Genomic DNA, 57,671 nt, shown 5'->3' with positions numbered 1-57,671 from the left:
TCACTGATCGACACTCGCGCCGACCAGGGCGGCGTGCCGTCTGGTACTCGTACGCAGCGGCCTGGAACGGATCACTCGGGGCCACCAGAAGAACGGACCGAGCAAGCGCGCGATCGCGGGAGTGATGAACGAACGCACGATCAGCGTGTCGAGCAGAAGTCCGAAGCCGATGGTGGTGCCCATCTGGCCGATGTTGAGCAAGTCACTGGAAAGCATCGCCATCATGGTGACGGCGAATACCAACCCCGCGGTCGTGACGACTTTGCCGGAATTGGCAACCGCTCTGAGCAGACCGGTGTTCAGCCCCGCCTTGCTCTCTTCGAGGTAGCGGGCGATCAGCAACAAGTTGTAGTCCGAACCGACCGCCACCAAGATGATGAAGGTGAGGGGCAGGTTCAGCCAGCTCATGGGGACGCCGACCAAGTGCTGCCAGAACAGGACCGCCAGACCGAACGCCCCGGAATAGGAGAACGCCACCGTCCCGATTATGACCAATGCTGCGACGATGCTCCTGGTGATCAGCAGCATCACCAGGAAGATCAACGCGAAAGCTGCTGTGGCCGCGATGATCAGGTCTGTTCTCGCCGCATCCTGGATGTCCCAGTAAGTGGCCGCGGCGCCGCCCAGATAGACCCGTGCTCCTGCGAGCGTCGTGCCCTTCAGCGCTTCTTTGGCGGCGGGTAGATAGATCTGGTCTTGCTTGATCCCTTCGGGGGTGAGTGCCTCTCCGTCGTGGAAGATCATGTATCGCGCGGTTCTGCCGTCCGGGGACATGAAGTATCTGAGATCGATCTGAAAAGACGGATTGCTGAACGCATCTGGCGGCAGATAGAAGAAGTCGTCGTTCTTCGAACTGTCGAAGGCGTAGCCCAGATCCATCATCTGGCGGCTCAGCTCATCCAGCTGAGTCAACTGAGGTTGAATCGTACTGTGGTCGGTCAGAATGATCTGGTGCAAGTTATCGAGTTGATCAGCGCTCTGACCGATGAGCTCGACGAGTTGCGGCGTCACGGCATCCTGAATCAACGCGGCTTTCAGGTTCCTGTCCAACTGCTCATCCAGCTGGTCGATCTTGTCGGTGGCGTCGAACAGCGATCGCAGCGACCAGCACAACGGGATATCGAAACAGTGTTTCTCCCAATAGAAGTAGCTACGAATCGGGCGCCAGAAGTCGTCGAAGTCGGCCACGTTGTCCCGTATCGAGTCGGTGACCTCTTTCATGCCTCGGGCGGCGTCGGCGGCAATATGCGCCGCGCCCGCCTGTTGTGACGTCAACTCCTGCTGGCGACGCAAGAGGCCCGCCATGCGGCCGGTGATGCTCGCCGTGTCCGTGAGCCGGTTGTTCAGGTCGGTGAGGAACGGCAACAGTTCTTTGATCTTCGTCCCCATCGTGCCGATCGTGTAGGTGAACGACGAATGCTCCAGCGGCGTGCCCAGCGGCCTGGTTGTGCTCTGGATCATTCCGACACCGGGAGTGTGAAAAACGTTGCGCGCCACCCGATCCAGCGCAAGCATGTCTGTGCTATTGCGCATGTCGTGATCGGATTCGACCGCCAGCATGTCACTGTTCAGCTTGCTGACCGGGAAGTGCCTGTCGCTCGCGGCATAGCCTTGTTTCGACGGGACGTCATCGGAGACGTAGAGCCGGTCATCGTAATTGGGGTGGTAGCTGGGCAGCGTGATCGACCCCACCAGTACGACCACGCAACTGGCGAAGAGGAGCCGTCCCGGCCAGCGCACCACCAGGGCGCCAACTTTGCGCCAGATACCCGCTCTCGCAGCGCGCTTCGGTTCGAAGATACCGAAGCGGATGCTCAGCGCCAGTACGGCCGGACCGAAGGTCAGAGCAGCGGCGACTGCGGTGAGCATGGCCACAGCGCAGGGGATCCCGCATGTATTGAAATAATTCAGCCGGGTGAATGTGAGGCAGAAGGTCGCGCCGGCCACCGCGAGACCAGATCCCAGAATAACGTGGGATACGCCGTTTACTGCGGAATAGTAAGCGGCTTCCCGATCTTCGCCGGCTTGGCGTGCTTCGTGGTAGCGGCCGATCAAGAAGATCGCGTAGTCGGTACCCGCACCAAGGATGAGAGAAACAAGAATGTTCGACGCGAATTCGGAGATCTGAATGAACTTGTGGAAAGCGAGGAACGAGACGAAGCCGCGCCCGCAAATCAGTTCCATCATCACCATCAACAGGATGAGAAGCGCAGTCGAGATGGAGCGATACACGGCCAGCAGCATTGCGCTGATGAGTACGATCGTCACGAACATGATCGTGATCAGGCTCTTGTTGCCGATCTCGAGCATGTCCGCCGACAAGGGCGCCGCACCCGAGACGTATACCTTTAGCCCCGGCGGGGTTTTGATCTGCGAGACCAAGTCCCGCACTGCCTTGATCGACTGGTCGGACAGCGACGAACCCAGGTCGCCGGCCACCCGCACCAGCGTGTAGGACGCCATGCCGTCATTGCTCTGCACCCCGGCAGCGGTGGTGCCTTGACCCCACAGGTTCATGACATATTGAACGTGCTTGTCGTGCTGCAGTTTTGCGACCATCCGGTCGTAGAACGAGTGGTCGTTTTCGTCCAGTTTGTGAGAACCCTCCAGAACGACCATCAACAAACTGTTGCTGTCGGATTCTTTGAACACTTCGCCGATATGAATGAGCGCTTGCGACGACGGCGCGTCGACAGGGACCAGTGGGCCCCGGTTTGCCTCGGTAACCGGTTCTAGCTGCGGAGCGATGACGTTGAGCCCAACCATGAGCGCGATCCATGCGAGCACCACGGGCCCGGCGAACTTGCGGATGGTCCGCGCGACGAAGGGTTTGCGCACATTGACGGTGACGCTGTCGTGGTTCATGCGGACAGCACCTGGCACCAGACACCGGCATGCTCGCCCGTTGCCGTATGTTCGGAGCGCACCTGCCCGTCCACGGTGATGCGGCAGCCGATGTTTCCGCCCGCCACCTGCGCGGTGATATCGGCGGTAGCGGTCGTCAACACAGTTACTTCCGTGTGTGTCCAGGGCAACGCCGCGAGGTCGACGGCAATTGCGCGAGAGTTCACGTCCCAATAGCTGGCTCTCCCCCACCCGGCCAAATCGCCGAAGATGTCGTATTGGATGTGTTTGGGATTGAACTGAGCTATCGAGAATTTGTTGCCCGGACTTCGAGTTCGGTCCTGAGAGCCGAAGATCCCGTGCGCGGAGTCAATGACGCATCCCGCCAAGACGGCACCGACGACCACCAGCGTGGGCAGCCAGAGCCTGCTGACCAGTCGCCGACGTAGGGATACAGTCAACAAAATCGCCTTCCTAGGATCAGCTACAAAACGCGGGCCCGACGCCGAGCGTGTGATTGGTGTAGGGGCGATGGTTAGGTGCGCAAACCGCTGAGCATCCGCGTGAAACTTGCCAGTTCGACGAAGCCGTCCGTCGTGGGAGCGGTTTGTCCGGCTGCGCGGAACACCTCGGCGAGGTCCGCGCTGCGCGTGGTCCAGCCACGCTCGGTCAGATATACCGCAGGATCTGCGTGCTGTCCGGCGAAAGTCACGGTGCGCAAGTCTATTTCGGGGTCTAGTTCGTTCCAGGTCGCGTGATGCTTTCTCAGATTATCCCCTAGCGCGTCGGCTCTGGGGCTGTCGACGTAGTCAGCCGCGAGTTGACTGCCGGGCGCACTCAAGGTGGTGATCGCGTCGAGTATTTCGTCGTGCGCCTTGGGCGGCAAATACCCGATCAGGAGTCCCTCGACGATCCAGGCGGTCGGCTCAGTCACATCAAAACCCTCTTGCTGCAATACGGTTGGCCAGTCGTGACGCAGATCGATACCCAAGTAGTGGTGACTGTGCGTAGGTGCCCATCCCAAACCGGCCAGGACGCTGCGTTTCCACTCGATCACTTGTGGCTGGTCGACTTCGTAGATGGACATCCCCGGCGGCCAGGTCAAACGGTGGGCGCGGCAGTCCAATCCAGAGGCAAGGATCACTGCTTGACGAACGCCAGAGCGGGACGCGTCGAGGGCGAAGTCATCGAGGCTTCTCGTGCGCACGCCGAAGTACGCGGGCATCCACTCGACTTCGATGTCCGAGAATGTGATTGTGCCGTCGACTATCTGGGTGAACAATTTCAATCCGACTGCTCGGACCAATATTTCGGCGAACGGATCGCAGATCACCGGATCGGCTTGTCTGCTGGCGATGGCTCGTGCCGCGGCCACCATCGTGGCCGTCGCGCCTACGCCGGTCTTCAGGTCCCAACTGTCGTCATCGGTCCGCGGCACGGTCGCCCCCTTGAATCGTCTGGAGCCCGAACGAGTCTCGCTCGTCCGGGCGCTTTCTGCAGCAAAGTTAGGGCTACAGTCGCCGCCGGTCTACCCGAATAACGCGGCCGATGGCCGGAATACGCGGTGGCGAAGCCAGCCATGGCGCGCTGGACTTGATGGCCCGCTACTCGCTGTCTTATGGTGCTCGGCGTTGGCGACGAATCATGGGTGACCCGAAAGCCGATATCCGATCGAAATGGGTTGGACCCCAACGCCTGAGAAGAGGCTCCACTTGCCAGGAACTGAGTCATATGACTTTATCGTCATCGGCGCGGGTACCGCCGGGTGCGTGTTGGCGCGCCGGCTGAGCGATGACAGCGACGTCCGGATCTTGCTTCTCGAGGCTGGAAGTGCCACCCTTCTGCCCTCCAGCGCGCAACCACCCCTGTGGCCGACATTGATCAAAAGTTCGGCCGACTGCGGCGGTCTCACCACGGTGCAGGCGGCAACCGGCCGGGCGGTGCATTTACCCCTCGGGCGCGGAATCGGCGGGTCCTCGGCAATCAACGGCATGATGTTCGTCCGCGGACACCGCGATAGTTATGCCGATTGGCCACCCGGCTGGCGGTTCGACGATCTCTTGCCGTACTTCAAAGCGAGCGAGAGCGCGCGCCACGGTGATCCTGCCTTGCGGGGCAAAAAAGGCCCGCTGCGGGTAGCTCCGGTGGGGTCGCCGAACGAGGTACTTGCTGCCGGGCTGCGCGCCGCGTTGCAGTGTGGGCATCCGCCTGCGCAGGATCTGAGCAGCGGATTTGAGTTTGGTTTTGCAGCGCCGGATGTGACGATTTCCAACGGGCGCCGGCAGAGCGCGGCGGATGCCTATCTGTGGCCCGTGTTTCCCCGCGAAAACCTGACCGTGGTCGCGGATGCCGTCGTTCATCGGCTACGAATCGCCGACGGGCGCTGTAGCGGAGTGGAGTACCGCGTCGCCGGGCAGCCTCCGACGGTGGCCGCGGCAGCCGAAGTCGTGCTGTGCGCCGGTGCAATTGGCTCACCGCGACTGCTGATGATTTCGGGTGTCGGACCGCAGAACCATCTCCGCGACCTCGGCATTGACGTTGCGCTTGACCTGCCTGGTGTCGGTTCGAACTTGCAAGACCACCCGTTCACCGGGGTCATATTTCAAGCGACTCAGCCGATTCCGACGCCGCGGCACAATCATGGCGAAATAATGGGCATAATCCGCTCCCCATTCGCCGTCGCGGCGCCTGACTTACAGATTCTGTTCGTGGACACTGGCGCCTTGGCCGGACTCGACATACCGAATATCTACGTGCTCGGCGTATCCGCGATGCAGCCGTTCAGCCGCGGCAGCGTGCGTTTGGCGGGACCAGCCCCCGACACGGCACCCGTCGTCAACCCGAACTACCTCGGGGATGCGCGCGACGTGGAGACTTTGCTGGAGGGTCTCTTGATCGCCCGAGAGATCGGGACCGGACCCGCGCTGGATGCCTGGCCGGGCGCGGAGCTGGCACCGGGACCCGGAGTCAGCAGCAGAAAAGCATTGCGCCAGTTCATCAAACAGACGGTAGGCCCCTACTTCCACCCGGCAGGGACATGCGCCCTGGGGCAAACTCAGCATTCAGTGGTTGATGACGAGCTTCGGGTCCACGGCATCACTGGACTCCGGGTGGCGGACGCGTCTGTCATGCCCTCGCTACCCGCGAGCAACACGCTGGCAACCGTCTACGCGATTGCCGAACGGGCCGCGGCTCTCATCAAGGGGCGCGGCGCCGGTACCTGACCCTGATACCGGGCGCATCAACGGCTTGCGCGTCCTACAGCATGCAGGACACGCAGCCCTCGACCTCGGTGCCTTCCAATGCCATCTGCCGCAGCCGGATGTAGTACAGCGTCTTGATTCCCTTGCGCCAGGCGTAGATCTGCGCCTTGTTCACGTCGCGGGTGGTGGCGGTGTCCTTGAAGAACAACGTCAGCGACAGCCCCTGGTCCACGTGCTGGGTGGCCGCGGCGTACGTGTCGATGATCTTCTCGTAACCGATCTCGTAGGCGTCCTGGTAGTACTCCAGGTTGTCGTTGGTCATGTAGGGCGCCGGGTAGTAGACCCGCCCGATCTTGCCCTCCTTGCGGATCTCGACCTTAGACACGATCGGGTGGATCGACGATGTGGAGTGGTTGATGTAAGAGATCGACCCGGTGGGCGGCACCGCCTGCAGGTTCTGGTTGTAGATGCCGTGCGCTTGAACCGATTCCTTCAGCCGCTTCCAGTCGTCCTGGGTGGGGATGCGGATGTCGGCGTCGGCGAACAGCTGGCGCACCTTGTCGGTCGCCGGCTCCCACACCTGCTCGGTGTACTTGTCGAAAAACTCGCCGCTTGCATACTTCGACTTCTCGAAACCCTTGAAGTGCGTGCCGCGTTCGATCGCGATGCGGTTCGAGGCCCGAAGCGCGTGGTAGAGCACCGTGTAGAAGTAGATGTTGGTGAAGTCGATGCCTTCCTCGGAACCGTAGAAGATGCCCTCGCGGGCCAGGTAGCCGTGCAGGTTCATCTGCCCGAGGCCGATCGCGTGGGAATCGTTGTTACCCTGCTCGATTGAGGGCACCGACGTGATGTGCGTCTGGTCGCTGACGGCGGTGAGCGCGCGGATCGCCACCTCGATCGTCTGGGCGAAGTCCGGTGAGTCCATCGTCTTGGCGATGTTCAGCGACCCCAGGTTGCACGAAATGTCCTTGCCCACCTTGGCATACGACAGGTCGTCGTTGAACAACGACGGCGTGGACACCTGCAGGATCTCCGAGCACAGGTTCGAATGCGTGATCTTGCCCTCGATGGGGTTGGCCCGGTTCACTGTGTCCTCGAACATGATGTACGGGTAGCCCGACTCGAACTGCAGCTCGGCCAGCGTCTGGAAGAACTCGCGCGCCTTGATCTTGGTCTTGCGGATGCGCGCGTCGTCCACCATCTCGTAGTACTTCTCGGTCACCGAGATGTCGGCGAACGGCACCCCGTACACGCGCTCGACGTCGTACGGCGAGAACAGGTACATGTCCTCATTCTTCTTGGCCAGCTCGAAGGTGATGTCGGGGATCACCACGCCGAGGCTCAGCGTCTTGATCCGGATCTTCTCGTCGGCGTTCTCCCGCTTGGTGTCCAGGAAGCGGTAGATGTCGGGGTGATGCGCCTGCAGGTACACCGCGCCGGCGCCCTGGCGCGCGCCCAGCTGGTTGGCGTAGGAGAACGAGTCCTCCAGCAGCTTCATGATCGGGATGACGCCCGACGACTGGTTCTCGATGTTCTTGATCGGCGCGCCGTGCTCGCGAATGTTGGAGAGCAGCAACGCAACTCCCCCGCCGCGCTTGGACAGCTGCAGGGCGGAGTTGATCGATCGCCCGATCGACTCCATGTTGTCCTCGATGCGCAAGAGGAAGCAGTTATGTACGACCGTGCCGCGAATCGTGTACGTATGCGTGTCCTCGACATGCAGGTTGTACACCTTTGAGGGAACATCGTCTGTGCGCCTCAATTCACGGATTCCGTACACGTGTCTTCCATATACGACCCGATAGGTCGTGCGCGACGTCCCCTTCTGGCCGACGTAGTTGTGGAGGTTCTTGCCGATGTCGAAGATGAAGTCTTCGTTGGCCCCGGGCAGACCGGGTACAAAGACCTGGCCCGTCGCATTGCCCGATTGGTTGACGTATTGACGGACCCTGGACATGATTCCGTTGCGGCGCAACAGTAGCTGCACCTGATCAACCAGCTCAGGATTCACCAGGTCGAGCACCATGCCACCGGCGGTGCTGCACCCGTCTCCGCGGAACAAACCGGCCAGCAATCCACGCTGAAACTCTTCACCGGCCGTTAAGACATCGTGGGACAACCGCTTTGAGTGGTATCCCGTGCCGACCAGGGAGAGAAACAGCGACGCAACGACCTTGCTGTTGCAAATCATGCGCACCGATTGGTCGGACACACTCTGGTGGACCGCCAGGTCCGCTGCAAAGACTCGCTTGAATGCCGCGGCCAACTCCTGCTGGTACAACAATTCGTGCGTGCCGATCGTGAAGTGGATACCGTTGGGAATCCGGCCCGTAGGCCCCGATCGCTTGGAGATGTGGCCTTCGGCGACGTACCAGCCGAGGAGAAGGCCGAGGTCGTACGACTCCTCAACATAGCGATTGACCGAAACGAAGCGCATGTGATGGCGCTGCTTGTTGCGGTGTTTCCGATCGGTGTTGACCTTGCGTATCAGGCCGTCGACCTCTTCATACTCGCCTGCGCCGGCGTGCTCCATCAGGTCGTAGACACGTCGCGACCGTTGCCCCAGCGGCGCTGCCGTCACGATGAAGTCGGTGGGACGAATGTCTTTGGCAGCCAACCATACGAATCCGCTGAAGGAGTCGGCTCCGTCACCATCGATAAGTGTCTGCACATCGCGCGTGGTCCACACCAGGATGGGATGCTCGGGAGTGCACAGAATTGGTTCCTTGTGCCCGAAGTGTGAAATCGAGATGAGTGCTTGGTCGTTGGGGTTCTCAATGACGGACTCGACGACGGAGAAGGATCCGTCGTGCGAAAGCACCCGGTCACCTGCGCGCAAAGTCTCGATTGCCTGCGGCCCCTCGGGTGTATCCACCGGTGTTCCAGCCGGAAAGCAGCTGACCGGCTCGCCGCGCTGCTTCTTGCCCGAGTTCAGGAACGTCGGCGTGGCCGGCTGGAACCGCCCCTCGATGATCTCGTCGACCAGCTTCTCGGCCAGCCCGGTGTCGCCGGACGCCAACGTCAGCGCGACCATGACGACGCGGTCCTCGAAGCGCTCCAGGTAACGCTTCCCGTCGAACGTCTTCAGCGTGTAGGAGGTGTAGTACTTGAACGCGCCCAGGAACGTCGGGAAGCGGAACTTCTTGGCGTAGGCGCGGTCCAGCAGCGACTTGACGAAGTTGCGCGAGTACTGGTCGAGAACCTCACGCTCGTAATAGTTTTCGCGGATCAGGTAGTCGAGCTTCTCGTCCTGATTGTGGAAGAACACGGTGTTCTGGTTGACGTGCTGCAGGAAGTACTGGCGCGCCGCGAGAACGTCCTTGTCGAACTGAATCTTGCCGTCCGCGTCGTACAGATTCAGCATCGCGTTCAGCGCGTGGTAGTCCGTTTCATCGGGCAACCCATGCGTGGCGGCGGTTACAGGCTCTGCAGTGACGGTTGGTGGCACGTCTGTTCCTTCCAGAAGTCGGCGAGACCGGCGCGGACGGCATCCACGTCGTCCGGGGTCCCCATCAGTTCGAAGCGGTAAAGGTAGGGAACGCCGCACTTGCGGGAGATGACGTTGCCCGCGTAGGCGAATTCGGTACCAAAGTTGTTGTTGCCCGCGGCGATGACGCCGCGGATCAGCGACCGGTTGTGCTCGTCGTTCAAAAAGGCGATGACCTGTTTAGGGACATACCCCCCGGCATTGATGTCCGGTGTGGCCCTGCCGCCGCCGTACGTGGGCACTATCAGCACATACGGCTCATCGACCTCGATGCGCCCGTGCAGCGGTATCCGCGTGGCGGGAACACCCAGCTTCTGCACGAAGCGGTGGGTGTTCTCCGACACGGAAGAGAAATAGACCAGTGACGATCGCAAGCTCGGCGCAGCCGAACGAAGCGGGTCGTCACTCATCCAACCGAGGTTGGGCCCAGTGATCTCCATGGCACCGCAACCTTCCTTACCTAATGTCTGCCGCTATTGCTCAGGCGCTGAGCGCCGACTCCGCGAGCGCCTTGATGCGGTCGGGGCGGAAACCCGACCAGTGGTCGTTCCCGGCAACCACGACGGGAGCCTGCAGGTAGCCCAACGCCATCACGTAGTCCCGCGACTCAGCGTCCAGCGTGATGTCCACCTTCTGGTAGGCGATGCCCTGCTTGTCCATGGCCTTGAAGGTGGCGCTGCACTGCACGCACGCGGGCTTGGTGTAGACGGTGATGCTCATGGATGCCGCTCCTTTGCGGAAGGGGAGAACCTGTAACGGACTGGCAACTACTCGGGTACTGCAACGAACTGCGTCTTCGCTGTGTTTCAGCGGCCCGCCAGGGCCCCAGATTCCCGTCTTGCGGCGCTCGAAGCCGAAGGCGCTGCTTCGACCTCTTCGAGCCGATTCGGGGAGGTCCCCAAGCCCGGCCAGCGTGGGGATCCTGGGATCTGCCGGTGCCTCGAAACACTACACCTAGTGGCCGACAAGTTGTCTAGATACAAGATGTTCTGAATAACAATTTTGAAATTCCCTGGTCGTAAGGCTCCGCACGACATCCGCTCGGCGTGTCGCAGATCACAGATCGGTCTCGGGAAGCCCACGCCATCCGGTATATCAGCGGCCACCGACAACGAGCGGGCGAAGGCGGCGCGAGCGCCGACCCCGCCCATCCCCGTCCGATCACCAGCAAAGCCGCCAGCGCGGGCTGGCGGCTTTGGCTATTCGGTTAGCGAAACGTCGCTGGTGGCCGGCGACCGGCTTGTGGGTTCTCGCTAAATTCAGCCGACTTCGGCCGCCAGCTTGCCGACGACGTCGCGCACGTTGGCCGAGAGCTCCGCGTGTTCGCCGGGCGCCTTGCCGGCCAGCGTCTTGAACGGCACCGAGAGCTTGAGATCCTCGATCACCCGGGCGCCCGCGATCCCGAACGACTTGCGGGTCGCGTCGTGCGCCCACACCCCGCCGTACTGGCCGAAGGACCCCCCGATGACTGCCAGCGGCTTGCCCTTCAGCGCGCCGTCGCCGAAGGGGCGCGACAGCCAGTCGATCGCGTTCTTGACGACCGCCGGGAAGCTGCCGTTGTACTCCGGGGTGACCACCAGCGCCGCATCGGCGTCGGCCGCCGCAGCGCGCAGCGCGGTCACCGCGGCCAGCGGCGGGGCGTCAGTGGTCATCGCGTGGTCGATCTCCTCGTTGTAGAAGGGCACCTCGGCCAGCCCCTCGAAGATCGTGACGTTGACGCCGTCGGGAGCGACCGCCCCCGCCAGCTCGGCGATCTGGCGGTTGATCGATGCCGCGCGCAAACTGCCCACGAACGCCACGATTTGGATCTCTGCCACCTTAGTTCCCTTCGGCCGTTGGTCTACCATCGTTGCACGCCCCAACCGGACTATGGTCCGGTTTATTCCGGCAGCGTTAAAGTGCGGATGTGAGCGGTGTCGAGCGGTCGCGCGAGTTGCCCGTGTCGGTTCCCCAGGAACGGGGCGACGCGGCGCGCAACCGCACGCTCCTGCTTCAGGCCGCACGCAGGCTGGTCGCCGAGCGCGGCGCGGACGCAGTCACCATGGACGACGTCGCCGCGGCCGCGGGCGTCGGCAAGGGCACGCTGTTCCGCCGCTTCGGCAACCGGGCGGGCCTGATGATGGTGCTGCTCGACGAGGACGAGCGCGCCAGCCAGCAGGCTTTTCTGTTCGGCCCCCCGCCGCTGGGGCCCGATGCCCCGCCGATGGATCGCCTGGTCGCCTTCGGCCGCGAGCGGATGTGCTTCGTGCACGCCCACCACGAGCTGCTGTCGGCGGCCAACCGCGATCCGCAGCTGCGCCACGCCGGGGCGGGCGCCGTGCAGCGCACGCACGTGCGGCTGCTGCTGGCCTCGGCGGGCACCACCGGCGACCTCGATATCCAGACCGACGCGCTGCTGGCCCTGCTCGACCCGGACTACGTGGAACACCAACTCAACGGCGCCGGACACACCATGGACACGCTGTGCGATGCGTGGGAAAGCCTGGCGCGCAAGCTCTGTGGGCGGTGAGGGCGCGATGAGCTGGGTCCTCCATGTCGACCTCGACCAGTTTCTGGCGTCGGTCGAGCTGCGACGCCACCCCGAACTGGCCGGACTGCCGGTCATCGTCGGTGGCAGCGGTGATCCGACCGAACCCCGCAAGGTGGTCACCTGCGCCTCGTATGAGGCCCGCGAATTCGGCGTGCACGCAGGCATGCCGTTGCGCACCGCCGCCCGCCGCTGCCCGGACGCCACGTTCCTGCCGTCGGACCCGGCCGCCTACGACGCGGCCTCCGACCAGGTGATGGGCCTGCTGCGCGACCTGGGGCATCCGGTCGAGGTGTGGGGCTGGGACGAGGCGTACGTCGGCGTCGAGGGCGGGGATCCGACCGAGGTGGCCGAACAGATCCGAACGGTGATCGCGTCGGAGACCGGACTGTCGTGCTCGGTCGGCATCAGCGACAACAAACAACGGGCCAAGGTCGCCACCGGCTTCGCGAAACCGGCCGGCATCTTCGCGCTCACCGACGCGAACTGGATGACGGTGATGGCGGACCGCCCGGTCGACGCGCTGTGGGGCGTCGGCCCCAAGACGGCGAAAAAGCTTGCGGCCCTTGATATCACCACGGTGCGTGACCTTGCGAACGCCGACGCGGAACTGCTGACGTCCACGTTCGGTCCGCGCACCGGCCTGTGGCTGCTGCTGCTGGCCAAGGGCGGCGGGGACGCGGAAGTCAGCGCCGAGCCGTGGATACCGCGCTCCCGCAGCCACGTCGTCACCTTTCCGCGCGACCTCACCGACAGGGCCGAAATGGATTCGGCCATAACGCGATTGGCGCGCCAGGCATTGGACGACGTGCTGGCGGGGGGACGGATCGTCACCCGGGTGGCCGTCACCGTGCGGACCGCGACGTTCTACACCCGCACCAAAATCCGCAAGCTGCCCGCTCCCACCACCGACGCGGACACCATCACGCAAGCCGCCCTGCGCCTCCTGGACCTGTTCGAACTGGACCGGCCTATTCGCCTACTCGGCGTGCGACTCGAGCTGGCCATGCCGGACTAGCGGCGCCGGGGCGGGACGCAGCGCGCGCGTGAAGATCACGTTGACCTGACGCATCGCCACGCTGTACGGCCACCAGGCCAGCCGTTTGAACGCGTACAGCGCACGGATGTCGCCCGACGTGTAGATCAGGTAGCGGTTCTTCGCGACGCCGGCCAGGATCTTCTCGGCCGCCCGTTCCGGCGACACCGCGTGACCGCTGAAGCGGTCCACCCAGCGGGCGACCCGCGGGTCCTCGCGGTCGACCCCGGCGATCTCGACCGTGTCCACCAGCGGGGTCTTCACCGCGCCCGGCACTACGACCGACACCCCGATGCGGTGGCGCGCCAGGTCGAAGCGCAACACCTCGGACAGGCCGCGCAACCCGAACTTGCTCGCGCTGTAGGCCGCGTGCCACGGCAGCGCCACCAGCCCCGCCGCCGACGACACGTTGGCCACGTGCCCGCCCCGGCCGGCCGCCAACATCGCGGGAACGAACGCCTCGATGACGTGGATCGGACCCATCAGGTTGATCGCGATCATCTTGCTCCACTGCTCGTGGCTCAGCCGGTCGACGGTGCCCCAGGCCGACACGCCGGCGATGTTCAGCACGACATCCATCGTCGAATGCTCGGCGTGGATGTCGGCGGCGAAGGCAGCCACCTGGTCATGGTCGGCGATGTCCAGTGCGCGGTGGGCGGGCACCGCAGCGCCGAGGGCGCGGGCGTCGGCCACGGTCAGTTCGAGGCCGTCGGCGTTGCGATCGGTCAGGTACAGCTCGGCGCCCTGCGCGGCCAACCGCAGGGCGGTCGCCCGCCCGATCCCGCTCGCCGCACCGGTGACCAGGCACCGCTTCCCCGCGAAATACCGCCCCGACGTCCTCGGAAGCCTTGGCCTCATGGCCGTGACCATACCGCGTTACTTCGGGCCGCCACCCCAGAGCGAATTCAGCCACAGCTGCTCGAGCACGCGCACGCGGCGCTCCAGGTCGTCTTGGTGACCCTGGCGTCCGGCGAGCAGCGGGTCGCCGCTCAGCGTCAGGGAGGTGGTGCCCGCCAGGATGCGCACCAACGCCGGGATGTCGTCGCTGATCGGGTTCGCGGTTCCCGCCTTCATCTCCGCCTCGACGATCGCGGTGATCTGGCCCAGCACCACCTCGAACTGCCGCTCCAGGAGCTCGCGAATCTGAACGTCGGTGTGGCGGGCCACCTCACAAGCCGCCATCACCGGGTCGTTGTGCGCGTAGACCGCGGCGGCGCTGCGGACCATCCGTTTGGCGAACTGCTCCGGCGACTCGCCCGGCTGGCGGGGGGCGAAGTACTGCGTGAGCTCTTCGAGTTCCTCGGCGGCGTCGGCCATGATCTGGGCGAGCACCGCGTACTTGGAGTCGAAGTAGAAGTAGAAGCCCGAGCGAGCCACCCCGGCGCGCAGGCTGATGGTGCTGACCGACAGTTCCGAGAAGGGCTGTTCCTCGAGCAGGTCGCGCACCGCCTGCATGATCGCCTGCCGATGCTTGTCGCCCCGGCGGCGAATGGCCGGTTCGCCCGGGTCCGAGTCGGCATGGCTGCTCACGCCATCGACCTTGCACCACGCCACACGAAAAGCAAACTTGACAGCCGTCAAGTTTTTCCCGAAGGTATGAATCAGTGACCGCTGTCACCCGCCCCGGGCCCGCAAAGGAGCGCGAAGGAGTTTCATGGCCGCCACTATCAGCACCCCCAACTACCTGCTCGATCAGGCGCGGCGGCGGCTGACCCCGTCGTTCAACAACTTCCCCGGCATGGGCCTGGTCGAACGCAGGCTGTTGAACACGCAGTTTCCGGAGCACAAGCTCGCCGACCCGCCGCCGGGCAGCGGGCTCAAGCCGGTACTCGGTGACGCGGGGCTGCCGGTCCTCGGGCACATCATCGAGATGCTGCGCGGCGGACCCGACTATCTGTTGTTCCTCTACCAGACCAAGGGCCCGGTCGTGTTCGGAGACTCGCCGGTCCTGCCAGGGGTCGCGGCGCTGGGCCCTGACGCGGCACAGGTCATCTACTCCAACCGCAACAAGGACTACTCCCAGCAGGGCTGGGTGCCGGTGATCGGGCCGTTCTTCCACCGCGGGCTGATGCTGCTCGACTTCGAAGAGCACATGTTCCACCGGCGCATCATGCAGGAGGCGTTCGTCCGGTCCCGGCTCGTTTCCTACGTCGAGCAGATGGACAAGGTCATCACCAAAACGGTCGCGAACGACTGGGTGGTCAACGACGCGCGCTTCCTTCTCTATCCGGCGATGAAGGAGCTGACTCTCGACATCGCCTCGATGGTGTTCATGGGCCACGAGCCGGGCACCGACCGCGAGCTGGTGACCAAGGTGAACAAGGCGTTCACGGTCACCACCCGCGCCGGGAACGCGATCATCCGCACGGGTGTCCCGCCGTTCACCTGGTGGCGCGGCCTGAAGGCGCGCGAACTGCTGGAGAACTACTTCCGCGAGCGCGTCAAGGAACAGCGCGGGAAGGACGGCAACGACCTGCTGTCGGTGTTGTGCCAGACCGAGGACGAGGACGGCAACAAGTTCTCCGACGAGGACATCGTCAACCACATGATTTTCCTCATGATGGCTGCGCATGACACGTCGACGTCGACTGCCACCACGATGGTCTACCAGCTGGCCGCCCACCCGGAGTGGCAGGAGCGCTGCCGCGACGAGTCGGACCGCCTGATCGGCGACGGGCCGCTCGACATCGACTCCCTCGAGAAGCTCGAGTCGCTGGACCTGGTGATGAACGAGTCGATCCGGCTGGTGACGCCGGTGCAGTGGGCGATGCGTCAGACCGTGCGCGACACGGACCTGCTGGGCTACTACATCCCCAAGGGCACCAACGTGATCGCCTATCCGGGGATGAATCACCGCCTGCCGGAACTCTGGACGGACCCGCTGAAATTCGACCCGGACCGGTTCACCGAGCCGCGCAGCGAGCACAAGCGGCACCGCTATGGGTGGACGCCGTTCGGCGGCGGCGCGCACAAGTGCATCGGAATGGTGTTCGGGCAGTTGGAGATCAAGTCGATCCTGCACCGCCTGCTGCGCCGTTACCGACTTGAGCTGCCCCGCCCGGGCTACCAGGCCGAGTGGGACTACGGCGGCATGCCGGTGCCCAAGGACGGCATGCCGATCGTGCTGCGCCCGCTCTGACGCGGCTCTCCCTGCTCGGCACCGTCAGGCGATCAGCCGGTTGGCGCACGCGATCACCGCGCGCAACGCCGACTGGGTCGGATCCTCCGAGAGGCCCATCGCCCACTCGGCGCGAATCCCGTTGCTGCCACGGATAAACGTGGCGGTGGCCGCGCCGCAACGGATCTGGTGAAACCGCAGCATCTCCACCGTGATCCCGCGCTCGTGCAGCATCGCGGTGAGGGCGGCGATCGGACCGCTGGCGGCGGCGGTCGACGTGCTGATGTGGTCGCCGACGGCGATCATCGCCCGAAAGTTGCGGGCCTGGGGGCCGAGCCGCCCGGCGGGCCGCTCGGTGTCGGTGCAGGCCCAGTGCCCCAGTCGCAGCGGGCCGGCCGCGCGACCGTAGGTGGCGACGAAGGCCTCCCACGACATCGCGTCGGCCTCCTCGCGCAGCCCGCGCGGCAGGGCGGCGTCGAAGTGCTCGCTTAAAGCGGGAAGGGATTTGGTAAGAGCCACGGTCTCGGTCTTCTCTGATCAGCAGGAGCGACCGACGGTAGTAGCTTCCGACCCACAGCGGGGGGTCGGTCTGGGATCAGACCCCGCTGCGGGTGCTGGCTACTACGGCACGCTGAAGAAGACGCACGAGCGCCGAGACTAGACGTCGCGGGCCGGCAATGCAAATCCGTTTCGCACGGCCCGGTAACTCACTGCCGGACAAGCGCTTTCGTGATGTTGCCCTATCCGTTCGGCCCGGGCGCCGCGTCGAACCGCAGGTAGGCCTGGATCGTCGTCCCGGCCGGGGTGGTGTGCGTGCGGACCAGGTCCGAAATGGCGTTGACCAGATACAGACCGCGACTGGCCGGGCCGCTCGGGCCGGGGTCCAGGCGGCCCACCAGCGGGTTGCCCAGCCGTCCGGTGTCGCGCGCCTCACAAACCAGGTGCTCGTCTTCGCGCCAGAACGCCAGCCGGCAGACTCCGTTGGTGTACATCAGGCTGTTGCTGGCCAGCTCCGTCGCGATCAGTTGCAGATCCTCGATGCCTTCCTGGGACATTCCCACCCAGCCGGCGTAGTCGACGGCGAACGAGCGGGCGGGCCGCAGGTCCGCCGACTTCCTGACCATGTACGTGACAGCGCCCGGCTTGGCGACGAGCGGTTGGTTGCAGCGATCCAAGACCTCGTCGGGCGCGTATTCGGCGCTGCGATGCAGCGCGCCACGGCTCCACAGCAGCGGGTGCGTCGCGCGGGCATCCGCCAGCACCGCGTCACCCAGCTCGCTCGCGTCGTAAAGACACAACAGGGTCGCCGGGTATCCGTCGAGGGCCGAGTTCACCAGCGCCTCGTGCTCGGAGCAGGCGACGATTTCCTCGTCGGTGCGTTCGGGCCAGGCGAGCTCGCTCACAATTCGCACCCGCTTGCCCTGGTGTTCGTCGATGAAGGAACCCTCCATGGCCATGAAGCGGCTCGGGTTGCGGCCGATCTCGGCAATGTCGACCATCCGCAGTTCCGTCGGGAATCCGCCGCCGGGACCGGCCAGCGCGTCCCGCAGGCCGCCCAGCTTGGCGCCGGGCACCGCCACCAAAACGTCCTCGCCCCGCGCCAACCCGTCGGCGACGAAGCGAACCGCAAAGTCCAGATACTCCGCCTGCGAACGGTAAAGAAGCCCGGAATGAACGAAACCCGAGTGGTCGGTGTACGTCCCCCCGAAGCCTCCCGTCACCGGTGCGCGCTCGCTTTCGATCACAAGTGCCAACCCCCTGCTGGACCGGCCATTCGTTACTTCCCTTGCCAGTACCCAAGACGGGCTTTCGCTATGCCGCCGAACGCGTCACATCCGAAAAACGGCTAGAGCCACCACGAGGCCGCCGCGTCCAGGTGGCGACGGATGCGGTAGCGGGCGAGGCTGTCGTCGCCGGCTTCGATCGCCTGCAGGATCCGCAGATGCGCGTGCTCGACGGCGACGACGTCGGCCCAGTTCGGCTCCGTCTGCGCGGTGCTCGACCAGTGCCGGCGAAACAGCTCGATGATGATGCGAAGGAACAAATCCAGCAGTGCGTTGCCGGCCAGCTGGGCCAATCCGAGGTGGAAGCGGGCCTCCTCGGCGACGGCCTTGCGTACGTCGCCCGGGTGGCTGTCCGGACGGGTCGCCAGAAACGCCGCCACCTCGGACTCGCTGCGCCGCTTGACGATTCTGGCGACGTTGTCGATCTCGATGGCGTCGCGAACGCAGCGCAGGTCTTCCCGCGTCGGCCTGCGGTACTGCAGGTACAGCGCGATGGTGTCGATGCTGGCCTCGGCGTGCGGTGTGGTGACGATCAGGCCGCCGCCCGGCCCGCGCCGCATCCGCGCGACCGAGTGATATTCGAGCAGCCGCACCGCCTCCCGGAACACCGCGCGGCTGACCCGGTAGCGCTCCAGCAGGGCCGTCTCCGTCCCGAACACCGAGCCGACCTGCCAGCCGTCGGCGGCGATGTCGTCGCCGATGGTGACGGCCAGCATCTCGCCGAGCTTGCCGGTAGGCGCGTCACCTTCGAGGGACAGGCCCGCCCGCAGCCGGCGCGCCCCGCGCGGCGGGCTGCCCTCGCCGGGGTAATGCCGCTGCAGCCAGGAGGTCACCGCTTCGACGTGCCGTTCGGAAAGCGTCTTGGCCCGGGCCGCGTCGCCGGAGGTGACGGCGGCGACGAGTCGCGAGTGGTCGCGGTGCATGTGCTCGACCGCCTCGATCGCCTCGGTCGACGAGTCGGCCCGCGACTGCAGGGCATAGCGCGTGGTGAGCCGCATCAAGATGTCGATGAACAATTGCAGGACCGGGCTTTTCGATTGCTCCGCCAACGCGATGTGGAACTCGTCGCGCGGCGCCGGCAGGCCCGGCCGCCACTGCTCCTCCGCCCGCAACACCGCCCGCAACCGGTCGATGCCGGCCTCGTCGATGCGTTCCGCCGCAAGCGAAGCCGCCAGCGGCTCGAGGACCAGGCGCGCGTTGAGCAGGTCGACCAGCGTCGTGCCCAGATACTCGAGGTAGATCACCACGGCACGGGTCGCCGGGCCGGCGTCCGGCCGGCAGATCAGCAGCCCGCCGCCCGGTCCGCGGCGCATCCGGGCGACCTGGTGGTGTTCGACCAGGCGGACGGCCTCCCGCAGCACCGATCGACTCACGCCGTACCGCTGTTGCAGGGCGTGTTCGGAGCCCAGCGATTCGCCGACGGTCCAGCCGCGGCGGACTATGTCCGCCTCGATGCGGCGGGCAATCTGCGCGGCGAGTTTGTCCGCGGGACCGGAACTGCGCTGTGCCACAAGCTATCTCAGCAGGTGAGCAACATGCATCCGGCGACCGGGCCACCGCCCACGGAAACCACGCCGACCTCGGGGCGTTTCGACACCTGGCGCTCCCCCGCGTCGCCGCGCAGCTGCAGGCACCCTTCGTGCAAGGCCCAGTAGCCGTGCATGCGCCCCGCCGACAGCTGGCCGCCGTAGGTGTTCAGCGGCAGTTGGCCGTCGCGGGCGATCCGCGCGCCGCCCTCGACGAACGGCCCGGCTTCGCCGTCGCCGCACACCCCCAGCGCCTCGAGCCACGCGAGGGTGAGAAACGTGAAACCGTCGTACAACTCGGCCAGCTCCAGGTCGGCGGGCGTCAACTGGGTGCGCGACCACATCTGCGCGGTCGCGTCCGACATCGCCATCTTCGGGTAGTCGTCGCGGTGGAACCAGCCGCCCGCACCGTCGGACCCGCCGATCGCCTCCACCGCCACCGCGCGGTGCGGACAGTCGCGGGCGTACTCGGCGTGTGACACCACCACCGCGATCGAACCGTCGATGGGAACGTCGCAGTCCAGCAGGCCGAACGGCGTCGAGACCGGCCGCGCCGCAAGGTAGTCGGCCATGGTCATCGGTTCGCGGTAGACCGCAAGGGGATTCAGCGCGGCGTTGCGTCTGCCGTTGAGCGCCAGCCAGCCCAGCTGTTCCTTGGTGGTTCCGTACAGCTCCATGTGGCGGCGGCAGTTCAGCGCCAGCCAGTTCGCGGCGGAATAGGCGTGGGCCGCAACCAGGTCGTTGACGTCGTCCATCGCGCCGACCGCCGGCTTCGGCGCGCCTTCGGGCGCCTCGAACATTCGCGCCAGTGCCGGCGCGGGCGCGTTTTCCTCCTGCTTGACCGGGACCGTCCCGCCGAGCATTTGTATCGTCCGGTAGATCACCACGTGGTGCGCGCGCCGTTCGGCGACCGCGCGGCACGCCGACATCACCGGGCTCAGCAGGCCCCCGGTGCCGAAGCCGGCCCCGCAGTCGGCCGCCTCGATGCGCAGTTCGGCGTTGACGTCCGCGGCGGGAGTGTCGCCGAGGGTGGCGATCCCGTCGATGTCGGCCGGCGACAGGCCGGCGTCGGCGATGGCCCCGCGCACCGCCTCCATGGTCAGTTCCAGGCCCGGGACCCCGGTGCGACGGCCGATTCGCGAGATGCCGAGGCCGGAGATGATCGCGTCTTTTTCGAAGTAGGTCATGTGCACCATCCGTCCAAGCAACCCGCCGCCCACACCGAACCAATAGAGTGTACTGTATTGGCCGTGTCAGGCGAGTTGCTCATCGAACACTGCGACGCTTGCGCGCGCTGGGTGCACCCGGCGGCCGGCGAATGCCGGGACTGCGGCGGCCCGCTGGTGGCGAGGCCGGTGTCGGGACGGGGCACCGTGTTCACGTACACCGTGAACCACCACCCGTACAACCCCGAGATCCCGACACCCTACGTGATCGCAATCGTCGAACTCGCCGAGCAGACCGGGCTGCGGGTGGCCGCCAACATCGTTGGCTGCGAACCGGATTCGGTGACGTGCGGCCTGCCCGTCGCCATCCAGCCCCAGAAGGGCAGCGGCGGCGCCCCGTTGTTCGCGCCGGCCTGACTCTCCGCGAGCAGACGCAGAATCGCACGAAATTCGTGGCGTTGACGCGATTCTGCGTCTGCTCGCCGAACGAAACCTAGTTGATCAGCGGGTCGCGGGGCATGCCCAGGATCCGCTCGGCGATCTGGTTGCGGGTCACCTCGGAGGTGCCGCCGGCGATCGTCATGCCGCGTGAGCCCATGATCATCCGGCCGACCACGGCACCGGGCCCGTCGAGCACCGCGACCTCCGGCCCCAGCAGCGCCGCCGAGATCGCCCCGCCCTCGACCATGTGCTCGGCCAGCTTCAGCTTGGTGACGTTGCCCTCCGGACCGGGGCCCGCCCCCTCGACACTGCGGGCGGCGCGACGCAGGTTCAGCAGCCGCAGCGCGTGGTCCTCGGCGAGGTAGTACCCGACCCGAACTTCGGCGCCCGCCAACCGATCCGAGTGCCGCTGCGCCAGTTCGACGAGTTTGGCCGCCAGGCCCTCGTAGAACGAGCCGCTGCCGCCGATGCTGACCCGCTCGTTGCCCAGCGTCGCGCGCGCGACGGTCCACCCGGAGTTGGGCGCCCCGACGACGTCCTCGTCGGGCACGAACACGTCGTTGAAGAAGACCTCGTTGAATTCCGAGCCGCCGGTGATCTGGCGCAGGGGCCGCACCTCGACCTCGGGGGCGTTCATGTCGATGATCACGGTGGTGATGCCGGCGTGCTTGGGGGCGTCCGGGTCGGTGCGCACGGTGGCCAGGCCCCGCGCACAATACTGCGCCCCGCTCGTCCAGACCTTCTGGCCGTTGATCTTCCAGCCGCCCTCGACCCGGGTGGCGCGGGTCTTGACCGATGCCGCGTCCGACCCGGCCTCGGGTTCGGAGAACAGCTGGCACCAAATCTCGTCCTGGCGCAGCGCCTTCTCCACGAATCTTTCTATCTGCCAAGGGGTTCCGTGCTGGATCAGGGTCAGGATCACCCATCCGGTGATCGAGTAGTCGGGGCGCTTGATGCCCGCGGCGCGGAACTCCTCCTCGATCACGAGCTGCTCCACCGCATCGGCCGCGCGGCCCCAGGGCTTGGGCCAGTGCGGCATCACGTAGCCCGTCTCGATCAGCTTGTCGAGTTGCGCCTTCTTGTCCAGGGCGGCGATCTCGGCGGCGTCGGCGTGAATCCGGGTGCGCAGCTCCTCGGCCTCGGGCGGCAGATCCAGGCTGTTGTCCCGGACGGCTCCGGCGGCGGTGCGCTCGAAGACATCCAGCGCCGGCGCGTCCCCGCCGAACAGGGCCGCGGTCACCAGCGCGCGGCGCAAGTGCAGGTGCGCGTCGTGCTCCCAGGTGAAGCCGATGCCGCCGTGCACCTGGATGTTGAGTTCGGCGTTGCGCGTGTACGCCGGGAACGCCAGCGCCGCTGCCGCGGCGGCGACCAGGCGGAATTGCGCCTCGTCCTCCGATGAGTCCTCCCCCGCGGCGCGCGAGGCGTCCCAGACCGCGGCGGTCGCCGACTCGGCGGCCACCAGCATGTTCGCGCAGTGATGCTTGACCGCCTGGAAGGTCGCGATGGTCCGGCCGAATTGCTGGCGCACCTTGGCATACGCGACGGCGGCCTCGACGCAGTCCGCCGACCCGCCGACGGCCTCGGCGGCCAGCAATGTGCGCGCTCGGGCCAGCGCCGACAGCCGCGCGCCCGGCAGGATGTCGTCGGCGGTGACGCGCACGCCCTGCAGGCGCACGCGACCGGAGCGCCGGGTCGGATCGAGGTTGTCGGGCACGTCCACCGTCACCCCGTCGCGGGCCCGGTCCAGCAGCAGCACGTCGTCGCCGACGGCGACCACCAGCAGCTCGGCGAGCCCGGCGCCCAGCACGATCCCGGCGTCGCCGTCCGCCACGCCGTCGGTCACCCGCACCTTGCTGTCCAGGCCGACGCCCGCGGTGACGGTTCCGTCGATCAGGCCGGGCAGCAGCCGCGACTTCTGCTCTGCGGTGCCCTCTTTGGCGATCACCGCCGAGGCGATCACGGTCGGCACGAACGGTCCCGGCGCCACCGCGCGGCCCAGTTCCTCGACGACCACGACGAGTTCGGGCAACCCGTAGCCGGAGCCGCCGTGCTCCTCGTCGACGTGCAGGCCGAGCCAGCCGAGCTCCACCAGGTTCTGCCAGAACGGGGGGCGGGACTCTTCGGCCGCGTCGAGCAGCGACCGCGCCGCCCAGCGCGCCTTCTGTGAGGTCAGGAACGCGCGGGCCACCTCGGCGAGTTCGCGATGGTCGTCGGTCAGTGCGATACCCATGAGGGGCCTCCTCGCTACCGGGCTGACTGCCTGCCCCGCTCCGAGGGGGAGCGGGGCGGCTGCCTAAAGAGTGTACTTATTCCCGCGGAGGCCCCGCGCCGGGGGTGGGTTACTTCGGCGCGAAGCGCTGTCCGGCGTCCAGCCGCAGGCACTGGCCGTTGAGCATCGGATTGTCCACGATGGCCGCCGCGAGTTTGGCGTACTCGATGGGCCGGCCGAGGCGCTTGGGGAAGGCCGCGTCCTTGGTGAGTGCGGCCGCGAACTCGTCCGGTATGCCCTGGGTCAACCCCGTGGCGAACAGGCTGGGCGCGATCGCCAGCACCCGGATGCCCAGCGAACCAAGGTCACGCGCCATGGTCAGGCACATGCCCGCGACACCGGCCTTGGCGGCCGTGTAGGCGACCTGCCCGATCTGGCCCTCGAAGGCCGCGATCGAGGCCGTGTTGATGATGACGCCGCGCTCCTCGTCCTCGGGCTCGTTCTTGGCCATGTGGGCGGCCGCCAGCCGGCTGATGTTGAAGGTGGCGATCAGGTTGAGATCGATCACCGACTGGAAGGACTCCAGGTCGTGCGGGCCGGACTTGGTCATGGTCCGCTTGGCGATGCCGCCGCCGGCGGTGGTGATGACGACGTGCAGGCCGCCCAGCTTGTCGACCGCGGTCTGCAGCGTCTCCTCGGTTCCCGCGAAGTCGGTGACGTCGACGGGGTAGAACGCACCGCTGACGGCCTCGGCGACGGTCTTGCCGTCGGAACCCTCGCGGTCGAGTATGGCGACGTCCGCGCCCCGTTCGTGCAGCAACTCGGCGCTGGCACGGCCCATGCCCGACGCGCCGCCGATGACGACGACCTTCTTCCCGTTGATCTCCATCCGGACCTCCTCGTTAGGCTTGTCAGAATCCATGAAATTTGTAACGTTTCCTAGGCACGCTAGCGTGTCGACCCGGCGACGTTGACCCCGCCTTGTTCAAGAGCCATGCCAAGCTCGATTGCGTGCTCCTTTTCGACGTCGCAAGCACCTCGCTTAATGTCGGCGGGACGTCGTCGCGGCTGGCCAAGGTCGCCCACATCGCCGAGCTGCTGCGCCGCGCCGGCGCCGACCCGCAGGCGGCGGCGATCATCGTCTCGTGGCTGTCGGGTGAGCTGCGGCAGCGCCAGATCGGGGTCGGCTGGGCGTCGCTGCGGTCCCGGCCGCCGCCGGCGTCAGACCCGACCCTGACCGTCACCGGAGTCGACGCCACCTTCACCGAGATCGGGGCGGTGTCGGGCAAGGGATCGCAGGCGCGGCGGGCCGAACTCCTCGATGCGCTGTTCGCCGCCGCGACCGAAACCGAGCAGGCCTTCCTGCTGCGCCTGCTCGGCGGCGAGCTGCGCCAGGGGGCGCTGGCCGGGATCATGGCCGATGCCGTGGCCAAGGCCGCCGGGCTCCCCACCGCGTCGGTCCAACGCGCCGCAATGCTGGGCGGGGACTTGCCGGCGGTGGCTGTGGCTTGTTTAAAGGCCGCCCTGTCCGGCTCGACCGCGGCCCTGGACGCGTTCACCCTGCGGGTGGGCCGGCCGGTCAGCCCGATGTTGGCCCAGACCGCGCCGGGCGTAGCCGATGCGCTCGAACGACACGGCGGCACAAGCATTTTCGAGGCGAAGCTGGACGGCGCGCGAGTGCAGATCCACCGCTCCGGCGACCAGGTCACGGTCTACACCCGCAGCCTCGACGACGTCACCGCCCGGCTGCCGGAGGTGGTCGAGGCGACGCTGGCGCTGCCGGCCACCGACCTGATCGCCGACGGCGAGGCGATTGCGCTGCGGGCCGACAACCGGCCACATCGCTTCCAGGTCACCGCCTCGCGCTTCGGCCGATCCGTCGACATCGAGGCGGCCCTTGCCGCCCAACGGCTTTCGGTGTTCTTCTTCGACATCCTGCACCGCGACGGCGTGGACCTGCTGGACGCGCCGACCGCCGACCGGTTGGCCGCCCTGGACGCCCTGGTGCCGTCCGCGCAGCGGGTGGACCGGCTGCTGACGTCGGACCCGTCGCGGGCCGCCGCCTTTCTGGACGCGACCCTGGCCGCCGGCCACGAGGGCGTGATGGCCAAGGCGCCCGACGCGCCGTACCTGGCGGGGCGCCGCGGCGCGGGCTGGCTGAAGGTGAAGCCGGTGCACACCCTGGATCTGGTGGTGCTCGCCGTCGAGTGGGGATCGGGGCGCCGCCGCGGCAAGCTCTCCAACATCCACCTGGGCGCCCGCGACCCGGCCACCGGCGAATTCGTGATGGTGGGAAAGACTTTCAAGGGCATGACCGATGCGATGCTCGACTGGCAGACCACCCGGTTCGGCGAACTCGCCGTAAGCGGTACCGACTCCTACGTCGTGCAGCTGCGGCCGGAGCAGGTGGTCGAGGTGGCCCTGGACGGCGTGCAGAAGTCGTCGCGCTATCCCGGCGGCCTGGCGTTGCGGTTCGCACGGGTGGTGCGCTACCGCGACGACAAGGGCCCCGCCGACGCCGACACCATCGACGCGGTGCGGGCGCTGTATTAAAACGCCCTTGCAAACAGGAATTGTCAACCTTGCGCGCGTAGGGTTTTCGCCGTGGCAATCAAAGAGCACGACAAAGGCGTCAGCTTCATCCACACTCTCCAAGAGCTACCGCCGGTCGCGATCATCGACCGGTCCCCCATCACCGCCCGGCACAAGGCCGTCTTCGCCGTGATCGCCGTGATCGGCGCCATCGCCTGGGCGATCATCGCCACCGCGCGCGGCGAGACGGTGAACGCGATCTGGTTCGTGGTCGCGGCGATCTGCACCTACATCATCGGGTACCGGTTCTATGCCCGGTTGGTCGAAATGAAGATCGTGCGTCCGCGCGACGACCACGCCACCCCGGCCGAGGTGCTCGACGACGGCACCGACTACGTGCCCACCGACCGGCGCGTGCTGTTCGGGCATCATTTCGCCGCGATCGCGGGAGCCGGGCCGCTCGTCGGCCCGGTGCTGGCCACCCAGATGGGCTACCTGCCCGGGACCATCTGGATCATCGCCGGCGCGGTGTTCGGCGGCTGCGTGCAGGACTACCTGGTGCTCTGGATATCCACCCGGCGCCGCGGCCGTTCCCTGGGCCAGATGGCCCGCGACGAGCTGGGCGCGGTGGGCGGGGCCGCCGCCCTCCTCGGGGTGCTCGTCATCATGGTGATCCTGATCGCGGTGCTGGCAATGATCGTGGTGCAGGCACTGGCCAAGAGCCCGTGGGGCGTGTTCTCCATCGCCATGACCATCCCCATCGCCCTGTTCATGGGCTGCTACCTGCGGTTCCTGCGGCCAGGGCGGGTGTCGGAAGTGTCCGTGATCGGCTTCGCGCTACTGCTGCTCGCCGTGGCGTCCGGCAACTGGGTCGCCGAAACATCCTGGGGCGCATCCTGGTTCACCCTTTCCCCCGTCGCCCTGTGCTGGTGCCTGATCATCTATGGCCTCGGCGCGTCGGTGCTGCCGGTGTGGTTGCTGCTGGCGCCGCGCGACTACCTATCGACGTTCATGAAGGTCGGCGCCGTCGGGCTCATCGCGCTCGGCATCTGCATCGCACAGCCGATGATGCAGGCGCCCGCAGTCTCACAGTTCGCCACCCGGGGCAACGGCCCGGTGTTCGCCGGATCGCTGTTCCCCTTCCTGTTCATCACGATCGCGTGCGGCGCCCTATCAGGATTTCACTCGCTGATCTCGTCCGGGACGACGCCGAAGATGCTGGAGAAGGAAAGCCAGATGCGGCTGATCGGCTACGGCGGCATGCTCACCGAGTCGTTCGTCGCGGTCATGGCGCTGATCACCGCATCGATCATCAACCAGCACCTGTACTTCACCCTCAACGCGCCCGCCGCGCAGACGGGCGGCACCGCGTCAACCGCCGCGCAATACGTCAACAAGCTCGGCCTGTCCGGCGCCCCGGCCACGGCGGACCAGATCAACCAGGCCGCCGCCAGTGTCGGCGAGAAGTCCATCGTCTCGCGCACCGGCGGGGCGCCGACGCTGGCGTTCGGCATGTCCGAGGTGCTGCAGCGGGTGTTCGGCGGGGCCGGGCTCAAGGCGTTCTGGTATCACTTCGCGATCATGTTCGAGGCGCTGTTCATCCTGACCACTGTCGACGCAGGGACCCGGGTCAACCGCTTCATGCTCTCCGACACGCTCGGCAACTTCGGCGGCCCGCTGGCCAAGCTGCGCAACCCGAGCTGGCGGCCCGGCGTGTGGATCTGCAGCCTCGCCGTCGTCGCCGCCTGGGGTAGCACCCTGCTGATGGGGGTGACCGATCCGCTGGGTGGCATCAACACCCTCTTCCCGCTGTTCGGCATCGCCAACCAGCTGCTCGCGGCGATCGCGCTGACTGTCATCACCGTCGTGGTCATCAAGAAGGGCCTGCTGAAATGGGCGTGGATCCCGGGGATTCCGCTGCTGTGGGACCTGGCCGTCACGCTGACCGCGTCGTGGCAGAAGATCTTCTCCGGCGATCCCGCCGTCGGCTACTGGACCCAGCACTCCCAGTACCTGGCGGCCAAACACGCCGGCAAGACCGCGTTCGGTGCCGCGAAGAACGCCCGCCAACTCGACGAGGTCATCAGGAACACCGCCATTCAGGGCACCCTGTCGATCCTCTTCGCGTTGGTCGTCGTCATCGTGTTCGTCGCGGGCATCGCCGTCGCGCTCAGGGCGCTCGGCGGTGGCGGACGGCCGTTGACCGAGGACGACCCGGTGCCGTCGAAACGGTTCGCACCCGCCGGGCTGATCCCCACCCCCGCCGAGCGGGAGGTGCAACGGCAGTGGGGCGCGAAGTCCGCAGCTGGCGCCGTCGAGGCAAAGGGGTAGTCGACTACTCACGACGAATGCCGCTCGTCGCTCTTACGGTGATTTCACCAACGCCGGGTTCATCCGGTCACGGGACCACCGCATCGAAAAGAGATAGACGAAATGTCGGCATCACCAACGGGACTCGCGAGAACAACCGATCCCGTCAAACAGCGCACAAGCCAGCCGCCCACGGTCGAGGCGTCGTCCGCCGAAGTCCTGATCAGCACGCAGCAAGTGGTGTTCGGCACCGCGGCGGCCCTGGGGCCGCGCCGCCAGCGAATCGGCCGCCGGTTCATCGCAATCGTGCGGCGCACGCTCATGACCTCGGCGGATGAACCGGGCCCGCCGCGAAGGCACTACCCGAGGCAGTACGGATTCCTCGAGAACTCGCTCATGGCACGAGAAATGGAAAGACTGTGAACCTGATCGTCACCTTCGCCTCCGCGGTGCTGATGCTCATGATCGCGAAGGGGACCTACAGCCTGCAGTGGTGGCTCGAGCGCAGCGACTACAACCGTCACTTCGAGGATTGATCGCCCACGCCCGTAACGGTTGATGCCTTCGGCCGTGCCGCGGTCCTAATATTGCGCGATGAGGCTCGGTATCGACTTCGGCACCACCCACACCGTCGTTGCGGCCGTCGACCGGGGCAACTATCCGGTCATCTCGTTCGACGGTCTGGACGCCTGGCCGTCGCTCATCGCCGCCCACACCGACGGGAGGTTGCGGTTCGGGCCGGACGCCGCCGCCGTCCGCCACGAGCCGGGGTGGTCGGTGTTGCGATCGTTCAAACGCCTTCTCAACGAGGCGGGTCCGCAGACCGAGATACACCTGGCCGGCCGCGACCATCGGCTGGCCGACCTGCTCACCGGCTTTCTGGAGCAGCTGAAGAGCGACCTGCAAACCCGGTCCAACGCCACCCTCGCGCCCGGCGAGACCATCGAGGCGGCGATCAGCGTGCCGGCCAACGCATCCAGCGCCCAGCGCCTGCTGACCCTGGACGCATTCGTCGCGGCGGGTTTCCACGTCGTCGCGCTGCTGAACGAGCCGTCGGCCGCCAGCCTCGAGTATGCGCACCGGTACCGCTCCACGATCACCGCCAAGCGCGAGCACGTCCTCATCTACGACCTCGGCGGCGGCACCTTCGACGCGTCGCTGCTCAGGATGACCGGGCACGAGAACGAGGTCGTGGTCAGCGAGGGCATCCAACGCCTCGGCGGTGACGACTTCGACGAGGCGATCGTGGACCTCGTCCTCGACCGGCTGAACCTGAACGCGGCGGGCCCCGCCACGCGCGAGCTGCTCAAGGACGAGTGCGCCGCCCGCAAGGAGGCCGTCGGGCCGCAGACGCGCCGTTTCCTGGTGGACCTCACCGGAATCGACGCGGTCGACCGGCCCCCGTTCTCCTGCGGCATCGATGACGTCTACTCCGTGTGTGCGCCGCTCGTGGACCAGACGACCGAACTGCTGCAGCGCGTCCTGCAGGGGCCGACCCGGGACGGCAAGGACGTGGACTGGTCGGAGGTGGCGGGCATCTACGTGGTGGGCGGGGCCGGGGGCTTCCCGCTGGTTGCCCGGATGCTGCGCAGCGCCTTCGGTGAAAAGCGGGTCAAGCGCTCCCCGCACCCCTTCGCGGCCACGGCCATCGGCCTGGCGGTCTTCCTCGACAAGGAAGCGGGTTTCGCGCTGTCCGAACGCTTTTCGCGGCACTTCGGGGTCTTCCGCGAGGCGCAGGCCGGCACGGACGTGGTCTTCGACCCGATCGTGCCCAAGGACGCGTCGCTTCCGGCGGACGGGCGCACGCCGCTGGTCGTCAGCCGCACCTATCGGGCGGCGCACAACATCGGACACTTCCGCTTCGTGGAGTGCAGCCGCCTGATCGACGGGCGGCCCGACGGCGACGTCACGCCGTATGATCCGGTGCTCTTCCCGTTCGACCCGGCCCTGCGCGACCGCGACGACCTCGGCCGCCAGCCGGTCGGGCGGTGGAGCGAGGGCCCGGACGTCGAAGAACGCTACGTCGTCGCCCCGAGCGGCGCGGTCGAGGTGACGCTGACGACGCAGCCGGCCGGCTTCAAGCGCACCTTCCGGCTGGAGCGCTGCGCCGCCACGGGTTGATGAATCGATGCCGCACCGGGAATACCCCGGACTATGGCAGAGATAGATCTGGACGCCCTTTCCACGCGCGATCACGGCTACACCGTCAACGACGAGGACGACGACGACCCGGTCCTGCTCGACCGGGACGGCAACCACGTCGACACGTGGCGCGAGCGCTACCCGTACGACCACCGGATGCCGCGCGAGGAATACGAGCGGCTGAAGCGCAGGCTGCAGATCGAGCTGCTGAAGCTGCAAAACCACGCCAAGCGCACCGGCGCCCGGCACGTGATCGTGTTCGAGGGCCGCGACGCCGCCGGCAAGGGCGGGACCATTCAGCGGTTCATGGAGCATCTCAATCCCCGCAGCGCGCGGGTGGTGGCGCTGGAGAAGCCGAGCGATCGCGAACGATCGCAGTGGTATTTCCAGCGCTACATCACCCACCTGCCGGCCGGCGGCGAGATCGTGCTGTTCGACCGCTCCTGGTACAACCGCGCCGGCGTCGAAAGGGTGATGGGCTTCTGCACGCCCGAGCAATACGCCGAATTCATGGAGCAGGCACCGCTTTTCGAGCGGATGCTGGTCGACAACGGGATCGACCTGACGAAGTTCTGGTGCTCGGTCTCGCCGGCCGAGCAACGCACCCGGTTCGCCATCCGGCTGGTCGACCCGGTGCGGCAGTGGAAGTTCTCGCCGATGGACATGGAGTCGGTGACCCGATGGGACGACTACACCGCGGCCAAGGAGGCGATGTTCACCGCGACCGACACCGACGCCGCCCCGTGGATCGTGGTGCGCAGCAACGACAAGAAGCGCGCCCGGATCAACGCGATGCGCTACGTTCTGGCCAAGTCCGACTACGACGACAAGGACCACGAAGTCGTGGGCGGGCCGGATCCGCAGATCGTGGGCCGCGCGCTGCTGGACTGAGTTGCGCCCCGACGGAAGGAGACACGTCATGTCCACCTGGCTCATCACCGGCTGCTCGACCGGGCTCGGCCGCGCGCTCGCCGAGGCCGTCATCGCCGCCGGACACAATGCGGTCGTCACCGCGCGTGACGTCGCGAAGGTGTCCGACCTGGGCCCGACGGAGCGGGTGCTCGCCGTCGCGCTCGACGTCACCGATCCCGCGCTGGTCGCCGCCGCGGCGCGACAGGCCGACGAGCGGTTCGGCGGCGTGGACGTTCTGGTCAACAACGCCGGCTACGGCTATCGCGCCGCGGTGGAGGAAGGCGAGGACGCCGCGGTGCGCGAATTGTTCGAGACGCACTTCTTCGGCAGCGTCGCGATGATCAAGGCCGTCCTGCCGGGGATGCGAGCCCGCCGCAGCGGGGCGATCGTGAATATCTCCTCGATCGGCGCAACCGTCACCCCGGTGGGATCCGGGTACTACGCCGCCGCCAAGGCCGCCATCGAGGGGATGAGCGGGGCGCTGCGCGGGGAGCTCGCGCCGCTGGGCATCTCGGTGACGGTCGTCGAACCCGGCGCGTTCCGCACCGACTTCGCCGGGCGCTCGCTCGCGCAGACGGCCACGGTGATCGACGACTACGCGGCCACCGCCGGGCAGCGCCGCAAGGAAAACGACACGATGCACGGGAACCAGGCCGGCGACCCCGCCAAGGCGGCCGCCGCGATCATGGCCGCGGTCGAGTCGGGTGAGCCGCCGGGATTTCTGCTGCTGGGCCCGGACGCCCTGGGCCTTTACCGCTACGTCACGGACGCCCGCGCGGCCGAGATCGCGAAATGGGAACACCTCACCACCGGCACCGACTTCGGCTGAGGCTCAGCCGCGTAGCGCGGGCAGCACGTCGCGCTCCCACGCCGCGAAGAACCCGTCCATGTCGGGGCCGATCTGCTGCACGTAGACCTCGTCGATGTCGGCGTCGAGGTACTTGCGCACCTGCGCGATGTGCTTGTCCGGATCCGGTCCGCACGCGACGCTCTCGGCGACCTTCTCCGGCGGCACCAACGACATGAGCGCGGCGAAGTCCTTGGGCCGCGGCAGAATCTGCGACGTCTGTCCCGGCAGCCCCTCGTTCGCCCACAATCGATGCGCCACCTTCAGCGCGGCGTCGGGATCCTGGTCCCAGCTCACTTTGGTGCCACCCTGCACCGGCTTGTCGCCGCCGCCTGCCTCCCGGAACTGTTTGACCAGGTCCGCCTCGGGCATCGCGATGCTGTATCCGTCACCGATGCGCGCGGCCAGCTGAACGGCCTGCGGGCCGAAGCCGGAGACGTAGATCGGCACCGGCCGCTCTGGCCGCGTGTAAATCTGGGCTTCCTGAACCTCGTAGTGCTTGCCGTGGTGGCTCACCTCGCCGCCCCGGTGCAACTTGCGGATGACCTCGACGGCCTCCTCCAGCATCTCCTGGCGCACGCCGGCGGACGGCCAGGGGTCGCCCAGGATGTGCTCGTTGAGCGCCTCACCGCTGCCGACCCCCAGCACGAAGCGGCCGTCGAGCTGGACGGCCGCGGTGGCCGACGCGTGCGCGATGATCGCCGGATGCGTCCGTACCGTCGGGCAGGTGACGGCCGTGCTGACCGGCAGCGACGTCGCCTCCGACAGCGCGCCGATCACGCCCCACACGAACGGGCTCTGGCCCTGCTCGTCGTTCCACGGGTGAAAGTGGTCGGAGATCCACAGCGCGTCGAAGCCGGCCGCCTCGGCGCGCTTGGCCTGGTCGACCAGTTCCTTGGGGCCGAACTGCTCACTGGAAAGGAAGTATCCGATCTTGGTCATGGCGGCGGGCTACCCGCTGCGCGGCGGATTATGCGTCGTTATCGGCAACCATCGCTCCGGTCCCGAATTAGGTTGCAATCCATCGTGTTCCGCCTCGCGGCCGCATCCGCCACCCTAGTCGCGCCGCCGGAAGGACCATCCTTTGTGCCCGCCTCGCAGCGACAATGGCTCCGCGTGGCGGCCAACTCGTCGCGTTGTCGCTTTGAGGCGGGCAGAAAGCCGATCCCTTCTGCGCTGGGACTGGTGTGACGAGAACAGATTCGCGATTTCGGAGAAGGCTATTCTCCTGGACCGAGAGACGCTTTACGATCGGTGGGTGACCCACACGCTCGAACTCGACCGGCCCTGCGACGGCGTCGTCGTCGTCCGGTTGAGCCGCCCGGAGCGGCTCAATGCGATCAACGAGGTCATGCAATCCGAATTGGCCACGGCCCTGGGCGATTTGGCGGTCGACCGGGCGGTGCGCGCCGTTGTCCTGACGGGCGCCGGTCGCGGCTTTTGCGCCGGGATCGACATGCGCGACTTCGGGCCGAACGTGCCGGAGGCGACCGCCCCGGCGCTGGACCGGATGCGCTTCCAGGAGGGCATGGCCGCGCTCGCCGAGGGGGTGCACCGGTTGCCACAGCCCGTCATCGCCGCGGTCAACGGCCCATGCGTCGGCGCGGGGTTCGCGCTGTGCCTCGCCGCCGACATCCGGATCTGTTCGGCCCAAGCCTCTTTCGGCAACGCCGCCATCCTGCTCGGGCTGTCCGGGGCCGAGATGGGCATGAGTTATCACCTCCCCCGCATTGTCGGCACCAGCGTCGCGGCCGACTGGATGCTCACCGGGCGCACGGTCTCGGCCGCTGAGGCCGATCGACGCGGGCTGGTCAGCGAGATCGTCGAACCCGATCGGTTGCTCGAGCGTGCAACGGAGTTGGCAGTGCTGATCTCCGACCTGTCCCCGCTCGGAGTCCAGCTGACAAAGCGTGCGCTGCAGGTGAATACCGACGCGACGAGCTTGTCGTCGGCCCTGGAGCTGGAGAACCGCAACCAGGTGCTCACGCACGCGACCGAGGAAGCGGCCGAACGCCGAAAAAAGTGGTCCCAGTGACCGAACCGAGAGGGGACGACGGATGTCGTGGGACTTCTCCACCGACCCGCAGTGGGCCGAACAACTGAAATGGGTCGAGGAGTTCGTACGCAGCGAGTGCGAACCGATCGACCTGATCGTCAAGGAGTCGCACGACCTGGGCGATCCGGTCCGCCAAGCGCTCATCCCGCCCCTGCAGGAGATCGTGAAGGAGCGGGGGCTGTGGGCCACCCACCTCGGCCCGCACCTGGGTGGCCCGGGCTACGGCCAGGTGAAGCTGGCACTGCTCAACGAGATCCTGGGCCGCTCGGAATGCGCGCCGATCGTCTTCGGCTCGCAGGCCCCCGATTCGGGCAACAGCGAGATCCTCGCGCACTACGGCACCCCCGAGCTCAAGGCGCGCTACCTGGAGCCGTTGCTGGACAACCGCATCGTGTCGTGCTTCTCGATGACCGAGCCGCAGGGCGGCGCGGACCCCAAGGTGTTCCGCACCAGCGCCGTGCCCGACGGCGACCACTGGATCATCAACGGGGAGAAGTGGTTTTCGTCGTTCGCCTCGATGGCGTCGTTCATCATTGTCATGGCGATGACCGACCCCGAGGCGCCCCCGTATGAGCGCTACTCGATGTTCGTCGTGCCGGGCGGCACGCCGGGCATCAACGTGATGCGCGACGTCGGGCTGGGATACCAACCGCTGGGCGGCGGTGGGCGCGAAGGTTATGTTCGCTACGAGGACGTGCGGGTGCCGGCCGATCACATGCTGGGCCCGCGCGGCGGGGCGTTCGTCGTCGCCCAAACCCGCCTGGGCGGCGGGCGAATTCATCACGCCATGCGCACGGTGGGCCTGGTCCGCCGCATCTTCGACATGATCTGCGAGCGGGCGGTGTCGCGCTACACCCAGGGCGAGGTCCTGGCCAACAAGCAGCTGGTGCAGGAGATGGTCGCCGACTCGTGGATGGAGATCGAGGCGTTCCGGCTGCTGACCCTGCAAACCGCTTGGAAGATCGACCAATTCAACGACTACAAGGCGGTGCGAGCGGACATCTCGGCGGTCAAGGCGATGATGCAGAAGGTCTTACACGACGTGTCGGCGCGGGCGCTTCAGCTGCACGGGTCGCTGGGCACCACGCACGAGATGCCCTTCGTGCAGTACCTGGTCGAGTCATTCGTGCTCGGCCTTGCCGACGGCCCGACCGAAGTCCACAAGGTGACGCTGGCCCGCCTGTTGCTGAAGGACCGTCAACCGGCGCCCGACTTGTTCCCTTCCGAACACCTGCTCCGGTTGCGCGCGGCCGCCGAGGCGAAGTTCGCGGACAAGCTGGCGGGCATCGCTTATAGCTAAACGGCTTTGGTGACGCCGACGTAGGACAAGATCACGTCGGATTGGTCGGTGATCCGCGTCAGCGTCGCATAGGAGCGGATGAATGACTGGCCCACGCAGCCGTCGATCTTGACGTGGAAGTTGCTGATCATCACCCACGGACTCGCGCCCTTGAACTCCTTCTTGATCACCGGCACCACGATCACCAGGCCGGGCTTGAGACCGACGCTCAGCACACCGTTAACCGGTGTGGAGATCAACGGCAGAATGCCCGTCGTCACACCAGGGATAAGTGCGGTCGTCCCGAGCGACGGCGTGACGCCCGCACTACCCGCCATCGTGACGCCGTTGGACGTGCTCATGTCGATGCCACAGCCGATCTCGTAGCCCACCTCGAGCTCGCCCCGGGGCTGTTCCGGCCCGATCAGCGAGCCGACGAAGATTCCGCTCGACAGGTACTCGCGGGACGACGCGGCGGTCGTCAACGGCGCCACCGGAACCTGCGACTCGTCCTTCGCGCCCAGGCCGAGTGTCCAGCCATCGGGGGTTTGGAGGGTTGCTGGAGGGTTCGAGGGAACCTGTCCCTCGGCCGCCGGCGCCGTGGCGGCCGCCGGGTCGACTTCGGGGTCGGCGGTGGCCGGCGTCGCGGTCGCCACGAGCATGGTTAGGCAGACCGCGATAACCGCGGCGCGGCGGACGACCACGGCGATGGGCCTCACGGACGACACCGTAGGCAGTGCCGAATTCATCTGGCCGCATTTGCTGCTCGGACCGCCGCAGTTGTTTTGCATTCGTGACTGAAACGCGACGTTGGACCGTAATGCTGGGGGGCAACCATTTCCTCCCCTGGAGCGCTACGATCGTCTGCTATGAAACGTCACCCGCTCGCCGTTGCGCTTTTGGCCGTAGGGATGCCGGCCATGACGCTCGCGGGCGGCGTCGGCATCGCGCGCGCAGACCCGGTGGATCCCTTCACGCCGGGGCCAGGGGTGATCGACCGAATAATCACGGAGACACCCGATCTGTACGCGTCGCCGCGCGACGAGGTCGGTCCGTCAACGCGTTCGGATCGTATCGGAATGGTCTGCCAAAATTTGTATGCCCGGTGCCGCTGAGCCACGGCTAGTCCAGCATTAACAGCGCTCGCTCCAGCAGCCTCGGCAACACGGCCGCCATCGCTTCCAATTCGGTTCGCGGAGAGCGCCTTCGGCGATTGTGCTTGACGATCAGCGCCCAGGTGGCGGCCGACTTGAAGCACGCCAGCGCGCTGAACCAGCCCAAATCGGCTACCTCGCAACCCAACTCGCGTTGGTAGATGTCGGCGAGCTCGTCGGTCGGTGGCGCGATGCCGGGCGATCGCACGCGACGATAGGTGTCGGGGTCGGAGTTGATCAGGAACCAGCCCACGTCGATGCGCGGGTCGCCGATCGCCCAGATCTCCCAATCGATCACCGCGTTGATCCGGTCGCCGTCGGCCAGCAGGTTGCCCAGCCGGAAGTCCCCGTGAACCACGCTCGGGCCCAGGGCCGTTGGGGCGCACGCAAATAACGCGTCCCGCACGCCCGGCCAGCCGGGCACCAGCGCCGCGTCGACGGTCTGCAGCGTGTCGGACCAGCGCCGCACTTCCGCGGCCGGCTCCATGACCGGTTCACCCGCAAATCCGAGGTTGGCCGGTGACAGCCGGTGCAGGGCGGCCATGACGCGGCATGCGTTGCGGTAACGCCCGGCCAGGTCGGCGGCCGGCGGGCAACCGTCGAAAAGCGGCTCTACGCAGTCGCCTTCGACGCGCGACATCACGAAGAGCGGCGGGGCGCCCGCGTCCTCCCAGAGCACCTCGGGGACCGGAACTTGGCTCCCGGCAAGCGCTTTCATGACGCGCGCCTGGCGCAGCACGTCGCGGTGTGCTACCGGCGCGACCCCGGGCGGGGCAACTTTGATCACCACCGCGCGGCCGTCGCGCTCACCGGAGAACGTGAGGCTGGACGCGCCACCGGCCAGCGGGGCGAGGCCGGCAACGCCCGCGGCCGCGAGCCGTCCCCGCAGCTCGTCCAGCTCGAGCTCGGTCACCTAGCCGACCGGCTTCGACCAGCCGACTTCCGCCAGGAAGGGCTGGGTGTGCGCGATGCGCCCGGTCATCGTCTTCGGGTCGCAGGTGCACAACCGAAAGGCCGTCTCGGTGATCAGTTCGATGTCCTCGGTGTCGGTCTTGGCCAGGTCCAGGGTGCCGGCCCCGGGGGTCGCGACCGGGTTGGACGGGGCGGCGGCGTTGACCGCGATGCCGTCGTCGTACAACTCGGCGGCGAGGCTCTTGGTGAGCCGGTTCAGCGCGGCCTTGGCCGTGCCGTAGATGCCGAAGCCGGCGGTCCGGTCGAATTCGGAGAACGGGGGCCCCGGCGGCAGGTCGCCGCCCACCGACGTCAGGTTGAGGATCCAGCCCCGCCCCCGCTCCCGCATCGCGGGGATCGCCAACTGGCTGAGGTGCAGCGGGCCGAGGACGTGCATCTCGATCATCAGCCGGGCCCGCCGCTCGGGGAAGCCGTCGAGCGGCCGCAGGAACGTGACCGCGGCGTTGTTGACGAGGATGTCCGGGGAGCCGACGGCGCTCACCACCTCCGCGAAAATCCTTTCGCGCTCGTCGGATTGCGAAAGGTCCGCCTGGACCGCGACTGCGCGGCCACCGGCGGCCACGATCTCGTCGCGGGTCTGGCTCAGGGATCCCTGGTACTTGGCATCTGGTTCCATCGTGCGGGCGGTGAGCGCCACCGTGGCACCGTGCGCGGCGAGCCGCTCGGCGATCGCCTTGCCCAGGCCCCGGCTGCTTCCCGTGACGAGCGCGACCAGCCCGTCGCATCGTCGGTCTGCGCCCATCTGGATGTCCTCTCGTCCGCGCGGAAATGGCTTCTCGGATATAGAGAATGCCATTATCGCTGGTCGATCGGAAGTACGGGCCTGGTCAGAGAACGTGCCGGTGATAAGATTCCCTGGTCATCGAAACGGGAACCTGGTGAAGCATGGCCACACCCCGCGACGTCATCGAACTCATCGACGCACTCGCCGAAGACATCTATGACGCCTACGACAACCCCCGCCTTTACCCCGCGCCGGAGAAAGCCAAGGCGCTGACGGCGTCGCGCTACCTGGCCAGAAAGCTGGTCCGGAAAGGCTGGCGGAAAGGCGGCGGCATCTACCTGCCCCGCTGCCCCTATGGAACCGTCACGTGTTTCGACCCGGAACCGCACCCGCACTGCGCGGTGTAGCGCGCCCGGCGCGCAGGGCGTCGATCGAGTAGCGCCCGCCGCCGGTGAAGACCAGCAGGAAGAAAGCGAAGCAGAACAGGATCGCCAACAGCCCACCGTTGCCCGCAGGCGGTTCGCCGACCGGCCACAGCGCCTTCGGTTGGTGCATCCAGAAATAGGCGACCGCCATCTGCCCTGACGCGATGAAAGCGGCGGGGCGGGTGAACAACCCGGCCGCGATCAGGAGCCCCGTGACGAACTCGATCAGGCCGGCATACCAGGTGGGCCAGGTACCGAACCCCGCGGGAAAGGCCGGACGGACGGGCCAATCGAAGAGGATGATCGAGCCACTCGCGGCGAAGAGCAAGCCGTAGACGAACCGAAAAAGGCTGAGCACCGAGGGCGTAAATGGGGCGAGCCGTGCATCGAGAGTCTGGGTCACGACGCACACTTTACGGTCGCGGCCCAATCGAGCACGCGCCTCCACAGCCGCTGGCGGCTCGACGCCATGTTGTGGCAGTGCGCGCTTTCGGGAAGCACGACGGTCGTGAGGTCGGGGCTGCGGCGGTACAGGCCGGCCTCCGCGCGTGGGTCCGGTGAGACGTCGACGACGCCGAAGCCGACGAGCACCGGAACGTCGATCTGTGCCGCGTGCTCGGCGACCACGCCGGGGATCATTGCGGTGCCGAATACCCGCGGTACCACCGACTTTGCGGTGACACAGTCCGCCGCCACGACGTCGGCGGGCACATCGGCCAGGTGAAACCAGCTCTGCAGGTACTCGCGCGGGCCCTCGGCATACGGCTCGGGAAGGGCGGCGAGGATCTGCCGGGCCAGCTCGGCGCGGCCCTCGGCGGTGCCCGCCCGGGCGATGAAGCCGGCATCCAGGTTCAGCGGCGCGACGTACTGGTTGGTGCAGCCGAGGACCGCCAGGCCCGCGTAGCTGGAAAACAGCGATTGCTGAACGATTGCGAGGTAACCGCCCAGCGAATGCGCCACGGCCAGCGTGCGGACGCGCTCGCCCGTCGCCTCCGGCAGCGCGGAGACGGCCCGCGCGAGCGCGGCGGCTATGTCGGTGAAATCGAAATCTCTTGCCGGCTTGGAACTTTCGCCGGTGCCCAGCGGATCGATCGTCACCACGCCGTAGCCGTTCTCGGTGGCGAAATCCGCGAAGCTGTAGCCGCTGCGGCCGGGGAACTTCAGGTCCCAGTAGTCGCGACTGTAGGTGCCGCCCGGCAGGCAGACGAGTAGGGCGTCGGCGCCGCGGGGCGCCGGGTAGTAGGTGGCCGCCAGCCAGGCCTGCTCGCCGACGGCGTCGCTGACGTCGAAGCGCATCGGACGTGGCATCTCAACAAAGTAACGCCGCGCCACTCTCCTCAGATATTCACGGCATGATCGGCACCCGCACTGCGACCGCGGCCCGGGCGGCGGGCGTGGCCCTGCTGGCGGCCGCCACCGCGCTGGGCCCGGCGGTGGTCAGCGCGCACGCCACCCCCGACCCGCCGCGCGGCGCGGGCACGCTGTACGGCAACCCCGCGGCGGCCGCCCCGTTCTGGCGCTACCAGGGATACGACGACGACTGCGTGGAGATGGCGGTCGCCGACGTGGTCGGTGAATTGACCGGCAAGCCGCCCTCCGAGCAGGCCATCGTCAAGCTGGCCCAGGCCACGCCGAGCACCGTCCACGCCGGACCGATCTACACCAAGCCGAAGAAGCGCAAACCCGGCGCCGGCACCTCGTTCGACGACGAGCCGGCGCTCCTCGCGCACTACGGCATCCGCGCCACCTCCACCGACGAGGAGAGCGCCGCGAAGACCGGTGTCCCGACCGGTATGTCGGCGCTCGAGCAGGATCTGGCCAAGGGCCGCAAGGTGATCGTCGGGGTCAACTCCGAAGTCATCTGGCGCGAGCCTGTCGAGGACAAGACCCCGGACGGCCAACCGGAAGCCAACCACGCCGTCGTGGTCACCGGCGTCGACACCGCGGCCGGCATCGTGCACCTCAACGACAGCGGCAGCGAGGAGGGCCGCGACGAACAGGTGCCGATCGACGTCTTCGCCCGGTCGTGGGCCAGCAGCAACGATCAGATGACGGTCACCGGTTAGGGACGGGGGCCGCATTCAGCAGGGTGACCAGCGCGATATTACGACGGGGCCGGCCCAGTTAGTAGCTGCCGAAAGACCGGGCCGGCCCAGCGGCTGAGTTCTTCGCGGCTGAGGTTGGCTATCGGTGTGCCGAGCACGGATCGCGTCGCGGCAAGCCCAATGACGAACGCATCCGTCAACGCAATCCGCTGCACGTGATGGTCCGGCGTGGCGCCCCTCAGCGTCGGCGCGACATGCGTGGCCAAAGTTTCGTTGAGCGTGTCCGCCGCGACCCGGCTTGTCATCGCCGCCCGCAGCAACGCCAGGAACGACTGGTCGTCTTCCCACACCGCGAAATAGCGCGGCAGCAGCATGTCCGCGATGTCGCTCGGGTCGGCCCTGGTCAGGTCCGGCAGCTTGATGGTGAATTCGGTCGCTGTGGCGAACAAGTCCTGCTTGCTGCCGAAGTAGCGGATCACCAGCGCAGCGTCCACGCCGACATCCGCCGCGATGGCCCGCAAGGTGGTGCGCTCGAAACCTTCCGTCGCGAAACGGCGGCGCGCCGCCGCGAGGATGTCGGCGCGGGTCTGAGCTGCATTTCGAGGCCTCTTCGCACCCATCCCCAAACTGTATGTCAGCCGCTGTTGACTTGAGGCCGCGACGCGGCGTACGCTTCAAGTCACCCATTGTTGACAAAAGTCACCGACCGTTGAGATCGGAATTTTTTTAAGGGCGGGTGGTCCCCATGGCGGGCGACATCGGACGGTCTGGAGCCACGACCCGTAGGACGGCGGTCACCGACACCACCCGTGCATTCCGGGGCGGCCTGCTGCGCCGCATCGCAGGGCTGGCCATTGCCGCCCCGGCGCGGACGATCGCTATCGCAGGGCTCGTGATGGTGGCCGCGGGCATCTTCGGGATCCCGGTCGCCAAGAGCCTGTCGGCCGGCGGACTGCAGGATCCCACGTCCGAATCGGCAAGGGCAGCAAAGCTTCTGACCGACAAGTTCGGCCAGGGCGACGTGCAATTGCTGTTCATCGTTTCCGACCCGGGCGGCGCCACGAGCACGGCGGCCCGCGCAGTCGGCACCGATATCGCCGATCAGCTGAGCCGGTCCGCGCACGTGACCAGCGTGACGTCGGCATGGACCGCGCCGCCGGCCGCCGCCGCGTCGCTGGTGAGCAAGGACGGAAGGTCCGGGCTGATCGTCGCGGGTATCAGTGGCGGCGAGACCGACTCACAAAAGTACGCAGACGCCCTGTCGCACCGGTTCGCGCATGACCGCAACGGGGTCGGCGTGCGGTCAGGCGGGGTCGCAATGGTCAACGCGCAGATCACGGAGCAGGCGCAGCGCGACGTGCTGGTAGTGGAGGCGATCGCCATCCCGCTCAGCTTCGTCGTGCTGGTGTGGGTGTTCGGCGGCTTGTTCACCGCCGCCTTGCCCATCGCGATCGGCGGAATGTCGATCCTGGGCACGCTCGCGGTGCTCCGCCTGATCGCGTTCACCACCGATGTGTCGATCTTTGCGCTCAACCTCAGCACCGCGTTGGGCCTGGCCCTGGCGATCGACTACACGTTGCTCATCGTCAGCCGCTTCCGGGACGAGATGGCCGGAGGAGCAAGCCGCGACGACGCGCTCATTCACACCATGGCGACCGCGGGCCGCACGGTGTTGTTCTCGGCCACGACGGTCGCGCTGTCGATGGCCGCGATGATCCTGTTTCCGATGCACTTCCTGAAGTCGTTCGGCTACGCGGGAATCGCGACGGTCGCGTTCACCGCGACGGCGGCGGTGGTGATCACGCCCGCGGCCATCGTCTTACTCGGGGATCGATTGAACGCGCTGGACGTGCGCCGGCTAGTGCGCCGCGTGCGCGGCCGGACGGCGCCGGCCCGCATGCCCGTGGAAGAGGAATTCTGGTATCGATCAACGAGATTCGTCATCCGGCACGCGATTCCCATCGGACTGAGCGTAGTTGGGTTGTTGTTGCTGGTCGGTATGCCGTTCCTTGGGGTGCGGTGGGGATTTCCAGATGACCGGGTGCTGCCGAACTCCGCGTCGGCTCGCCAGGTCGGCGATCAGTTGCGCAGCGATTTCGCCAACGACTCGGCCACCTCGATCAGCGTCGTCGTCCCGGACATCGACGGCGTGCCGGATTCCGAAATCGCCAGGTACTCAGCGGATCTATCGCGGGAGCCCGACGTGTCGGCGGTGTCGGGTCCGGTCGGCACCTTCGTTGCCGGGGCGCTGGTCGCACCCCCCTCGGCGCCGACCGGCCGGGTACAGGGCAGCGCGTTTCTCACCATCAGGACCACCGCGCCGCTCTTCTCCGACCGGTCCGAAGCCCAGCTGCGCAGCCTGCACGGGGTACCCCGGCCCGACGGGAGGACGGTCGAGTTCGGCGGGACCGCGCAGACCAATCGCGACAGCGTCAACGCGATCACGTCACGCCTGCCCCTGGTGCTGGGCCTGATAGCCTCGGTCACGTTCGTATTGCTGTTCCTCCTGACGGGCAGCGTCGTGATGCCGCTCAAAGCTCTTGTCCTCAACATGCTTTCGCTGACGGCGGCGTTCGGCGCGATGGTGTGGATTTTCCAGGACCACCACCTCGGCGGCCTCGGGACCACATCCACCGGGACGCTGGTGGCCAACATGCCGGTGCTGCTGTTCTGCATCGCCTTCGGCCTGTCTATGGACTACGAAGTCTTCGTTGTTTCGCGCATCCGTGAATTCTGGCTCGCCTCGGGACGCACCCGCGCCGACAACGACGAGAGCGTCGTGCTCGGCGTGGCCCGCACGGGTCGGGTAGTAACGGCGGCGGCGCTGGTGATGTCGATTTCGTTCGCCGCGTTGATCGCCGCGCAGGTGTCGTTCATGCGGATGTTCGGAGTGGGCCTGACGCTCGCCGTGGCCGCGGACGCCACCCTGGTGCGCGTGGTGCTGCTGCCGGCGTTCATGCATGTGATGGGACGGTGGAACTGGTGGGCGCCCAAGTGGCTGGCGCGGCTGCACGAGCGGTTCGGAATCAGTGAGGGTGGCGCCGTAGCGCACGAGACGACCGCGCCGAGAAGCTGCGTTCTCCCCGAAGCGCTTTCCGCATTCCCAACCTAGGCCGCGTCGTCGGCGAGGCCCGGGCGTCTGGTGCACGGGTCCTGGCAGGCGTGGTTGATGCCGGGCAGCACCTGGTGGGCGTAGTCCCCGCCGGTCCGGACGGTCAGCGCCGCTATCAAGGCGCCGACCACGCATGCGACGGCGGTGATGATCATCGCCACTGAGAAGCCGGGACCGAGCGGCTGTCCTGGCGCGGCGGTGATGCCGGCCGCAGCCGGCAGCACGGCGACGGCAAGCAACCCGGCGAGGCGCGCGACGGCGTTGTTGACGCCGGAGGCGGTGCCCGCGTAGCCGTCGGGAACGGCGGAGAGGACGGCGGCGGTCAACGGCGCCACGGTGATTGCCAGCCCGACGCCGAAAACGACGACGGCGGGCAGCACCGCGCCGAGATAGGTCGCCCCGGGCGCGATCCGCGCCATCAACGCCAAACCCGCCGCGGCGATCAGCGGCCCGACCGTCATGGGCAGCCGCGGCCCGGCCCGCTGCCCGAGGGCGCCGGCCCACGGCGAGCCGATCAGCATGATGATCGTCATCGGCAGCATCGCCAGCCCCGCGGCGAGCGCGGAGTAGTGCAGGCTTTGTTGCAGCTGCAGGGCCAGCAGGAACAGCGCCCCGCCGATGGCGGTGTAGACGGCCAGGGTCGCGAGGTTGGCGCCGGTGAATTGCCGGGATCGCAAGAGCCGCAACGGCAGCAGCGGCGATTGCGCGCGTCGTTCGATCGCCGGAAAAGCGAGCAGCGCCGCCACACCGACGGCGGCGGACACCGTCGTGACGAAAGTCCAACCGCGCGAAGGAGCCTCGATCAGCGCGTAGATCACCCCGGACAGCCCGACGGTGACGGCGGCGGTCCCCAGGACGTCCGGACCGCCCCGCGCAGTGGGATCGCGCGATTCGGGGATGTGCCGGGCGGCGATCCACAGCACCGCCACGGCCAGCGGAAGGTTCAGGAAGAACACCCAGCGCCACGACGCCGCATCGACCAGCCAGCCGCCGATGAACGGACCCAGCGCAGTCGTCACCCCGGACATGCCCGCCCAGATCCCGACCGCCCGGCCCCGGTCGTCGTCGACGATGCCGGCGTCGATCAACGCCAGGCTGCCCGGAACCAGCGCCGCCGCGCCGACACCCTGCACCAGCCGCGCGCCGACCAGCCATCCGACCGTCGGCGAAAGACCGCAGCCGACGGAGGCCGCGGTGAAGACGACCAGCCCGGCGACGAAAACCCGTCGGCGCCCATAGCGGTCGCCCGCCGCGCCACCGGTGAGCAGCAGCGCACTCAGCGTCAGCAGGTAGCCGTCGAGGACCCACTGTTGGCCGGTCAAACCCCCGCCCAAGTCGCGCCCAATAGCCGGCAGCGCGACGTTGACGACGGTGCCGTCCAGCAGCGCAATGCCCGAACCCAGGACGGCCGCGGCGATGAGCCAGCGTGCACCGGCCGACGCCAACGGCAACTGGCGTGGCCCGACGGGTTCACTGCCCGTGCGCTGGTCCACGGCTGAGCATTCTGCGCCATGGCCGCATCGCGGTGCATAGCGGGACCTGAACGCCGCGGGTCTAGCCCGTCGGCATGATCTGCCCCAGACTGGAATCGCCATATCCCAAAACTGGTAGCGGGACGAGCATCACAATGGCAGGGAATCACCAAGGGTAGGAGAACACGCGATGACTTCCTTGAACCTAACGAGCAGTGGCACAGCCGATTTCGACGAAGGCGATGTTTATTTTATCGGTAACGCCACCACCTTGATCCGGTTTTGCGGACTGACGATCCTGACCGATCCCGCCTTCCTCCACAAAGGCGAGCACGTCAATTTGGGCCACGGCATATGGGCCCGTCGCGAAGTCGAGCCCGCCTGCCAGATCGCCGACCTGCCACCTATCGACCTGATCGTCTTGTCGCACTACCACGGCGACCATTTCGACGACGTCGCCGCACAACAGCTCGACAAGAAGCTGCCCATCGTGTCAACGGCTGACGCGGTGGACAAGCTCAGCGCTCTGGGTTTCGAGCACGGCTACGCCCTCGACACCTGGGAGTCGCTCGCGGTGCACAAGGGCGACGCGACGTTGACCATCACCGCCATGCCGGGCAAGCACTCCACGGACGAGGCGGTCAACGAACTGCTGATGCCTGTCAACGGGCACTTGCTCGACTTCAGCCGCAATGACGATAACCTCTACCGGCTCTACATCACCGGGGACACGATGCTCGTCGACAGCCTCGAGGAGATCCCGCGCCGCTACCCCGACATCGACCTTGGCCTGATCCACACCGGTGGCACGACCTTCCTTGTCACAGTCGTCACGATGACCGGTGAGCAAGGCGTGAAGGCCGTCGAGATCACCAAACCTCGCACCGCAATCCCGATCCACTACAACGACTTCTCTGTCTTCCTTTCCGGTCTCGACGACTTCAAGCAGGCAGCCCAGGCCTCGACCACGAGCACCAAATTCGTCTATCTCGCTCACGGTGAGACGTACCGCTTCAAGCCCGACAGCTGATGCTTGCGTCGCGGACCGAACGCTTGCTCGTCGCCAGTATGTGGGCTGGCGTTCACTTCACAGACGGCAATTGCGCTCCTGATGTGCAAAAATCGCTGCCACACTGACTCTCCTGCCGCCCACCCCTAGGGAGTAGGACCACCCACGATGACCGATGTCGAGCAGACGCCCTCCGACGGAATTTCGCCCAGCCCGACGCGGGCCGACCTGGCCGAGCACTCCCGCACCGGGATGAGCGCGGCGGCGCTGCAGCGGGCGATCACCGACCACCTGCGCTACTCGATCGGTCGCCCGGCCGCGGCGCTGCGGCCGGAGCATTACTACCGGGCACTGGCCCTCGCCGTGCGCGACCGCATGCAGGACCGTCGGGTGGCCTCGACGCAGACCTCGCTGGACCTCGGCCGCAAGGTGACCTGCTACCTGTCGGCCGAATTCTTGATGGGTCCGCAGCTGGGCAACAACCTGCTGAACCTCAACATGGAGCTCGCGGCCAAGACGGCGCTCGCCGCGATGGGACAGAATCTCGAGACGGTCCTGGCTTGCGAGGAGGAACCGGGCCTGGGCAACGGCGGCCTCGGCCGGCTCGCGGCGTGCTACCTCGACTCGCTGGCCACGCTTGAGCGACCCGCGATCGGCTACGGCATCCGCTACGAATTCGGCATCTTCGACCAGGAAATCCGCGACGGCTGGCAGGTCGAGCAGACCGACAACTGGCTGGACCACGGAAACCCTTGGGAGATCGCGAAACCCGACGTCAACTACCTGGTCAAGTGGGGCGGCTACGTCGCGCATTACACCGACGACTCCGGCCACGATCGCGTCCGATGGGTGCCGGGGCGCGTGCTCAAGGGCGTCGCGTACGACACGCCCATCCAGGGTTACGGAGTCAACACCTGCAACGTGCTGACGCTGTGGAGCGCGCGGGCCGTCAAGTCGTTCGCGTTGGATGCGTTCAACACTGGCGACTACTACGGGGCGGTCGAGGACGAGGTCATGTCCGAGACCGTCACCAAGGTGCTGTACCCCAACGACGAGCCGGAGGCGGGCAAGCAACTGCGCCTGCTGCAGCAGTACTTCTTTGTGTCCTGCTCGCTGCAGCACGTCCTGCACATCATGGACGATCTCGCGGACGCCGGCGTGCGGGAACTCCCGCAACGATTCGCCGTGCAGCTCAACGACACTCACCCCTCCATCGGGGTCGCCGAGCTGATGCGGTTGCTGGTCGACGAGCGCCAGCTGGACTGGGACGAGGCGTGGGAGATCACCGTCGCGACGTTCGGCTACACCAACCACACCCTGTTGCCTGAGGCGCTGGAGACCTGGCCGCTGGACATGTTCTCCGAGGCGCTGCCGCGCCACATCGAGATCATCTACGAGATCAACCGCCGATTCCTCGATGAGGTGCGCGCGCGCTTCCCCGGCGACGAGGACCGGTTGCGTCGGATGTCGCTGATCGGCGAGGACGGCGGCAAAAGCGTCCGGATGGCGCACCTCGCCACCGTCGGCAGCCATGCCATCAACGGAGTCGCCGCGCTGCACTCCGAACTTCTGAAAAGCAGTGTGCTCAAGGACTTTTACGAGCTATGGCCGGAGCGGTTCAGCAACAAGACCAACGGCGTGACGCCGCGACGCTTCCTCGCCCTGGCCAACCCCGGGTTGCGCGAGCTGCTTGACCGCACCGTCGGCGACGGCTGGCTGACCGACCTGAGCCGCCTGCGCGGGCTGGAGCCGTTCGTCGACGACGCGGCCTTCCGCCGCGAATGGCACGACATCAAACGCAACAACAAGGCGCGCCTGGCCAAGTACGTTCGGTCGGTCGCCGGCGTCGACCTGAACCCGGACTGGATGTTCGACGTCCAGGTCAAGCGCATTCACGAGTACAAGCGTCAGCACCTCAACGTCCTGCACATCGTCGCGCTGTATCACCGGCTCAAGCAGGACCCCGGGTTGTCGATTCCGCAGCGTGCCTTCATCTTCGGCGGCAAGGCCGCCCCGGGCTACTTCATGGCCAAGCGGATCATCAAGCTGATCAACGCCGTCGGTGAGACGGTCAACGCGGACCCGGCCGTGAACCGCTTCCTGCGAGTGGCGTTCGTGCCGAACTTCAACGTGCAGAACGCGCACTTGATCTACCCCGCCGCCGACCTGTCCGAGCAGATCTCCACCGCGGGCAAGGAAGCCTCGGGCACCGGCAACATGAAGTTCATGATCAACGGCGCCCTGACCATCGGCACGCTCGACGGGGCCAACGTCGAGATGCGCGATGAGGTCGGGCCGGAGAACTTCTTCCTGTTCGGCCTGACCGAGCAGGAGGTCGAGGCCGTCAAGGCGAACGGCTACCGCCCGGCCGACTACATCGACGGTAACGACGAGCTGCGCGCGGTGCTGGATCTGATTGGGGGCGGGACGTTCTCGCACGGTGACACTGAGGTCTTCCGGCCGCTGGTGGACAACCTATGGCATGACGACCCCTTCCTGGTCTGCGCCGACTTCGCGTCCTACCTGAAGTGCCAGGAGCAGGTCAGCGAGGCGTGGCGGGACACCGAGGCGTGGACGAAGATGTCCATCCTCAATACCGCTCGAAGCGGCAAGTTCTCGTCAGACCGCGCCATCACCGAATACTGCGACGAGATCTGGAACGTGTGGCCGCTGACCGTGAAGATGTGAGCCGTCAGCGGTAGCCCGGCAAATCCGGCACTCCACTCGCGGTAAGCCAACCGCCGCCGTCGACGACAAGGACGGCTCCCGTCACGTAGGACGCCGCGTCGCTCGCCAGAAATAGTACGGCTTCGGCCACCTCGGTGGTGGAACCGGGACGCCGCAGCGGGTTCTGAGTGGCGCGGTGCTGGTTATCGCCGGTGATTCTCTTCACGCCTTCGGTGCCCGACATCGCGCCGGGGGCAACGACATTCACCCGGACCCCGTCGGGGCCCCATTCGATCGCGCAGGCGCGGCTGAACGCGTCGACGCCGGCCTTGGCCGAAACGACGTGTGCCTGAAGGGCCATGCCGCGGTACTGGATCGCGGCGCTGATGTTGACCACCGCGCCGCCGTGATCGCGCAGCCAAAGGTCGTACGCCGTCTTCGACACGTTGAAGGTGCCCAGTAGGTCGATGTCGACGACGGCCTTGAATCCCTTTGGGCTGAGGCCGCTTATCGGCACGGGGAAGTTTCCGGCGGCGTTGTTGACGACGATGTCGAGTTGGCCGAACTTTCGCAGCACCTCCTCGATGACGGCCGTCACCTCGTCGTCGCGGCGGACATCACAGACGCCGTATGTCGCCTCAATCCCCTCTTCCCGCAACGCCGCAACCGCTGCTTCGAGATTGGCTTCCTTGCGGCTGCAGATCGCGACGCGGGCGCCGTGGTTGCCCAGCACCCGGGCGACCTCCAGGCCGAGCCCCGTTGCGCCGCCGGTGACCAAGGCGACCTTGCCCTCCAGAAGGTCGGCCCGGAAAGGGCTGCGGCTGTTGGTCATGGCACGTCCGTCAGCTGTCCCAGCTAGGCATCAGACCCAACGCGCGCATCAGCTGGCCCTCGAACCCGGTCAACAGCGAAACGCCGGTGACCGACGACTGGGGCAGCGGGAAGTTCAGGCCCGGATCTAGCACCGGGTTGAACGGGTAGCCGGTCGGCATCATCGACGGCGGCAGGAGCCCGAGATCCACCAGCGCCGCCTGCGGGCCCTGAACCGCGCCGTGCACCAGGTCCGGGACGATGGTGAACGGGTTCGGCAGCTCGAACAGGCTAGCGGGAGTGGGGATGTCGGCGTACTCGCCCGACCCGTAACCCATGTCGACGATCACCCGCAGGTCCGGCTGCAGCAGATCAGCCAGCGCGTTGCCGAACGGCTGCGGCACGTACAGGCGCAGCGGCGCGACAAGCGGCAGGTTCTGCGTCAGCAGCTCGTAGTAGTGGGTGGCCCCGGTGTAGCCGGGCGACGTCGGCAGCTCGATGGCGTTGGCGATCTGCCCCGGTGTCAGGTCGACGTAGTCGTGCGTCCCGTGGTAGAGCGCGAAGCCCATGAAGGCGTTGAGGTCGCTGACCGGGTTGAGCACGTACTGAGGCAGGTTCGTCACCATGTCGTACTGATTGGTAAAGATCACGGTTGGATACGGCGAGTTGGGCGGCGTCGCGCCGTTCATCAGCACGTCGACCAACGGGATGTACAGGCCCGGGAAGCGTTCGAAGAACCCGCCGTTGGGGTTGCCCGGATCGCCGGTCAAGAAGAACGACAGGCTGGTTGGGTCCGGCGGGTTGGCCATGGCCATGAGGTTGCGGATCTCGTTGGTGGCAACGAGCGAACTTTGCGAGGTGCCGTAGACGACCACCTTGTTGCCCGCCGCGAGTTCGGTGTTGATGGCGGTGTTGAGCAACTGCACGCCCTGCGACACCGACTGGCCCAGCGTCAGGTTTCCGAGTTGCGGGGTGAAGGGCCAGAACTGCTCCGGTGTGTAAAACGACTGCCCTGAGGCCCCGAGGAGCGGCGACAGGGTGGGGTTGTTCAGGAAGTTGGCCATGATCGAGCTGACGTACTTGGCGTCCGGCAGGGGGAACGTGGTGCCGCCGACGATCAGCGCCACCGAGCTGTTCTGCGGGACGATCAGCGGCGGAATGCTCGTGGGGGCGGGGTTCTCGGCCGAGGCGGCGAAGGAGGCGAGGGGCGCTTCCAGCTCGCCGACCGTGTCGCGCAGCGCCTGCAGCGCGGCCTGCTCGGTCTGCGCGTAGGCCGCGCCGGCCTCACCCAGCAGTTGCATGAACCGCTGCTCGAACGCCTGGCCCTCCGCGGCCAGTTCCCGATAGATCCTCGATTGATTGATGAACAACGGCGTGACCGCCGCGCTCACCTCGTCGGCGCCGGCGGGCAGGATGCTGCTCGTCCGCAGCGCTGCGATCGCGTTCGCCTCTTCGAGCGCGGCGCCGATCTTGCCGACGTCCTCCGCCGCAGACACCAGACCCTCAGGAATGACCTGCACCCGGACCATTCTGGTCAACGACGGCGGTCGCCGAGCGCTCTTCGATGAATTCCTGCCGTCGCCGCGTCTTACACTGGGCCGTCGGAGGCGCGACTGAAGGTGAAGTACCCGTGAGGACCCCCACGACGATTGCTGCCGGCGGGCTGGCTGTCCTGGCCTTGCTGGTGGGCGCGGGCATCGCCCACGCGGATAGCTTTCAGGACAAAGAAAAACAGGCGTGCCAGCTGATGGACGATCCGGCCGGCCCCGAATCGGGTTACGCGCCAGCCGAATATGCATTCATGACGTTGCGGGCCAAGATGTCGGCCGAGGACGCACGGAACCTCATGTCGCTGGCGGCCCAGGACGTTTGCCCAAACCACATAATCGACCTGCCGGCGAGCTGGCGGTAATAGTCGAGTAACTCCAATCATTGCCGCGTCTCCCCCGCGGCAATCAAGATCGGCGATCTTATTTTTTCGCAGTTCAGCCCTATCTTTACTCCTTCGAAATTCATAGGGTTCACCAGAGATAGTCACCGAAACCGCAAAGGTGGCTGGATATGCACAGTTCGCGTGGTCCGCCGAGAACTCAAATAAGCGGAGAGGCCCGGAAACCCGGGCCGCGGCACCAATCTGTCCGACATCACCCGGCGCCTTATCTTGCGCCGTCAAAAAAGGGGGGTTTGCCACCGAAGTCAAGCTAAGGAGATGTGACACAATGGATTTCGCGATATTGCCACCGGAGATCAACTCCGCCCGGATGTACACCGGCCCAGGGGCCGGTTCGCTGCTGGCGGCCGCGGGCAGCTGGGACGCCCTGGCCGCCGAATTGACCACCACGGCCGAGACCTACCAATCGGTGCTCTCGGGCCTGACCACCTTGAACTGGCACGGACCCGCGTCGGAGTCGATGACGGCCACCGCCATCCCCTACATCGGTTGGCTCAACATGACCGCCGAGCAGACTAAGCAGACCGCCATGCAGGCCAGGGCCGCCGCAGCGGCCTTCGAGCAGGCATTCGCGATGACCGTGCCCCCGCCGGTGATCGCGGCCAACCGCACCCAACTGGCTTCGCTGATCGCGACGAACTTCTTCGGCCAAAACACCGCGGCCATTGCGGCCACCGAGGCGCAGTACGCCGAGATGTGGGCCCAGGACGCCGCCGCGATGTACGGCTACTCCAGCGCCTCCGCAGCCGCGGCGACGTTGACGCCATTCATCCCGCCGAACCAGACCACCAATCCGGCGGGCGTGGCCAGCCAGGCGAATGCCGTCGCGCAGGCCAACACGGTGCAAGGACTAGGAACGAACCTTGAAAACGATTGGGCCAATTTCGTTCAATACATCGAAGCCATACCGGGAAGTTCGGAGCTCGACGACAAACTTTTCACAGCCTTTGGGCCCGATGCCACTATGTGGGGCTCCCTAGCATCGAGTGGGGTTTTCGCGCTACCGACGAACATTGACATTGCGGGTATGGCAGGTGACGCCGTCAAGGAAGCTACTACAGCAGCAGCAGGACCCGCGGCTGCCGCAGCAGGACTGTCTGAGGCTGGTGCGGTTGGTGGCTCGTTGGTAGTCCCGATTACAACCGGGTTCACAAGTGGCGGAGGCGGCGTATCCGCGATGCTTACCAGCGCCAAGTCGATCGGTCCGATGTCCGTGCCGGCGAGCTGGTCCACCCCGGCGGTCAGCCACATATCGGCCCTGTCAGGCACCGGCCTAACCACGCTCCCGGGAACCGAGGAGGCAGTCGGGGCGGGAATGCCCGGCGTGCCCGGAATGCCGGCGGCGACGCGGGCCTCGGGCGTCATACCGCGATACGGGAACCGGCTAACGGTGATGCCACGGCCGCCGGCGGCCGGGTGACGCAGCCCTCGTCGTCCACGATTGGCCTTCGCGTTGTGAGCGCGCCCGGCCGGTGTACGCCAATTCGAGCGAATTGGAGTAGCCGACTACTCGTGATGAGTGCCGCACATCGTCCCTAGCATTTGCCCACGGGATTCGGAAATTCGCCCGACATCCAGCTTGGCGGCCGTCGGGCATGCGGGACAAGGGAAACATCATGGTGCGGATTGAAGAGGCATCCATGTCGGAAACTTTGGTGACCGAAAAGACTTCACCGTCGCAAACTGAGGCAACTGAAGAGGTTTCCCCGTCGGCAATCGACGCAGCCAAATGGGCGTCTCGCCGGCGGGTCCTAACGGCCGCGGCATTTGCCCTTGCAACCGCCGGTGGCGTATTGGTGTGGTATTCGTGGCCGGGCCCCGCAGGGTCGAGCTTCGCGAGGTACATCTACGGTCACGGCTCGCAATTCCCAGTCGTCGTCGATCGGGTCCGGGCAGCGATTTACTCGGATTTTCTCTTCGTCCTCGGCTACACCCTCACGCTGGGCGGGCTAGCGGGGGTCTTCCTGTTGTGGGCGATCTCGGCGGCTGGGCGACTAGCGGCCATATACGTCGCTGCGGCCGTGGCAATTGCCTCTTTAGCCGGGATTATCGAGGCTTCGCTGATTTGTTGGGCGGTCGACGGTCACAACTCGACCGCCTGGATCAACGCTATCTCGACGGCAGCAACCATCCAATGGTGCGCCTTGCTGCTAGCCCTCGGCGGCTTTCCCGCGACAGTGGGAATCGTCCTGCGCTGGGCGGCGGCGGGTGGGAGATCTTGCCGGACGCGGTCCTCGGACAAGACCACCGCGGCGTGGTGGAACGAAGTGCTGTGGACGCCACCCAAGCCGACCGAGGCTGTCGACCCCGATGAAGCGAGCTGGGTCGAAGCGTATAACGTCCCCGATGCTGGGAACGTCATCAAAGCCCGGAATGGCGAGCGGGTGCAAGCGATCTGCTTGTCCGGTGGCGGAGTGCGGTCGGCATGCATCGCGATGGGCGTCGTGCAGGAATTCTCAAAAGAGGATCCGATCAAACCAGGCATAGGTGTTCACGAAAAGTTCGGCGGCAGGGCAAAGCTCATCGACACCGTCGACTACGTGATCTCGGTATCCGGCGGCGGCTATACGGCCGGCGCGCGGCTGCTGGCCACCCAGGACACCGAGAAGAAGCCCTTGGTTTCCGAGCGCTTCGAGGAAGGGTCGCCCGAGCTCGATCATTTCCGAAGGGGCTCAAGCTATATCGCAGACTCGCCCGGAGAACTGGTCTACGCGTTGGCGGTGGTCTTCAAGAATCTGCTGGCATCGATCACCATCCTCTTCACCCTCCCCGCCTTGCTGGGGTGGGTGTTCGGATATCTGCTATCGCGCCCCGCCTTCTCCTTCGCCCAGATCATTCCCGTACTCAATCCGAACGTTAACGACGCGTTCGTGCACGAGCACCCGGACTACCTGATGTGTCTGACAGACCATCCCGCGTCGTGGATCGCAGTGGCTGTCTTCGCCGGCTTGGCTGCGTTCCTCACCAGTATCGCAATGGGTATCGAGATGTTTCTCTGGAAGAAACCTAGCGAGCGCGCGAAATTGTGGGTGCAGCGCTTCGCGGTCGGCAACGCAGTCTTCGCAGCGCTGGTGCTGATAGTGGTCGTCGGGCTACCGACGCTGATGCGGCTGTGTTCATCGCTCAGCGCGCACGCTACCCATAACCAGGGCGACGCCGCCGCAGCCGTTTCCGGCCTGGTGGGTCTCAACTACCTGGCGGCGATTACCGCGATGGCTTGGAAAAAGCGCAGCACACTGTCGGGAGAGGCGAAAAAGCTCTCACTATGGAAGCGACTGCTCCCCCCAGGCGTCATCGCGATGATTCTGGTGGTGGTGACCCTTACCGTCCTGCTGGCCGCGTGGCTGATCATCCTGGGATGTTTTGCTGCCGGCGTATTTCGCTCGTTGACCACGGGTGGACTAGAGGGCGGCCTTCGCCAGATGCCTTTCTCCGCCTTGTGGCCCTCGTTGGTATTGGTCCTAGCGATCGCATGGATCAGCTCGGTGGATGTCGCGTCGATAAGCCTGAATCCGTTCTATCGCTATCGATTAGGGAAGACGTTCGCGGTTCGGCGCAAACGAGTTTCGGGCCTCTGGCGCGCAGAAGCCTACGACCGGAATGAATACACCTGGTTGCCTGACTTTGGCAGCGTTCCCGCGGGCGGACCCAAGTTCATTTTCGCCGCCGCGGCCCCCATCAGCGGAAAGCACAAGCCTGCACCGGGATTGAACGCGGTGTCCTACGTGATCAGCCACGATTTCATCGGTGGCCCCGAACTTGGGTGGCTGCAGACTCCCCAACTGCACGACCAATCCCCACCCAGAATCAAGCGGGATCTCACGGTTTTGACTGCGGTTGCAGCGAGTGGAGCCGCCTTCGCGTCGGCGATGGGCCGACAACAGAAGGGATTTGAAAAACTACTGGCCGTTTCGGGTGCTCGCCTGGGGACATGGCTGCCCAACCCGAATTTTGTTGCCAACCTTGCCGCCTCCGAGAAAGGGGCCTGCCTCGATCCCAAGGACAACAAGAGGCCGTGGCCGAAGTCATTGCCTTACATTCGCGGCGCGGGCTACTACTACCGCGAACTCATCGGCCTCAACTACCCCGACGCGCGGTTGGTACAAGTCACCGACGGCGGCCACTACGAAAACCTTGGACTGGTCGAGGCGCTGCGCCGCCGCAGCCGACTGATCTTCTGCATCGATGGGGGCGGCGATGCACCCCCATTGGCCAGCGGGCTGGCCGACGCGATGCGATTGGCCGAATACGAGCTGGGTGTGACGATCGATTTCGACTATTTCGCAAAGTTCCCCTTGGCGGAGCTCACCCCCGGCTCCGGCGACAAGTTCGAAGAGACCGACGCGTTTTACAGCCTGAACAGCCGCCTCGCCAAGAGGACCGTCGCGGTCGGGCTCATCACCTATCCATCGGCAGCCCCTGACTTGGGGCATGGCCCACATGAGCGTCAAGGCCTTCTCGTTTTCGCGAAAGCGGTGCTGTGCAAGGGATTCCCCCAATGGCTCTTGACCTACGCGGCCTCGAGTGACGTGTTCCCCCATGACCCAACATCCGATCAATGGTTCAACGAAGGGCAATTCGCCGCCTACACCCAGCTGGGGCGCATCATGGGGCAGCAAGTGCGAGAATGCATCCACGATCTCCAGAAGGACTCGACGCTCTAGGAACGTAGCCGCTCAGCTCTCCACAAGGTCCGGGAGAGGCTCCGCGTCCGTCAGCCAGTGGCGTCCGGCCCGTCGGGCCGCCTCCCACTTGGGGATGCTCACCGCATCGTCCTGACCCAGGTCCGCCGGGGTCGGGCCGATGCGCTCGACCAGACCCGCGAGCGCAGCCACATCGAAGTTGTATACCTCGGCTGCGATGAGCCCGAGGATTTGTCGCGTCTCGTCTATTGGAATGTCCCAGAACGAGCGCCGCAGCCAATCCCGGGTATGCGGCCATGTTCCTTCCGGGTGAGGATAATCGTTGCCCCACAGCATGTTTGGTACACCAATCTCGTAGCGACGGGCCAGCTCCCGGCGCTCGGTCGTGGTGGCGCCGATAAAGCAGTTCCGGTCGAAGTACGCCGAGGGCAGCATCGTCAGATCGCCCTCCAAGAGACGGCTCATCTTCTTGGCCGAGTGCTCACGCATGAACCGGGTGTCCATCAGCCACAACAGGTCATTAGCCCAGTAGGCACCGCACTCGGTAGCCCCCCAGCGCAGGTTCGGGAACCGCTCGAACACGCCGGCCCACAACGCGAACCACAGCGGCCGCACTCCCCACCAGCGCACCTCGGTCGTGTAGATGCCCAGGTGCGGGCCGTACTGCTCACTGGGCGCGGCACCGACGTGGGTGTGAACTGGCATCTGCAGGTCCTGGCAGGCGGCCCACACCTTGTCGTAACGCCGGTCATGGTAGGGCGGATAGTCGCCCCAGAGCACCGGGATCATGATGCCGCCGCGCAACCCGGCCTCGGCCGCCCGAGCGATCTCCGCCACCGCCGCGTCGATGTCCGCCAGGATCGGCACGACCGCGACGCCGGCCCGCCGCTCGGGGCTGTGGCTGCACAGCTCGGCCAGCCAGCGGTTGTGGGCCCGCGCTCCGGCCATCGCACGTCCCGGGTCCAGGTCGCCGGACTGCCCCAGGCCCGCGCCGAACGGAGCCCCGGCGACACCGGTGACGGCGTCGGCGTCGGGAAAGATGACCTCACCGGCGACGCCATCGCCGTCGAGTTCGCGGTCGCGCTGGGCGACGTCCCAGCCACCCGCGATGCCGTCTCCGTGTTCGTCGAACCACTGCTCGGCGAACTCCTCGTCGATGAAGGCGCCGGCCTGCGCCGCGGCGGCGGTTTTCTCGGCGAGGAACGTCTCGAAGTCCTCCCGGTATTCCGGGTCCATGTATTCGCGATACTGCTCGGTGGGAAGCTCGG

Annotated in this window: 47 protein-coding genes and 3 pseudogenes (1 of these 50 running past the window's edge); 22 read left to right on the top strand and 28 right to left on the bottom strand. The window is 66.5% G+C overall.

The genetic code is table 11. The features are described from left to right. The 3 genes from N415_RS00850 to N415_RS00840 all read right to left on the bottom strand — a co-directional run bounded on the left by N415_RS00850 (nucleotide 1) and on the right by N415_RS00840 (nucleotide 4,282). Nucleotides 1–2,865: an RND family transporter gene (locus N415_RS00850; RefSeq protein WP_068175979.1), complete on the bottom strand. Its 2,865-nt coding sequence runs from the start codon at nucleotides 2,863–2,865 to the stop codon at nucleotides 1–3. Then, nucleotides 2,862–3,305: an MmpS family transport accessory protein gene (locus N415_RS00845; RefSeq protein WP_152531185.1), complete on the bottom strand. Its 444-nt coding sequence runs from the start codon at nucleotides 3,303–3,305 to the stop codon at nucleotides 2,862–2,864. Before N415_RS00845 ends, N415_RS00850 begins: the two co-directional genes overlap by 4 nt. Nucleotides 3,306–3,379: 74 nt before the next feature. Beyond that, nucleotides 3,380–4,282 carry a class I SAM-dependent methyltransferase gene (locus N415_RS00840; protein WP_068175976.1) on the bottom strand — a complete coding sequence of 301 codons (903 nt, stop codon included), beginning with the start codon at nucleotides 4,280–4,282 and terminating at the stop codon, nucleotides 3,380–3,382. A gap of 238 nt (nucleotides 4,283–4,520) precedes the next feature. Between N415_RS00840 and N415_RS00835 the strand changes: the two genes are divergently transcribed. Continuing rightward, nucleotides 4,521–6,068, top strand: a complete 1,548-nt coding sequence (locus N415_RS00835) for a GMC family oxidoreductase N-terminal domain-containing protein (protein ID WP_068175973.1) — start codon at nucleotides 4,521–4,523, stop codon at nucleotides 6,066–6,068. A 34-nt stretch (nucleotides 6,069–6,102) separates the two neighbouring features. Here N415_RS00835 and nrdE read toward each other — a convergent pair. From nrdE to N415_RS00815, 6 genes and pseudogenes are all read right to left on the bottom strand, one after another. Then, a pseudogene (nrdE, locus tag N415_RS33355) lies at nucleotides 6,103–7,719 on the bottom strand (class 1b ribonucleoside-diphosphate reductase subunit alpha); the annotation flags it as partial. Between the two features lie 25 nt (nucleotides 7,720–7,744). Continuing rightward, nucleotides 7,745–8,931: pseudogene (locus N415_RS33350) on the bottom strand (LAGLIDADG family homing endonuclease); the annotation flags it as partial. Between the two features lie 6 nt (nucleotides 8,932–8,937). Then, nucleotides 8,938–9,495 (bottom strand): annotated as a pseudogene (locus tag N415_RS33345) (ribonucleotide reductase N-terminal alpha domain-containing protein); the annotation flags it as partial. Then, nucleotides 9,465–9,944, bottom strand: a complete 480-nt coding sequence (gene nrdI / locus N415_RS00825; RefSeq protein WP_068176189.1) for a class Ib ribonucleoside-diphosphate reductase assembly flavoprotein NrdI — start codon at nucleotides 9,942–9,944, stop codon at nucleotides 9,465–9,467. The pseudogene N415_RS33345 and the gene nrdI, both read right to left, overlap by 31 nt. A gap of 70 nt (nucleotides 9,945–10,014) precedes the next feature. Beyond that, nucleotides 10,015–10,254 carry a redoxin NrdH gene (locus N415_RS00820; protein ID WP_068100267.1) on the bottom strand — a complete coding sequence of 80 codons (240 nt, stop codon included), beginning with the start codon at nucleotides 10,252–10,254 and terminating at the stop codon, nucleotides 10,015–10,017. 539 nt (nucleotides 10,255–10,793) lie between these two features. Beyond that, the gene (locus N415_RS00815) at nucleotides 10,794–11,381 is read right to left on the bottom strand and encodes an NADPH-dependent FMN reductase (RefSeq protein ID WP_068175970.1); all 588 of its coding nucleotides are present in this window, start codon (nucleotides 11,379–11,381) and stop codon (nucleotides 10,794–10,796) included. A gap of 59 nt (nucleotides 11,382–11,440) precedes the next feature. Here N415_RS00815 and N415_RS00810 point away from each other — a divergent pair, with 59 nt between their 5' ends. Further along, the gene (locus N415_RS00810) at nucleotides 11,441–12,043 is read left to right on the top strand and encodes a TetR/AcrR family transcriptional regulator (protein WP_068175967.1); all 603 of its coding nucleotides are present in this window, start codon (nucleotides 11,441–11,443) and stop codon (nucleotides 12,041–12,043) included. Nucleotides 12,044–12,050: 7 nt separating this feature from the next. Beyond that, on the top strand, nucleotides 12,051–13,079 hold the full coding sequence (locus N415_RS00805) for a DNA polymerase IV (protein WP_068176186.1): 1,029 nt from the start codon (nucleotides 12,051–12,053) through the stop codon (nucleotides 13,077–13,079). On the opposite strand, the gene N415_RS00800 is transcribed toward N415_RS00805, so the two are convergent. Beyond that, nucleotides 13,041–13,955, bottom strand: coding sequence for an SDR family oxidoreductase (locus tag N415_RS00800; RefSeq protein ID WP_068176183.1), 915 nt, complete (start codon nucleotides 13,953–13,955; stop codon nucleotides 13,041–13,043). The two genes, N415_RS00805 and N415_RS00800, sit on opposite strands and share 39 nt — an antisense overlap. 18 nt (nucleotides 13,956–13,973) lie before the next feature. Beyond that, on the bottom strand, nucleotides 13,974–14,627 hold the full coding sequence (locus N415_RS00795; protein ID WP_068176182.1) for a TetR/AcrR family transcriptional regulator: 654 nt from the start codon (nucleotides 14,625–14,627) through the stop codon (nucleotides 13,974–13,976). A 124-nt stretch (nucleotides 14,628–14,751) separates the two neighbouring features. Here N415_RS00795 and N415_RS00790 point away from each other — a divergent pair, with 124 nt between their 5' ends. Further along, nucleotides 14,752–16,236 carry a cytochrome P450 gene (locus N415_RS00790; RefSeq protein ID WP_068175962.1) on the top strand — a complete coding sequence of 495 codons (1,485 nt, stop codon included), beginning with the start codon at nucleotides 14,752–14,754 and terminating at the stop codon, nucleotides 16,234–16,236. Nucleotides 16,237–16,260: 24 nt separating this feature from the next. Here the strand turns inward: N415_RS00790 and N415_RS00785 are convergent, their stop codons facing one another. From N415_RS00785 to N415_RS00770, 4 genes are all read right to left on the bottom strand, one after another. Then, nucleotides 16,261–16,734, bottom strand: coding sequence for a homocitrate synthase (locus tag N415_RS00785; RefSeq protein ID WP_068175959.1), 474 nt, complete (start codon nucleotides 16,732–16,734; stop codon nucleotides 16,261–16,263). Between the two features lie 221 nt (nucleotides 16,735–16,955). After that, entirely contained in the window at nucleotides 16,956–17,936 is a 981-nt protein-coding gene (locus tag N415_RS00780) for a sensor histidine kinase (RefSeq protein WP_152531191.1), read from the bottom strand. A 125-nt stretch (nucleotides 17,937–18,061) separates the two neighbouring features. Then, complete coding sequence (locus N415_RS00775) at nucleotides 18,062–19,510, bottom strand: FCD domain-containing protein (RefSeq protein WP_068175951.1); 1,449 nt, start codon at nucleotides 19,508–19,510, stop codon at nucleotides 18,062–18,064. An 8-nt stretch (nucleotides 19,511–19,518) separates the two neighbouring features. Continuing rightward, on the bottom strand, nucleotides 19,519–20,712 hold the full coding sequence (locus tag N415_RS00770) for a thiolase family protein (protein ID WP_068176180.1): 1,194 nt from the start codon (nucleotides 20,710–20,712) through the stop codon (nucleotides 19,519–19,521). Between the two features lie 57 nt (nucleotides 20,713–20,769). Here N415_RS00770 and N415_RS00765 point away from each other — a divergent pair, with 57 nt between their 5' ends. After that, nucleotides 20,770–21,108 carry an OB-fold domain-containing protein gene (locus N415_RS00765; protein WP_068175948.1) on the top strand — a complete coding sequence of 113 codons (339 nt, stop codon included), beginning with the start codon at nucleotides 20,770–20,772 and terminating at the stop codon, nucleotides 21,106–21,108. Nucleotides 21,109–21,184: 76 nt separating this feature from the next. Here the strand turns inward: N415_RS00765 and N415_RS00760 are convergent, their stop codons facing one another. Together N415_RS00760 and N415_RS00755 are read right to left on the bottom strand one after the other, a co-directional pair. Then, entirely contained in the window at nucleotides 21,185–23,362 is a 2,178-nt protein-coding gene (locus tag N415_RS00760; RefSeq protein ID WP_068175945.1) for an acyl-CoA dehydrogenase, read from the bottom strand. 109 nt (nucleotides 23,363–23,471) lie between these two features. After that, a complete protein-coding gene (locus tag N415_RS00755; protein ID WP_068175941.1) occupies nucleotides 23,472–24,230 on the bottom strand; it encodes an SDR family NAD(P)-dependent oxidoreductase in 759 nt (252 codons plus the stop codon). 122 nt (nucleotides 24,231–24,352) lie between these two features. Between N415_RS00755 and N415_RS00750 the strand changes: the two genes are divergently transcribed. The 6 genes from N415_RS00750 to N415_RS00725 all read left to right on the top strand — a co-directional run bounded on the left by N415_RS00750 (nucleotide 24,353) and on the right by N415_RS00725 (nucleotide 32,066). Beyond that, nucleotides 24,353–25,894, top strand: coding sequence for an ATP-dependent DNA ligase (locus N415_RS00750; RefSeq protein WP_068176176.1), 1,542 nt, complete (start codon nucleotides 24,353–24,355; stop codon nucleotides 25,892–25,894). 51 nt (nucleotides 25,895–25,945) lie between these two features. Further along, nucleotides 25,946–28,204: a carbon starvation CstA family protein gene (locus N415_RS00745; RefSeq protein WP_068175939.1), complete on the top strand. Its 2,259-nt coding sequence runs from the start codon at nucleotides 25,946–25,948 to the stop codon at nucleotides 28,202–28,204. 102 nt (nucleotides 28,205–28,306) lie between these two features. Continuing rightward, nucleotides 28,307–28,606: a hypothetical protein gene (locus N415_RS00740; protein WP_068175936.1), complete on the top strand. Its 300-nt coding sequence runs from the start codon at nucleotides 28,307–28,309 to the stop codon at nucleotides 28,604–28,606. Nucleotides 28,607–28,777: 171 nt separating this feature from the next. After that, nucleotides 28,778–30,304, top strand: a complete 1,527-nt coding sequence (locus N415_RS00735) for an Hsp70 family protein (RefSeq protein WP_068175934.1) — start codon at nucleotides 28,778–28,780, stop codon at nucleotides 30,302–30,304. Nucleotides 30,305–30,337: 33 nt separating this feature from the next. Continuing rightward, a complete protein-coding gene (gene ppk2 / locus N415_RS00730; RefSeq protein ID WP_068175932.1) occupies nucleotides 30,338–31,216 on the top strand; it encodes a polyphosphate kinase 2 in 879 nt (292 codons plus the stop codon). Nucleotides 31,217–31,244: 28 nt separating this feature from the next. Further along, the gene (locus N415_RS00725) at nucleotides 31,245–32,066 is read left to right on the top strand and encodes an oxidoreductase (RefSeq protein WP_068175930.1); all 822 of its coding nucleotides are present in this window, start codon (nucleotides 31,245–31,247) and stop codon (nucleotides 32,064–32,066) included. A 3-nt stretch (nucleotides 32,067–32,069) separates the two neighbouring features. Here the strand turns inward: N415_RS00725 and N415_RS00720 are convergent, their stop codons facing one another. Next, entirely contained in the window at nucleotides 32,070–33,026 is a 957-nt protein-coding gene (locus tag N415_RS00720; RefSeq protein WP_068175927.1) for an LLM class F420-dependent oxidoreductase, read from the bottom strand. Nucleotides 33,027–33,342: 316 nt separating this feature from the next. On the opposite strand from N415_RS00720, the gene N415_RS00715 reads away from it, so the two are divergent. Both N415_RS00715 and N415_RS00710 read left to right on the top strand, forming a co-directional pair. After that, nucleotides 33,343–34,119 carry an enoyl-CoA hydratase/isomerase family protein gene (locus tag N415_RS00715; RefSeq protein WP_068175924.1) on the top strand — a complete coding sequence of 259 codons (777 nt, stop codon included), beginning with the start codon at nucleotides 33,343–33,345 and terminating at the stop codon, nucleotides 34,117–34,119. A 22-nt stretch (nucleotides 34,120–34,141) separates the two neighbouring features. Beyond that, the gene (locus N415_RS00710) at nucleotides 34,142–35,440 is read left to right on the top strand and encodes an acyl-CoA dehydrogenase family protein (protein ID WP_068175920.1); all 1,299 of its coding nucleotides are present in this window, start codon (nucleotides 34,142–34,144) and stop codon (nucleotides 35,438–35,440) included. On the opposite strand, the gene N415_RS00705 is transcribed toward N415_RS00710, so the two are convergent. Next, the gene (locus N415_RS00705) at nucleotides 35,437–36,123 is read right to left on the bottom strand and encodes an MspA family porin (RefSeq protein WP_239645416.1); all 687 of its coding nucleotides are present in this window, start codon (nucleotides 36,121–36,123) and stop codon (nucleotides 35,437–35,439) included. The two genes, N415_RS00710 and N415_RS00705, sit on opposite strands and share 4 nt — an antisense overlap. Nucleotides 36,124–36,288: 165 nt before the next feature. On the opposite strand from N415_RS00705, the gene N415_RS00700 reads away from it, so the two are divergent. After that, nucleotides 36,289–36,534, top strand: coding sequence for a hypothetical protein (locus N415_RS00700; RefSeq protein WP_152531184.1), 246 nt, complete (start codon nucleotides 36,289–36,291; stop codon nucleotides 36,532–36,534). A 7-nt stretch (nucleotides 36,535–36,541) separates the two neighbouring features. On the opposite strand, the gene N415_RS00695 is transcribed toward N415_RS00700, so the two are convergent. Then, on the bottom strand, nucleotides 36,542–37,486 hold the full coding sequence (locus tag N415_RS00695; RefSeq protein WP_068175910.1) for a phosphotransferase family protein: 945 nt from the start codon (nucleotides 37,484–37,486) through the stop codon (nucleotides 36,542–36,544). After that, the gene (locus N415_RS00690) at nucleotides 37,487–38,287 is read right to left on the bottom strand and encodes an SDR family NAD(P)-dependent oxidoreductase (RefSeq protein ID WP_068175908.1); all 801 of its coding nucleotides are present in this window, start codon (nucleotides 38,285–38,287) and stop codon (nucleotides 37,487–37,489) included. A gap of 143 nt (nucleotides 38,288–38,430) precedes the next feature. Here N415_RS00690 and N415_RS00685 point away from each other — a divergent pair, with 143 nt between their 5' ends. Beyond that, nucleotides 38,431–38,676: a hypothetical protein gene (locus tag N415_RS00685; protein ID WP_068175906.1), complete on the top strand. Its 246-nt coding sequence runs from the start codon at nucleotides 38,431–38,433 to the stop codon at nucleotides 38,674–38,676. Here N415_RS00685 and N415_RS00680 read toward each other — a convergent pair. Both N415_RS00680 and N415_RS00675 read right to left on the bottom strand, forming a co-directional pair. Beyond that, a complete protein-coding gene (locus N415_RS00680) occupies nucleotides 38,633–39,097 on the bottom strand; it encodes a DoxX family protein (protein ID WP_068176173.1) in 465 nt (154 codons plus the stop codon). The genes N415_RS00685 and N415_RS00680 overlap by 44 nt on opposite strands. Then, nucleotides 39,094–40,002: an alpha/beta hydrolase gene (locus N415_RS00675; protein ID WP_081664992.1), complete on the bottom strand. Its 909-nt coding sequence runs from the start codon at nucleotides 40,000–40,002 to the stop codon at nucleotides 39,094–39,096. Before N415_RS00675 ends, N415_RS00680 begins: the two co-directional genes overlap by 4 nt. A 44-nt stretch (nucleotides 40,003–40,046) precedes the next feature. Here N415_RS00675 and N415_RS00670 point away from each other — a divergent pair, with 44 nt between their 5' ends. Further along, a complete protein-coding gene (locus tag N415_RS00670; RefSeq protein ID WP_068175900.1) occupies nucleotides 40,047–40,760 on the top strand; it encodes a hypothetical protein in 714 nt (237 codons plus the stop codon). A gap of 38 nt (nucleotides 40,761–40,798) precedes the next feature. On the opposite strand, the gene N415_RS00665 is transcribed toward N415_RS00670, so the two are convergent. Continuing rightward, a complete protein-coding gene (locus N415_RS00665) occupies nucleotides 40,799–41,359 on the bottom strand; it encodes a TetR/AcrR family transcriptional regulator (RefSeq protein ID WP_068175898.1) in 561 nt (186 codons plus the stop codon). A 206-nt stretch (nucleotides 41,360–41,565) separates the two neighbouring features. Between N415_RS00665 and N415_RS00660 the strand changes: the two genes are divergently transcribed. Continuing rightward, nucleotides 41,566–43,851: an MMPL family transporter gene (locus N415_RS00660; RefSeq protein WP_068176170.1), complete on the top strand. Its 2,286-nt coding sequence runs from the start codon at nucleotides 41,566–41,568 to the stop codon at nucleotides 43,849–43,851. On the opposite strand, the gene N415_RS00655 is transcribed toward N415_RS00660, so the two are convergent. Beyond that, the gene (locus tag N415_RS00655) at nucleotides 43,848–45,344 is read right to left on the bottom strand and encodes an MFS transporter (RefSeq protein ID WP_239645411.1); all 1,497 of its coding nucleotides are present in this window, start codon (nucleotides 45,342–45,344) and stop codon (nucleotides 43,848–43,850) included. The genes N415_RS00660 and N415_RS00655 overlap by 4 nt on opposite strands. 169 nt (nucleotides 45,345–45,513) lie before the next feature. On the opposite strand from N415_RS00655, the gene N415_RS00650 reads away from it, so the two are divergent. Together N415_RS00650 and N415_RS00645 are read left to right on the top strand one after the other, a co-directional pair. Further along, nucleotides 45,514–46,353 carry an MBL fold metallo-hydrolase gene (locus tag N415_RS00650; RefSeq protein ID WP_068175895.1) on the top strand — a complete coding sequence of 280 codons (840 nt, stop codon included), beginning with the start codon at nucleotides 45,514–45,516 and terminating at the stop codon, nucleotides 46,351–46,353. A gap of 231 nt (nucleotides 46,354–46,584) precedes the next feature. Next, nucleotides 46,585–49,020: a glycogen/starch/alpha-glucan phosphorylase gene (locus N415_RS00645; RefSeq protein WP_068176162.1), complete on the top strand. Its 2,436-nt coding sequence runs from the start codon at nucleotides 46,585–46,587 to the stop codon at nucleotides 49,018–49,020. Between the two features lie 4 nt (nucleotides 49,021–49,024). Here N415_RS00645 and N415_RS00640 read toward each other — a convergent pair whose 3' ends face one another. Continuing rightward, on the bottom strand, nucleotides 49,025–49,831 hold the full coding sequence (locus N415_RS00640; protein WP_068175891.1) for an SDR family oxidoreductase: 807 nt from the start codon (nucleotides 49,829–49,831) through the stop codon (nucleotides 49,025–49,027). 10 nt (nucleotides 49,832–49,841) lie between these two features. Continuing rightward, nucleotides 49,842–51,329: a PE-PPE domain-containing protein gene (locus tag N415_RS00635; protein WP_239645410.1), complete on the bottom strand. Its 1,488-nt coding sequence runs from the start codon at nucleotides 51,327–51,329 to the stop codon at nucleotides 49,842–49,844. A gap of 110 nt (nucleotides 51,330–51,439) precedes the next feature. Here N415_RS00635 and N415_RS00630 point away from each other — a divergent pair, with 110 nt between their 5' ends. From N415_RS00630 to N415_RS00615, 3 genes are all read left to right on the top strand, one after another. Further along, nucleotides 51,440–51,721, top strand: a complete 282-nt coding sequence (locus tag N415_RS00630; RefSeq protein ID WP_068175887.1) for a hypothetical protein — start codon at nucleotides 51,440–51,442, stop codon at nucleotides 51,719–51,721. A gap of 307 nt (nucleotides 51,722–52,028) precedes the next feature. Continuing rightward, complete coding sequence (locus N415_RS00625) at nucleotides 52,029–53,180, top strand: PPE family protein (protein WP_068175884.1); 1,152 nt, start codon at nucleotides 52,029–52,031, stop codon at nucleotides 53,178–53,180. Between the two features lie 196 nt (nucleotides 53,181–53,376). Further along, on the top strand, nucleotides 53,377–56,424 hold the full coding sequence (locus N415_RS00615) for a hypothetical protein (protein ID WP_152531183.1): 3,048 nt from the start codon (nucleotides 53,377–53,379) through the stop codon (nucleotides 56,422–56,424). A 12-nt stretch (nucleotides 56,425–56,436) separates the two neighbouring features. Here N415_RS00615 and N415_RS00610 read toward each other — a convergent pair whose 3' ends face one another. Next, nucleotides 56,437–57,671, bottom strand: partial view of an amidohydrolase family protein gene (locus N415_RS00610; RefSeq protein WP_068175876.1) — the 3' portion only. The gene runs 46 nt beyond the window's last position; 1,235 of the gene's 1,281 nt are visible here — the last part of the coding sequence; its start codon lies beyond the right edge, outside the window — the gene reads right to left on this strand; its stop codon occupies nucleotides 56,437–56,439.

This window comes from Mycobacterium sp. UM_CSW (assembly GCF_000455205.1).
GTDB lineage: Bacteria > Actinomycetota > Actinomycetes > Mycobacteriales > Mycobacteriaceae > Mycobacterium.
This window is presented reverse-complemented; position numbering and strand designations above follow the sequence as displayed.

Excerpts from the sequence above, each read along its gene's own strand:
- N415_RS00820 (WP_068100267.1), bottom strand. The coding sequence starts at position 10,254 with ATGAGCATCACCGTCTACACCAAGCCCGCGTGCGTGCAGTGCAGCGCC.
- N415_RS00815 (WP_068175970.1), bottom strand. The coding sequence starts at position 11,381 with ATGGTAGACCAACGGCCGAAGGGAACTAAGGTGGCAGAGATCCAAATC.
- N415_RS00850 (WP_068175979.1), bottom strand. The coding sequence starts at position 2,865 with ATGAACCACGACAGCGTCACCGTCAATGTGCGCAAACCCTTCGTCGCG.
- N415_RS00805 (WP_068176186.1), top strand. The coding sequence starts at position 12,051 with ATGAGCTGGGTCCTCCATGTCGACCTCGACCAGTTTCTGGCGTCGGTC.
- N415_RS00700 (WP_152531184.1), top strand. The coding sequence starts at position 36,289 with ATGAAACGTCACCCGCTCGCCGTTGCGCTTTTGGCCGTAGGGATGCCG.
- N415_RS00675 (WP_081664992.1), bottom strand. The coding sequence starts at position 40,002 with ATGCCACGTCCGATGCGCTTCGACGTCAGCGACGCCGTCGGCGAGCAG.
- N415_RS00835 (WP_068175973.1), top strand. The coding sequence starts at position 4,521 with ATGGGTTGGACCCCAACGCCTGAGAAGAGGCTCCACTTGCCAGGAACT.
- N415_RS00665 (WP_068175898.1), bottom strand. The coding sequence starts at position 41,359 with ATGGGTGCGAAGAGGCCTCGAAATGCAGCTCAGACCCGCGCCGACATC.
- N415_RS00800 (WP_068176183.1), bottom strand. The coding sequence starts at position 13,955 with ATGAGGCCAAGGCTTCCGAGGACGTCGGGGCGGTATTTCGCGGGGAAG.
- N415_RS00790 (WP_068175962.1), top strand. The coding sequence starts at position 14,752 with ATGGCCGCCACTATCAGCACCCCCAACTACCTGCTCGATCAGGCGCGG.
- N415_RS00615 (WP_152531183.1), top strand. The coding sequence starts at position 53,377 with ATGGTGCGGATTGAAGAGGCATCCATGTCGGAAACTTTGGTGACCGAA.
- N415_RS00725 (WP_068175930.1), top strand. The coding sequence starts at position 31,245 with ATGTCCACCTGGCTCATCACCGGCTGCTCGACCGGGCTCGGCCGCGCG.
- N415_RS00735 (WP_068175934.1), top strand. The coding sequence starts at position 28,778 with ATGAGGCTCGGTATCGACTTCGGCACCACCCACACCGTCGTTGCGGCC.
- N415_RS00760 (WP_068175945.1), bottom strand. The coding sequence starts at position 23,362 with ATGGGTATCGCACTGACCGACGACCATCGCGAACTCGCCGAGGTGGCC.
- N415_RS00690 (WP_068175908.1), bottom strand. The coding sequence starts at position 38,287 with ATGGGCGCAGACCGACGATGCGACGGGCTGGTCGCGCTCGTCACGGGA.
- ppk2 (WP_068175932.1), top strand. The coding sequence starts at position 30,338 with ATGGCAGAGATAGATCTGGACGCCCTTTCCACGCGCGATCACGGCTAC.
- N415_RS00710 (WP_068175920.1), top strand. The coding sequence starts at position 34,142 with ATGTCGTGGGACTTCTCCACCGACCCGCAGTGGGCCGAACAACTGAAA.
- N415_RS00640 (WP_068175891.1), bottom strand. The coding sequence starts at position 49,831 with ATGACCAACAGCCGCAGCCCTTTCCGGGCCGACCTTCTGGAGGGCAAG.
- N415_RS00625 (WP_068175884.1), top strand. The coding sequence starts at position 52,029 with ATGGATTTCGCGATATTGCCACCGGAGATCAACTCCGCCCGGATGTAC.
- N415_RS00720 (WP_068175927.1), bottom strand. The coding sequence starts at position 33,026 with ATGACCAAGATCGGATACTTCCTTTCCAGTGAGCAGTTCGGCCCCAAG.
- N415_RS00740 (WP_068175936.1), top strand. The coding sequence starts at position 28,307 with ATGTCGGCATCACCAACGGGACTCGCGAGAACAACCGATCCCGTCAAA.
- nrdI (WP_068176189.1), bottom strand. The coding sequence starts at position 9,944 with ATGAGTGACGACCCGCTTCGTTCGGCTGCGCCGAGCTTGCGATCGTCA.
- N415_RS00770 (WP_068176180.1), bottom strand. The coding sequence starts at position 20,712 with ATGACCTACTTCGAAAAAGACGCGATCATCTCCGGCCTCGGCATCTCG.
- N415_RS00645 (WP_068176162.1), top strand. The coding sequence starts at position 46,585 with ATGAGCGCGGCGGCGCTGCAGCGGGCGATCACCGACCACCTGCGCTAC.
- N415_RS00670 (WP_068175900.1), top strand. The coding sequence starts at position 40,047 with ATGATCGGCACCCGCACTGCGACCGCGGCCCGGGCGGCGGGCGTGGCC.
- N415_RS00755 (WP_068175941.1), bottom strand. The coding sequence starts at position 24,230 with ATGGAGATCAACGGGAAGAAGGTCGTCGTCATCGGCGGCGCGTCGGGC.
- N415_RS00685 (WP_068175906.1), top strand. The coding sequence starts at position 38,431 with ATGGCCACACCCCGCGACGTCATCGAACTCATCGACGCACTCGCCGAA.
- N415_RS00650 (WP_068175895.1), top strand. The coding sequence starts at position 45,514 with ATGACTTCCTTGAACCTAACGAGCAGTGGCACAGCCGATTTCGACGAA.